The sequence below is a fragment of the Embleya sp. NPDC008237 genome (assembly GCF_042956465.1).
In the GTDB taxonomy this organism is placed as follows: domain Bacteria; phylum Actinomycetota; class Actinomycetes; order Streptomycetales; family Streptomycetaceae; genus Embleya.
In genome coordinates this window covers 227,708-285,378 of the sequence record NZ_JBIBGL010000014.1, presented here as the reverse complement: position 1 = coordinate 285,378, position 57,671 = coordinate 227,708, and the positions used below count along the sequence as shown (strand labels likewise).

The window sequence follows — 57,671 nt, the reverse complement described above, 5'->3', positions numbered from 1 at the left end:
TGGCGTACTCCTGCCCGCCCGCCTCGTCCCAGGTGCTCGGCAGGATCTGCAGCCCGCCGTAGTAGCCGTTACCCGAGTCCAGGTCCCAGCGACCGCTGCTCTCGCAGTCCGCGATCCGGTCCCAGATGCGCTCCTCGACCGCCCCGGCGGGTGCCGCGGGCAGCACGATCAGCCCGGCGCCCACGACGCCGGCGAGCAGTAACAGGACGGACGATCCGATCATCGGCTTGGCCATGCCAGCCGACAGTAGGCAGCGAACGCCCCGAATCGGGTGACCGGACCGCGGCCGGGCCGATGAATCACCCGGGTGCCCCAACGCGGGCGCCCTCGCATCCGGGCACGGCCCGCGCGGAGCGACGCCGATTTCCCGGAGTCGGCACGGGTCGGCCCGGGAGCCGAGCCCCGGGCCCTGTCCGGCGGACGGGGACCCGACGTCGGACGGGTCCTAACCGAGGTCCGGCAGCAGGTCGGAGGGGATGTCCAGCCCCGAGGGAATCAGTCCGGACGGCAACAGGCCCGAGGGCACGCCCGGTTGCCGGGGTGCCCGGGTCGCGGGGGACTTGCCCGGGCCGTCCTCGCCGTCGTCCCCGCGGGCGACCAGGATGATCGCGGTGACCACGGCCGCCACCACCACGAGCGCGATCACCAGCGTGATCAACGGGTTGCCGCGCCGGCCGCCGCGTTGTGGCGGCGGGGGCGGCTGCCCGGGTTGTTGCGGGTACGGCGGTGGCGGTTCGTGGTGCGACACGGCTTCGACTCCCCCAAGCGACCGGTGCCGGGGCCGAACTATCCCCGAACACCCATGCTGTCACGATCGGGACGCCCAGGCGCCGATCTACCGAAGTCCGGGCACGGCGATCACCGAATCGAGGGGAATCCCGAACCGGCCCGGCCCGGGCCGACCGGTGCCGGTCCCGCTGCCGGAGGCCCGACGCGGTGCAACGCCCGCCCGGAGCCCCGGTTCGGCTCGCATCCGCGGTCGTACGGGCCTCGTTCCGCGCAGGTCCCGGGTCAGCACAGGTCCTTGGACAGCAGCTCGAACTCCAGGTCGTCGCGCAGTGGCCTGCCGAACCGCTCGTTGCCGTACGGGAACGGGGACAACACACCGGTTCGGGCGAAGCCGCACCGCTCGTACCAGGCGATCAGCTCGTCGCGTTGGCGAATCACGGTCATCTGCATGCGCTTGGCGCCCCACCGCTCCACCGCGACCCGCTCGGCCTCGCCCAGCAACGACCGGCCCAGGCCACCGCCCTGCCGACCCGGTCGTATCGCGAACATGCCGAAGTAGACGACCGAGTCCGCACGGCACTCCAACTGGCAACAACCCAGCAGCACGCCGTCGCGCTCGGCGATCCACATCACACTGTCGGCCCCCTCGACCACCGCCGCGACGCCGTCGACGTCGGTGCGCTGCCCCTCCAACAGGTGTGCCTCCGTGGTCCAGCCCTGTCGGCTCTCGTCTCCGCGATAGGCGGACTCGATCAGCTCCACCAGGGCAGGGATGTCGGTTGGTCCGGCCTGGCGGAAGGAGACGGGGATGAGCCCCTCGGGGGACTTGTGCGTCCGCGTCGACGCGTCCTGCGGCACCATTGTTGTTTCTCGCCCCTCGTCGATTCGGCGATGTGTTCCATGCCGCCCACGAGCGTACGGCGCGGGTCCGGCGAGGGCCCCTCCGCTTTCGGTCACACTCGGGCGGTGACAAGGTGTCCGAAGCGTGGCAACCGGATGGCCTCGCCACGGATCGAGGGCCATCGGGCGACAAGACACGGAAAACGGGAGAAGTCGCACATGGTGAGGGCAGGCGTTCGCCGGCTGCTGGACATACGAAGGACCAGGATCTCTCTGGCCCTGGTGGGTCTGTGGCTGCTCGCCGCATGCGTCGCCATCCGACAGGCCAACGAGGTACTCGACCGACCCCATGACCGCAGGCTGCCGGAACTGGACGCCTGGCTCGGCCCGGAGGGTGTCCTGCACCTGCCCGGCTCGCTCTACGACACCGATTCGCGCGGCTCCACGTTCACCGGCACGCCGTTCGCGGGCTGGGTGCTGCGCCCGCTGACCAAGGCGGCGGAGAACGCGTTGGGCGTCGCGTGGACGATCGTCACGTTGCTGATCGTGGCCGCGATCGGGGTGCTGGTCGCGTATGCCCTTCCGGCGTTTCGCACACGTCGTGCGCGGCTGCTCGCGGCCCCGCTGATCATCAGCCTCCTGGTGTTGTCGCTGCCGGTCCGGGGCAACCTGTCGCTCGGCCAGATGAGCCTGCTCCCGGTGCTGCTCGTGCTGCCCGTGATGCTCCGACCCGCTCCGGGCAGGCTCGTCTCGATCGCCGCCGGCGTCGCCACCGCGCTGCACCCGGCGATGTTGTTGTTCGCCGTCTACCTGTGGATGACCGGCAAGCAGCGTGCCGCCGCGAACACCACCGCCACCTTCCTGGCCTGCACGGCCCTCGCCTGGATCACCATGCCGCGCGACTCGTTCACCTACTGGGTGCACCACGTCGCGGGCGCGGGTCTGGGCGGCGACGCCGACGCGTTGTCGAATCAGTCGCTGCACGGCCTGTTGTTGCGGATCGGGCTCTCCGGGCCGCTGGAGATAGTGCTCGTGGTGGTGCTGTCCGCGGCGGTGTTGTGGTTCGGCCTGCCGCGCGCGGTGGCCTACGCCAAGGACGGACAGGCTCTGCTCGGCGTCGCGCTGGCCGGCTGTGTGATGGTCGCGGTGGCTCCGGTGTCGTGGCAGCATCAGCAGTTGTGGATCCTGCTCGCCGCCGCCGGTCGCCTCGGCGCCCGGCAGACCGACCGCATGGTGTGGCCGGTCGCGGTCTTCATGATCATGACGTTCGACAGCAAGACGCTGATCTGGGGCAAGTTGTCCGCCGTCCGGGTGGTCGCCGACAACGGGCCGCTGCTGCTCGCGATCGCCTCGGCCTGCGCGGTGCCGTTCATCACCAAGACCTCGGACAAGTGGACCCCGCGGGCGATGCCGCAGGGAGCCGCCGCGCAGAGCCGGTTCTCCTGGATCCCGGCGCTGCCGTTCGGCTGGCGTCCGCTGTCCCGGCCGAACCTGCTGCTCGAACTGCTGATGATCCGGGTCGGCTACCAGGTGTACTCGTTCATCCGGGCGTCGGTGCCCGACCAGCGCCGGGTCGCCGAGACGCACGGGCAACAGATCATCGACATGGAGAAGTTCCTGCACGTCGACGTCGAGCGGAGTCTGAACCACTTCGTGGCGAGGATCGGCTGGCTGGAGAACGGCATGAACTTCTTCTACGAGACGTTCCACTTCATCGTGCCGCTGACCATCCTGGCGATCCTGTACGTGCGCAAGCCCGCCGCGTACCGCTCGGCCCGCACCGTGCTGAGCGTGGCCACGATCACCGGCCTGGTCGGTTTCTGGCTCTACCCGCTCGCGCCGCCGCGGCTGATGCCCGGCTACGACTACATCGACACCGTGCACGGCGTGCAGGACCTGAACAATCCGGACTTCGGCGCCCTCACCAAGATCTCCAACCAGTACGCGGCGATGCCCTCGCTGCACGTGGGCTGGTCGCTGTGGTGCGGCCTGATGATCCTGGCCATCGCGCCCAAGGGTTGGCGCTGGCTGGGCCTGCTCTATCCGTTGTCCACCACGCTGGTGGTGATGGGCACCGCCAACCACTGGATCATGGACGCGGTCGGCGGCGCCGCGGTGGTCACCCTCGGCTTCGCGGTCCAGTACCTGCTCACCGGTCGCTCGGCGTTCTCGGTCGAGCCGCCCGCCGTGCCGGCCCCGGTCCCGGTGTCGGCCGACGCCGGGACGGGGTCGGGTTCCGCGTCCGGTTCCGGCTCCGGTTCCGGCTCCGGCTCCGGTTCCGGCCCCGGCGAAGCGGTTGACACGGCGATACCGCTTCAGGCCGGCGAGTCGGTGGTGATCACCCGTTCATTGGAGTCAAAGCAGGATGATTCCGATCCACGCGACGATCCGGACAAACAGCCGGTCAGCCGCAAATAGTGACGACACTCCTTGCCATTACCAATACTTTGCCAACAATGCCCGCAACTCGATCGTGCTTCGAGCGGTAGTCACTGTGGTCGGTGCCGGAGGGGCCCGACCTTCAGTGACACCACGAGGAGCACCATGACGCACATCTCGCGCCGCGTAGCCCAGGCCGCGCTGCTCATCGCCGCGGGCGCCGCCCCGATCCTCGGCGCCTCGACCGCGCAGGCGGCGGACCTGCCCACGGGTGGCCTCGGCGCGCTGACCCAGCCCGACGTCGGCGGCCTCGCCGACAAGGTCCCCACGGCCACCGAGGGCGCGGGCGACGTGGCCGGTGGGACGGCCTCGAAGACCCTGCCGGCGGCCTCGAAGACCGCAGGTCAGGCGGCCGCCACCACCGCCACCAACGCGAACAGGACGGTCGGCGAGAGCGCCGCCGTGGCCGCTCCCGCCGCCGGCCAGGCGGTCGCACAGGCAGCTCCCGCCGCCGGTCAGCTCGCCGCCGGCGGCGTGCCCGCGGCTCCGTCCCTGCCCGCCGTGCCCTCCCTCGGCGGACTCCCGCTGGGCGGCTGATTCATTCGGTTGGAATCCCAGTGAAACCGGCGGGGCCGGTGCGGCGTGTCCATTGATGCCGCACCGGCCCCGCCGCGCGTCCGAACCGAGCTTCTCCACCATGGGGAGTAGCAAACGATCGGGTATCCCTCCGTGGGATGACGTACAAAGGGCCGTCGTGCGCATCCAAATCTCTTGGTGCATGTCTACGCTGTTGTGCGAGCGTTACGAAGAGTCGCAATCCTGGACATAAGACACAGGAGACCCTTCCACCACCCCACAATCGAGGAGCACGGTGTCTGCCACGACGCGGGCCGCCGCGAACGGCCACAACAAGAACGGCACCGGCACCCCGGCTGCCGAGCGCGTGCGCGGGATCTCGGCAGGGGTGTTGATCTGGTACCTGCGGATCGTGGCGGCGCTGGACTTCGTGTCGGCGGTCTCGGTTCCGCTGCGCGACCGGGTGCGTCACCACGACACCGGTGAGTACTACACCCCGTTCCTGGTCACGTCCGGTTTCACGTCGGCAGCGCTCGCCGCCTTCCTCGCGATCATGCTCGGCCGGCGCAAGCGGGCCGCCTGGGCGTTCACGGCGATCCTGCTGGTCCCGTCCACCGCCGTGTACATCTGGGCGCTGTGGTTCGACGACCTGCGCCAACACCCGTTCAACTGGTCCTCGACGATCATCACCCTCCTGGTGTGCGTCGCACTGCTGCTGAGCTTCGCGGAGTTCGGCGCCAAGGGTGACCGGGGCAACGTGCTCAAGGCCGGCCTGGTGCTGGCGGGCGGCGCGGTGGTCGGCGTGGTTCTGGGCTCGACCCTGGTCAACGCCACCGACCGGATCTCCACGTCGAGCATGGGCGACCGGATCCTGTACGCGGTGCTGCGCATCTTCACCCTCGCGCCGGACAGCGACCTGGGCTCGGTCTCGGTACCGCGCTGGGTCGACATCGTGATCAACGTGGCCGGTGTGGCGCTGTTCCTGCTGGTGCTGTTCGTGCTGTTCCGCGCGCCCAAGGGCCGTGAACTGCTCACCCCCGACGACGAGGTGCTGCTGCGCGAGCTGCTCGACAAGCAGGGCGAGCGCGACTCGCTGGGCTACTTCGCGCTGCGTCGGGACAAGGCGGTCATGTGGTCGCCGAGCGGCAAGGCGGCGGTCGCCTACCGGGTCGTGGGCGGCGTCTCGCTCGCGTCCGGCGACCCGATCGGCGACCCCGAGGCCTGGCCCGGCGCGATCGACCGCTGGCTGGCCGAGGCCGAGGACCGTGCCTGGGTGCCGGCCGTGATGGGCGCCAGCGAGGAAGCCGGCACGATCTTCGCCCGACACGGTCTGGACGCCCTGGAGTTGGGCGACGAGGCGATCGTCGAGGTGGCCGAGTTCAGCCTGGAGGGTCGCGCGATGCGCGGTGTCCGGCAGGCGTACAACCGGGTCAAGCGGGCCGGGTACACCACCCGGGTGCGCCGGCACGAGGACATTCCCGAGGGCGAGATGCGCGAGCTGCTCGACCTCGCCGACCACTGGCGGGACGGGCAGACCGAGCGCGGCTTCTCGATGGCGCTGGGCCGGCTGGGCGACCCCGACGACGGGCGCTGCCTGATGGTCGAGTGCATGGACGACGAGGGCCGGCTGCGCGCGGTGCTCAGCTTCGTGCCGTGGGGCTGCAAGGGCGTCTCGCTGGACCTGATGCGCCGTGACCGGGACTCGGACAACGGTCTGATCGAGTTCATGGTGCTCGACGTGATAGAGGGTGCGAAGGCGTACGCCGCGGCCAACGCCAAGCCCGCCAAGGGCAAGGGGAAGGGCCGCACGCCGGAGCCGGACGCCGAGGCCGCTCCCGAGCAGTCCTCGCCGATCGACATCGAGCGGATCTCGCTCAACTTCGCGATGTTCCGCTCGGTCTTCGAGCGCGGCAACAAGCTCGGCGCCGGTCCGGTACTGCGGCTGTGGCGCACCGTCCTGGTGTTCTTCTCACGCTGGTGGCAGATCGAGTCGCTGTACCGGGCCAACGAGAAGTACCGGCCGATCTGGGAGCCGCGCTACATCTGCTTCCGCAAGGCCAGCGAGTTGCCCCGGATCGGCATCGCGGCGGCCCGGGCCGAGGGCTTTTTGACCACACCCACGCTGCCCCAGCTGTTCGGCGCCCGGCACGAGCAGCGGGTCGCGGCGATGGCCAAGCGCAAGGCGGGGGATGCGACTCCGCCACTCACCGGGTGGGCCGCCGAGCAGCGCGAGCCGGCCGAGCACAAGCAGCCCTGATCGTCCGGTTCGCCGGCTCGACCACGCCGAAGGGCGGCGCTCCCCACGGGGGCGCCGCCCTTCGGCGTCACGGTCCGGGCCCGCCGTCGCGGCGGGCGCGCGATCGGCTCAGACGAGTCGGCGGATCTCACCGCGCACGCGGTAGAAGCCGCCGCGTTCGGCCGGACGCACCGCGTCCACCACGTAGCGCGCACCGGCGACCCGCACGTTCTTCGGGAACTGCACGTTCCAGCCGCTCTCGTAGCCCGCGGTGACCACGTGCACCCGCAGCCGGCCGCCGCCCTGGTCGACGCACTCGACCACGACGCCGGTGCCCGCGTCGGTGGTGGTGGCCACCTCGGTGGTCGGCACCACGGCCTCGATCGTGGCCGCCTTGACGTCGCGCACCTGCGGGACGGTGCCGCCCTGGGCCGCCTCGATGGCCGCCTCGCTCACGTCGATGCAGGCCAGCGAGCCGTCCGTGGTGACGATGTACAGCCGCTCGTCGCGGTACTGCATCGAGTAGGCCGAGCCGCACGTGGTGCCCAGCTTCCACAACCGCTTGCCGTCCTCGGCGAAGCAGTACACCGTCGAGGAGCTGTCGCCGGCGAACACGTACTTGCCGTTCTCGGCGGTCGCGCAGGAGAACACCGACGCGTCGCAGTCGTAGGTGGTGCGGATCGTGCCGTCCGACTTCGCGATCCGGTGCACCTTGTTGCCGGAGGTGCCGGCGTACACGTCGTCCTTCTCCTGCCAGCCGAAGAGCACGCTGCCCTTCGTCTTGGCCCGCCACATCTCCTTGCCGTCGGCGGCGGCGAACGCCTGCACCCCGGCGCTGTGTCCGTGGTAGATCGCGTTCTCGTCGCAGCGCACCATCCAGGCGCCGGTGCCGTTGGTCGCCGCGGCCCACAACGACTCGTCCTCGTGGTCGATGGTGGTGCAGCCGCCGTTGGAGTCGGACACACCCAGCACGCCGTCGTGGATGTCGAGCCAGTAGATGTCGATGTTGTCGGTGATCTCGTAGGCCACCCGCGGGGCCTTGCCGCCGACGTCGTACACGTTGCCGTTGTCGCACCCGGCGTAGATCCACGAGTCGTCCGCGACGATGCACTTGACGCCGTTGGGCAGCTGGTAGCGGCCGGTCACCTCGCCGCTGTGGTCGAGGAACCACACGTCGCCGCGCTGGTTGCCGACCAGCACCCGCTCGGCGTCCACGAAGATGCCGAACGCGGAGGAGCCGGTGCGGTAGCGCCACAACACCGGCGCCGAGTTGCGGGCCGTGGTCGGCCGGGACACGATCTCGCGGCGGGTGATCGAGCGCGGCTGGCGCACGCCCTGGACGGCCGGTTCGTAGCCCTTGCGCAGCTTCGCCGCGACCTTCTTCTTCGCGTCCGCCTGCGCCTTCTCCGGGCTGGCGTGGGTGGCCGTGCTCGTCTGGCCCTTGGCCCCGATCCGCCCGTACGTGACCGTGACGTCGACGCCGTCGACGACGACCTCGTAGTACTTGTGCGCGCCGTCGCCCTCTTCGGACAGCTCAAGGTAGGTACGGGTCTCGGACATGACGACTCCTCGGCTCCGCTGCTCTGTTGGGGATGTGGTGACTGTGGTGGTGGCTGTGCGGGGATGCCGCCGCCGCGGACGGCGTGGTTGCGGGCCCCGCTGTTGTGGACTGCCGTCGCGGACCTCGCGACGGGGCGCTGGAACCGTGCCGGACAAGGGGACTGATGCGCCGTCATCCCCCGTGGCGATGGCAAGACCCTACTCACGCGAGCCGACAGCCACCGGGCCGGTGTGGTGCGGCTTCGCTCACTCGGACGGCGCAACCCGGGACCGAGGGGGCCGTTGTCGGGCAAAGCGCTCCCGTGTGCGGTCTTCCCCTACTCCGAACGGAGGAGCGGTGCGGGTGGGGCCCCTCCCCCGGGACGACGTTTCAGCCTCGGACGCCGGGTTAATCTCCACTCATCCCGATCACCGGTCGCCGGTCCGGCCCCATCACGGTCGGCCGAAGGCCCCGCTTGCCCGAGGAGTCCATGTGGCCGGGCACTTCTTCACGTCTTCGACTCCCGCGGTCTTCGGCGCCAGACCCGCCGGCGAGCGGTTGGCGCGCATCCGCCGATCCCCGCACTTCCGGGACGGTGCCTTCCAAAATCCCGTGCCGACCCGCCGCGGCAGCCCCGGCGCGGTCGGCAAGATGTTGCGCGCGCAAAAGGCCGCAGCCGGGCTGCGTCGGCCGGCCGGCGCGATTCCGCTGGTCACCGCGTCCGCGTCGGACTTCGCCCGGGCGCCGCTGACCGGGCTGCGCGCCTGCTGGCTCGGGCATGCGACGGTGCTGGTCGAGATGGACGGCGTTCGAGTGTTGTTCGACCCGATCTGGAGCACGCGCTGCTCGCCGTCGGCGGCGTTCGGCCCGGCCCGGCTGCACGCGGTGCCGGTGCGTTTCGCCGACCTGCCCGACCCGGACGTCGTGGTGATCTCGCACGACCACTACGACCATCTCGACATGCCCACCATCCGGGCGCTGGCCAGGCGCGATACGGCGTTCGTGGTGCCGCTGGGCATCGGCGCACACCTGGAGCGCTGGGGCATCGCCGCGGACCGGATCACCGAGTTGGACTGGCACGAGGCGGGCGAGGTCGCCGGGCTGACCTTCACCGCGACGCCGGCTCGGCACTACTGCAACCGCGGCGCGCGGGTGCTCGGCACCGTGCTGTGGGCTTCGTGGGTGGTGGCCGGGCCCGGGCATCGGGTGTTCCACAGCGGGGACAGCGGCTACTTCCCGGGCTTCGCGCGGATCGGGCTCGAGCACGGACCGTTCGATCTGACGATGATTCAGGCCGGCGCGTACGCGGAGGCGTGGCCGGAGGTGCACCTGCACCCGGAGGGCGCGGTGCAGGCGCATGCGGATCTCGGTGGCGGGTTGATGTTGCCCATCCATTGGGGCACGTTCGATCTGGCGCCGCATGCGTGGGAGGAGCCGGCCGAGCGGTCGGTGGCGGCGGCCCGGGCGATGGGCACGGACCTGGTGATCCCGCGGCCCGGTGCGCTGTTCGAGCCGGCGCTGGTGGACGGCAGCGCGGTGGAGCCGTGGTGGCGTGAGGTGGCCGCGGAGCCGTCGCGGTGGGTGGGCGACGCGGCCGCGGAGAAGGCGGAACGGGTCACGGCGGTGCCGGCGGCCTGAGGGCGGGTCGGCGGGGCTGGTGGGTGTGGGTGGGCCTCGGTGAAGTCCGGCTGCGCGGGGCTCGGCGGGTCCTGGTCGGGCCTGGCGGATCGGTGCGGCGCCGGAGCCGGGCGGGTTCGTGGGTCGGCCCGGCCCGGCGGGCGGAGCGGCCCGGGAGTCGTGGTCGCCGATGGATCAGGAGACGTCCCAGAGGTCGGCGCGGACGCCGCGTGGCAGGACCATGACCGGGGTGCGGGCGTTGCGGACGATCTTGTGCGAGGCGTCGCCGACGAAGACCCGCTTGACCGGGCCGACCCTGCCGGATGCGCAGATCAGCAGATCGTCGGCCCAGGTGACCGCGTCCAGCGCGGTGCGGACGTCGTCGCCCTCGGCGGTCTCGCCGTCGGCCGGCACCTGGATCTCGTGCATCGCCGCCGCGAGGTCCTGCCGGGCCTGCTCGCGCGCCGTGCGCAGCACCTGGTGTTCGGCGGCCCGGTGTTGTTTGCCGGAGTACAGCCGCACCGGTCGCAGCACCAACGTGAGCAGCCGCACGTCCGCGTGCAGTCGGCGGGCGAACTCCACGCCGCAGGTGAGTACTCCGCTCGGTTGCGACTCGCGTTGGTAGGCGATCGTGCATCGGGCGATACCGGGCGGCGGGTGGTCGGCGAAGCCGCGCGGGGCGAGTGCCACCGGCACGGGTGAGCCGTGCAGGAGTTGGTCGGCGGTGCTGCCGACGGCCACGCGCGCGGTCCGCCCGCCCGGGGCCGGGCCGATCACCACGAGCGCGGCGCGGTGTCGCTCGGCGATCCGGGCCAGCCCCCGGCCGCTGCCGCGGTGGTCGTCGATCGCCCGCTCCACCGGCAACTCCGGTGCCCAATCCCGAAGTCGGGCCTGCGCGTCGTCCAGCAGCCGATCGCTCTCCTCGCGCAGGAACGCGCGCCACTCCGCGTCCACGGCGCCGACCCCGGCACCGGGCAGCGCGGGCGGGCGCACGTGCGCGAGCACGACTCCCGCGCCCAGTTGCCGGGCGAGCAGCATGCCCAGCACCAGCGCGTCCCGGGCACGCGGCTCCGGCCGGCACCCCACCACGACCCGCATCCGCGTGCCCTCGCCGCTCACCGGTCCACCTCGACACCCTCGACCTCGGCGCGCCAGCGCGAGTGCCGGTAGCCGTACAGGAAGTAGATCGCCACGCCGACCGCCATCCAGACCAGGAAGACCTTCCATGTGGTCCCGGAGAGCCGGGCCATCAGGTAGATGCAGAAGCCGACGCCCAGGAGCGGGGTGAGCGGGAAGAACGGGGCGGTGAAGCCGCGCGGCAGGTCGGGTCGGGTCCGGCGCAGCACGATCACCCCGATGTTGACCAGCGCGAACGCGAACAGGGTGCCGATGCTGGTCGCCTCGGTGAGTTGGCCGAGCGGGACCAGCGCGGCGAGCAGGGCCACCCATGCGCCGGTGATCAGCGTGTTCGCCACCGGGCTCTGGGTGCGCCGGTTCACCTTCGCGAAGATCGGCGGGATCAGGCCGTCGCGGGACATCGCGAACAGGATCCGGGTCTGCCCGTACAGCACGGTCAGCACGACGCTGGCGATCGAGATGATCGCGCCGGCGGACAGGATCGTGGACGCCCACGAGCCACCGGTCACGTCGGTGACGATCTTCGCCAGTGTCGCCTCGCTGCCCTCGAACTCCTGCCAGGGCAGTGCGCCGAGCGCGGCGAGGGCGACCGCGACGTAGACGACCGTGACGATCGCGAGCGAGATCAGGATGGCCAACGGCAGGTCCCGGCGCGGGTTCTTGGCCTCCTCGCCCGCCGTGGAGGCGGCGTCGAAGCCGATATAGGAGAAGAACACCTGGGACGCGCCCGCGCTGATCCCGGCCACGCCGAGCGGCGCGAACGGGGACAGGTTGCCGGCCTCGAACGCGGTGAACGCGATGGCGCAGAAGAACACGAGGGTGATCAGCTTGATGAAGACCATGATCGTGTTGGCCACGGCACTCTCCGAGACGCCGCGCACGAGCAGGATCACCGCGAGCAGTACGACGATCACGGCCGGGACGTTGAACCTGCCGCCGTCGCCCGGCGGTTGGCTGATCGCGGCCGGCAGGCTCACGCCCAGGGCGGAGTCGAGCAGTTCGTTGACGTACTGCCCCCAGCCGACCGCGACGGCGGAGATCGACACGCCGTACTCCAGCAGCAGGCACCAGCCGCACACCCAGGCGATGCCTTCGCCGAGCGTGGCGTAGGCGTAGGAGTAGGACGAGCCGGACACCGGGATGGTCCCGGCGAGTTCGGCGTAGGACAGCGCCGAGAACAGTGCGGTGACCGCCGCGAGCACGAACGAGATCACCACGGCCGGACCGGCCTTGGGCACCGCTTCGCCCAGGATCACGAAGATGCCGGTGCCCAGGGTCGCGCCGACGCTGAAGAAGGTCAGTTCGAGCAACCCCATGGTGCGCCGGAGCGCGGGTCCCTCCTCCTCCCCTCCGCCGGAGCTCTCCTCGAGGATCGCGTCCACGGGTTTCGTCCGCAGCACCCCCCGGCGCGACCGGGGTACGACGTGGCTGGCGGGCAATCCGGCCTCCCTGGAGAACATGTTCCGAGGAGGAACGGGTGCCCCGCCGGCCGGGTATCGAACGGTCCTTCAGCCATTCGGACCGGTTCGGCGGCGGGCCCGCCACTCGGCGGCTCGCGGCGTCGAGGCAGGACGACGGCCGATCAGGACGACGGGGCGCGACGCGGTCCGCACCGATTGCCACGACTACCCTGCCGGGCGGGTGCGTTGGCCGGAACGCCCGGCGGAGGGTTCGCAGTCGCCGGTGCCGCGGCATTCGAAGGACGTGCGCGGGTGGCGATACCCGTCTTCCCCACCGGCTTCCGACCGGCCACGTACGACGGCGCGCAAGCGCCGAGTTGCCGTCCGTCGGTTAGCCGATCGCCTGCACGGCGTCCACCCGTGACGTGGCCGGCCGGTGGCTGCATCCACTGCTACAGCGGGTACGTAAGAGGCCCTTTCCGGTGTCCCGGAAAGGGCCTCTCATCTGCTGTGCGCTCGGCAGGATTCGAACCTGCAACCTTCTGATCCGTAGTCAGATGCTCTATCCGTTGAGCTACGAGCGCTTGGTCGCTTTGACCGAGGTCAACAATACATGCTCCCCGGCCGGGGGTGAAATCCATTGTTCGAGGGTGCCCCAAACTCGGGCAATCAGTGATCAAGCGCCTTCATTTTGCCGGTGTTCGGCGGCTGAACGGGTGACCGCGGCGCGGGGGCGCGGGGCTCCGGCGGGCGGGTCGGTGGGCGGCCTCCGAGGGTTGGTCGTCGGGTCGAGGTGGGCCCGGCGAGCGGGTGGTGGAGGGCGGTCGGGGTGATCCCGGTCGGCGGGAGTGGCGACGCGCGCGGGGTAGGGCCGGCTCGTTCGCTGTGAGCTGAAACCACCTTTTCGGACATGTCGGCCGGTGGGCGAATCGGCGGGCATTCGGTCACGGCATGCGCGTCACCCGGATCGGGTCGGCGGCGCGCCGGCGGAGGTGATCGCGGCGGACGGGCGGAGCATCGGGTGGCGGCTACGAAAAAGAGCCGTATACCGGACATCGCGGCCCGCGTCGTGACCCGGGGTCGTCGGATGCTCACCGAAACATCATCGTCATGAGCACGAAACAGCCCGCCTGGTGGGACCAGACGGGCTGTTCGGGAAGCGGAGGCTCCGGGATTTGAACCCGGGATGGGGATGAACCCAAACCGCATTAGCAGTGCGGCGCCATAGACCGGACTAGGCGAAGCCTCCATCGGTGTTTGCCGACGAGGAACAGATTACTAGGCTCGTCAACGTGACTGCAAAAACAATGGGATAGTCGGTCGTGACATGCCCCGGCGGCGACGGGCAAGATGGCCGTCGCGCAGTCCGAGGACCGGAGGAGGTACGCGCTTCGTGAGCAGCAGGCCATCCCGAGGCGCTGCTCGCCTCGCAGCCATACTCGACGCCCTGCCGGATGCTCTCCTGCTGGTGAATCGCAACGGCACCGTCGTCAATGCGAACGCCATGGCACTGGAGGTTCTGGAGGCGCCGGGCACTCCCGTGGTCGGGCGCGGTCTCCTGGACCTGCTGCCCTCGTTCGACCATCGGCGCATCCCGGGCTCCGTGCGGGCCAACGACACGCGCGACACCCGGACCAAGCCGACCCGGATGTCCGCGCACCGTACCGACGGCGGCGTCTTCCCGGTCGAGGTGACCAGCGCGAACCTGCCCGCCGGTTACGACGACGAGTTGCTGATGATCGTCGTGCGCGACCTGACCGGCAAGGTCGACGTCGAGGCCGAACTGGCACGCCAGCAGCGGCAGACCGAGATGATCCTGCGCGCGGCCTGCGAGGGCATCATCGGCATCGACGCCGAGGGCCACATCGTGCTGGCCAACCCCGCCGCCGCCCGGATCCTGCGCCATCGCGCGAGCGACCTCGGCGGCAAGAGCGTGCACGAACTGCTCATGCACGCCCGGGCCGACGGCACGCCGCTGCCCGCCCAGGAGTGCCCGCCGCTGGTGACCCTGGGCAACGGCCGCCGGCAGCGGCTGCGCGACCAGGTGTTGTGGCGCGGCGACGAGGGCTACGTGACGGTGGACATGATCACCGCGCCGATCCTGCTCGGCGGCGCCGTGGTCGGCGCCGTGATGACCTTCAGCGACACCGGCCGGGAAAAGTTGCTCAACGAACGGCGGTCCCAGCTCGCCGAGTTGGTCGACGCCGAGATACTGGGCCGGCTCGCGGCGGTGCGCGGTCGGCTGAAGAAGGTGGCCGACGGCGCGGCCGGCGAGGTCGGCCACGGCGCCCGGCGGATGGTGCGTCAGGTCGCGGGCGAGCTGGAGAGCCTGGAGGAACTCGCGGGCGAGGTGCTCGCCCATCAGGCGGCCGGCACCGAAGCCGCCGAGCCGACGGACGCCGACGCCGCGACCGAGCCGGAGCGGGTGCCGACCACGGTGGACGATCTCGTCGATCGGGCCATGGAGACCGTGACCTACCTCGCGCGCGGCGCGGGCGTGGAGTTCGCGGTCAACGCGTCCCCGGTCGGGGTGCGGGTGGACGTGGACGCGATGACCCGGGCCCTGGGACACCTGCTCGCGGACGTCGTCGCGGCCGGCCCCGAGGGATCCACCGTCGTGGTCGCGGCGGCCCAGCGCGGCAACGTGGCCCGGATCGAGGTGCGTGGCCCGGAGAGCCGAGGCAGCGCCGTCCGGGTCCCGCTCGCGCGCGCGGTCGTCGAGGCGCACGGCGGCACCGTCGAGTCGCACACCATGCCCGGCCGAGGCAGCACGTACGTGGTCGAGTTGCCCGCCGACGCCGAGGCCGCCGAACAGGCCGAGAGTTCCGGCGAACACCGCGCGGCCAAGGGTCGCCGGGCCCGCCAGACGGGCCGACCGGACCCGGCCGCCGAGAAGAACGGCAAGGCCGGGAAGGACGCCGGGCCGGGCAAGGACGCCAAGGCCGAGGACGGCAAACCCGACGCCGACGCGGCCGACCCGAAGGCCGACGAGGACGAGGCCGCACCGGCCGAGGCGACCGACCCGAAGGCGGCCGACGAGACCGAGGCCGCCGAGCCCGGGAGCGGAACCGGCACCGACCCGAAGCCGCGTTCGGGCGCCGCGCCCACGAAGGACGCCGCCGAGGCGCCCCCCGCGCCCGGCAGCGGAGTCGAACTCGCCGTGCGCGGACGCGGCGCACAACCGCCGCGGGCCCGTCTGGAGCCGGCCGGGTCCTCCACGCCGCCGGTGCCCGCCCCGCCGCCGCCCGGTTCGGTGGCCGCCGCGCCGCAGGGTCCGTTCGCGTTGCCCGCCGGCACGGTCGCACCGGTGCCGCTGGTGCCCGCGAACCCGGGTTCCGCCGAGGGGCAGCACGAGCGACCGGACGCCGACGGATACGACGAGGCCGAGGAGGCCGCGCGCAACAACAGCGGCGCGTTCGAGGCGGTCTACCCGCCGCGCTCGCGTCGCGGTCGGCCCTCGCGCGACGCGCACGACGCCGGCGAGTCCGCCTCCGGGCCCTCCGGTTCGCACCGCGGAGTCGCCCACCACGGCGGCTCCGAGGTCGAGCGGGCCGAACCGACCGCGCTGCCGCAACGACCCGCCGCCGGCCCGCCCGCCCAGGCACCCGCGGCCGGTGGCCGGCTGAACGGCGCGCACACCCCGCAGGGCGCGCAGGCGCGTCGCCGGTTGTCCACGCCGCCGGCGCCGATCCCGGCGCAGGGTCGCGCGTCGGACGCTTCGGCGCGCAGCACCAGCGTGCAGGATCGGCCCGGCCGACCCGCCGCCGCCGACATGCCCACCGAGTTGTTGCCGCCGATCCCGGCCGCGCCGGATCAGCCGATTCCGGTCCAGGGCCGGCGGCCCGGTTTCCCGGGCGGGCCGCCCGGTGACGCCGAGACGATGTCCGGGGCCGACCTGCCGACCATGGTCACGCCCGCACCGGACGGGCAGCCGCGCCGGTTGTTGGTCTGGCCCGAGCCGGACACCGCGACGGCGGGCGCGCTGACCGCGCGTGGCTGGAGTCCGCTGCTGGTGCGTTCGCGCGAGGAGGTGGACGCGAGCGTCCCGGTGCAGCCGGCCGCGCTGTTCGTGGATCCGCTGACCGGCCCGATCACCCGTACCGCGCTCCAGTCGTTGCGCACCGCCGCGACCGCCGCGCAGATCCCGGTGCTGGTCACCGCGGGATTGATGCAGGCCACCCGGGACGCGGCGTTCGGCGCCGACCCGGCCGTGCTGCTGCGTTCGCTGGCGCCGGCGGACAGCGCCGGGCACGCCTCGCGCGTGCTCCTGGTGGAGGGCAACCCGGACATCGCGACGGCGTTCACCGCGTCCCTGGAGCGGCGTGGCATGGACGTGGTGCACGCGGCCTCGGAGAGCGAGGCGGTGTCCAAGGCGTCCAGCGTCGAGCCCAATCTCGTGGTGCTCGACCTGATGCTGGTGCGTCGGCGCCGGATGGGCGTGGTCGACTGGCTGCGCAACAACGCCCGCCTGCACTCGACGCCGATCGTCGTCTACACCACGCTCGACCTGGTCGAACACGACCTGCATCGGCTGCAGACCGGAGAGACCGTGCTGTTCCTGGCCGAGCGTTCGACCCGCGAGGACGTACAGCAGCGCATCGTCGACCTGCTCGGCAAGATCGCGTCGCCCTCCTAGACCGAGTCCGAGTGACCCGCGCGGGTCACTCGGACGAGCGGACCACCCCGCGGGCGACGCGGGCCGCCCGCGCCCCGGTCACCCGCACCGACGCCGCGGCCCGCTCCGGCAGCGGGGAATCGCACACGTACGCACCCGGACCGCGGGCACCCGAGGCCCGCACGGCACCCGCCGTATCCGCACCGAACCACAACGCCTCACCATGCCGCCGGCCCCTGGGCGTGCAGCCGACGGCTCATCTCGCCGACGGTCAGCGCCAGTTCGGTGGCGAGGTCCATCGCCTGAGGGTGGTCGTGGTGTTCGCGCATCCACCAACACATGACCTGCACGATAGGCCCGGCGGACTCCGGATGTCCGATGATCGCGGTGCGCGCGCACAACGGACGCGGCGGTCCGTCCCGATCGAGCCGGAACCAGTAGCCGTCCCGGAAGCCGAGCACGGGATGGCCGAGTGCGTCCGGCAACACGACGTCGTACGGCCGGTGCGGTTCGGATCGCACCTCCAACGGGTACATGGAGCGCCTTCCAAGGGGAAGTCGAGGACTCGCCGGTCCCCCTCCGGAAGAGCGGAAAAGCGGGAACTACCGGACGCTTGAGGCCTTGTGCCGAAAACGATGTGCCATCCGGAGCAACCGGGACACCGTCGCATTCTTCCGCCCGGCCGTCCCGATCAGCCGATCGCCACGCCTGGTTCACCCGTACGGGCGCACGGCGGGTCGTGCCGGGCGCGCGGGTCGGCGCTCGACACCGGAGCGAAAGCCGAGGCCGTGGGGGCTGACAACGACCCGATCGGCGAGAAAGAATCCCCTCACCTCGACCGGTCCCCGTCCGGCGAATGCAGGGAGGTCACACAGTGCTGAGCACGATGCAGGACGTGCCCTTGACGATCGCTCGCATCATGCGACACGGAACCACGGTGCACGGTGCTTCGGAGGTGGTGACCTGGACCGGTGGCGCGCCCCGGCGGGCCACCTACGCGGAGGTCGGTCGCCGGTCGGCACAACTCGCCCACGGTCTGCGCGAACTCGGGATCACCGGCGACGAGCGGGTCGCCACGTTCTTGTGGAACAACCAGGAGCACCTGGAGTCCTACCTGGCGATCCCGTCGATGGGTGCGGTGCTGCACACGCTCAACCTGCGGCTGCCCCCGGAGCAGTTGATCTACATCGCGAACCACGCGGACGACCGGGTGCTGATCCTGGACGGCTCGCTGGCCGCGCTCGCCGCCCCGCTGCTGACCCACCTGAAGACCGTCGAGCACGTCGTGGTCACCGGCGCCGACACCGATCTGGCTCCGCTCGCCGATTCCGGCAAGCACGTGCACCGCTACGACGACCTGCTCGCCGGCCGGCCGACCGAGTTCGACTGGGCCGAGGACATCGACGAGCGCCAGGGCGCCGCGATGTGTTACACCTCCGGCACCACGGGCAACCCCAAGGGGGTCGTGTACAGCCACCGGTCGACCTATCTGCACAGCATGCAGGTGTGCGCGGCGGAGGCCTTCGGCCTGGGCACCGCGGACATGGTGCTGGCGGTGGTGCCGATGTTCCACGTGAACGCGTGGGGTCTGCCGTACGCGGCGATGATGTGCGGCGCCTCGATCCTGATGCCCGACCGCTTCCTCCAGTCGGAGCCGCTGGCCGCGATGATCGCCGCGGAGAAGCCGACGTTCGGCGCCGCGGTGCCGACCATCTGGTCCGGGCTGCTGGACTATCTCGACGTGCACAAGACCGACGTGTCCTCGCTCAAGGAGGTCGTGGTGGGCGGCTCGGCCTGCCCGCCCGGCCTGATGCAGGCGTTCGAGGAGCGGCACGGGGTGCGGATCGTGCACGCGTGGGGGATGACCGAGACCTCGCCGCTGGGTTCGGTGGCCCGCCCGCCGGCCGGGCTGACCGACGACGAGGCGTTCGCGTACCGGATCTCGCAGGGGCGCCTGCCCGCCTCGGTGCAGGCCCGGCTGGTCGGCCCGGACGGTGCCGACGTCCCGCTCGACGGCGAGTCGGTCGGCGAACTGCTGGTGCGCGGGCCGTGGATCGCGGGCGCGTACATCGGCGACGAGGGCTCGGTGGACGCCAGTGGCGGCGGCCGGTTCCAGGACGGCTGGTTGTGTACCGGCGACGTCGGCACGATCACCGCCGACGGCTTCCTGCGGCTGACCGACCGGGCCAAGGACGTGATCAAGTCGGGCGGCGAGTGGATCTCGTCGGTCGAGTTGGAGAACACCCTGATGGGTCACGAGGACGTGGTCGAGGCGGCCGTGGTGGGCGTGCCCGACGACAAGTGGGGCGAACGCCCGCTGGCCACGATCGTGCTGCGCGAAGGGGCCACGACCACGGTCGAGCAACTGCGCGACTACCTCGCGGGTCGGGTGGCCCGCTGGCAGGTGCCCGAGCGGTGGAGCCTGATCACCGCCGTGCCCAAGACCAGCGTGGGCAAGTTCGACAAGAAGGTGATCCGGCGCCGGTACGCGGAGGGCGAACTGGAGGTCAGCGAGCTCGACCGGGGCTGAGCCGGCCGGACGTCGCCGGTCGGGCCGCTTCCGGTCCGACCGGCGGGTCGGACGGGCCCCGCGCGTGGCGCCGGCCGCGGTCAGAGCACCCCGACCGGCCCGTCGACCGCGTTGCGGTCGATGACGATCCGTTGTCCGCCGTGGGTCTCCGAGACGTTGCCGGCGTACTGGTGCACCCGTCGGCCGCGCCAGTACCCGTCGGGCAGCGCGCCGTCGCCGGTGGTGGCCGCGTGACCGTCCCAGCGGGCATACCAGACCGCGTCCGGGATCGAACGCTTGTCGACCGCCTCGATCAGGTCGGCGATGCCGGAGCTGAGACTGCTGTAATAACCCGCCACGTAGCCGCGTTCGCGAACCCGGTCGGACCACGCGGACACGAAATCCAGCACGGCGGCGCGGCAACCGGCGTCGGTGTTGTCGTACGCCTCCATGTCGTACCAGACCGCGCTGCCCGGCCGGAAGCCGAGCGTGGCACTGCGGTCCACCACGTCGTTCGCCTCGGCGATGCCCTGCTCCGCCGCCCGCGCCGGGTCGATCCGGCCGGGCTTGCCGGACTGCGAGCAGGGCGCCTGCAGGCCCACCTGGATGGGCAGGAAGTCCCAGCCCTGGCGGTGTACGGCCTTGACCCAGTCGAAGGTCAGCCGGGTGCTCTTGCAGGCACGGTTGTCGCCCGCGACGTAGATCCCGACCACCTTGTACGGCGACTCCCGCCAGGCCCGCATGGTCTCCACGGTGGGTGTCTCGCACGTGTCGAAGCCCGGCGCGTTCACGCTCCTGGATCGTTCCGGACGTGCCCCGGCACCTTCGGCGAGCCCGGCCGGCAGCAGGCCGAGCACGGCGGTGAGCAACACGGTCGAGGCGATCCGACGAGTGGTCAGCAAACGCACGAGATCTCCCGACGTGGTGGGAACGGGCCTCCCACCACGCTGCGCACCACGTCCGGCCCGGCCTGCGGACCGCCCGGGCGACGCGCCGACGCGTCACCCGAGCGGCCCAACGAGCGCACCGGGGCGGGGGTGTCCGCATCCCCGTCGGCGCGCGCGCCTCACCCCATCGACACCGGTATCCCGCCTACTCGACGCCCAGCACCAGCCCCGACGTCGGCACCCCGGTGCCGGCCGTCACCAGCACGTTGTGCACGTTCTCGACCTGGTTGACCGAGCTGCCGCGGATCTGCCGCACGCCCTCGGCGATGCCGTTCATCCCGTGCAGGTACGCCTCGCCCAGTTGGCCGCCGTGCGTGTTCGTGGGCAGCTTGCCGCCCAGCTCCAGGCCGCCGTTCGCGACGAACGCCGGCGCCTCGCCGCGCCCGCAGAAGCCGAACTCCTCCAGCTGCATCAGCACGAACGGGGTGAAGTGGTCGTAGAGCACCGCGGTCTGGATGTCGTCGGGAGTCAGTCCCGAGGTCTGCCACAGCTGCTTGGCGACCACGCCCATCTCGGCCAGACCGGTCATCTCGTCCCGGTAGAAGCTGGTCATCTGGTCCTGGAGGCGACCCGCGCCCTGCGCTGCCGCGTTGATGATCGCGGGCTTCTGCTTCAGGTCCTTGGCCCGTTCGGCGCTCACCACCACGATCGCCTGGGCGCCGTCGGTCTCCTGGCAGCAGTCGAGCAGCCGCATCGGCTCGACGATCCAGCGCGAGTTCCGGTGGTCCTCCAGCGTGATCGGCTTGCCGTGGAAGTACGCCTTCGGGTTGTTCGCCGCGTGCTTGCGGTCGGCGACCGCGACGTGGCCGAACGCCTCGGTGGTCGCGCCGTACACGTGCAGGTAGCGCTGCGCGAACATGGCCACCCACGAGGCCGGCGTGAGCAGCCCGTGCGGCATGTTCCAGCCCAGGCCCACGCCCTCGACGGTGGGATCGCGCTGGAGCACGCCGGAGCCGAACCGGCGGCCGGAGCGCTCGTTGAACGCGCGGTAGCAGACCACCACGTCGGCCACCCCACTGGCGACGGCCATCGCGGCCTGCGCGACGGTGGCGCAGGCCGCGCCGCCGCCGTAGTGGATCCGGCTGAAGAAGGTCAGGTCGCCGATCCCGGCCGCGGCGGCGACCGCGATCTCGGGGTTGGTGTCCATCGTGAAGCTGACCAGGCCGTCCACCTCGGACGGCGCGATCCCGGCGTCGTCCAGGGCCGCGCCCACCGCCTCGACGGCCAGCCGCAGTTCGCTGCGACCGGACTCCTTGGAGAACTCGGTCGCGCCGATCCCGGCGATGGCGGCCTTGCCGCGCAGGTTGTCGGCGTGCTTGAGGCTCACGCTTCGGCTCCTTCCGGCAGCTTCACCGTGACCGTGCCGGTGACGTGGTTGCCGAGCTTGTTGGCTCCGACGACGGCGATCTCCACGAGCGGGGTGCCGTCCTCGGCGGTGGTCTTGGCGGTCACCGTGCCGGTCAGGGTCATGGTGTCGCCGGGGTAGTTCGGGGCGCCGAGCCGGATCGCGACCTTGCGCAGCTCGGTCTCGGGGCCCGCCCAGTCGGTGATGTAGCGGCCGACGAGGCCGTTGCTGGTCAGGATGTTCATGAAGATGTCCGGCGAGCCTTTGTCCGCGGCGAGCTGCGGATCGTGGTGCACGTCCTGGAAGTCGCGGGTCGCCAGCGCGGTCGCCACGATCAGCGTGCGGGTCAGCGGGATGGCCAGCGGCGGCAGTTCGTCGCCGACGGACACCTCCGCGTGGGTCCGGCTCACGAGGTCCTCGGTGGTCATCGGTTGCCTCCCTGGGCGGGCGCGTGGGCGAGCAGCCTGCCGAGCGCGGCAAGCTGTTGGATGCCGCTGCCCAGGGTCACGTCGATCTGACGGCCCCACAGGAAGTGGCGGTGGATCGGGTGGTCGATGTCGGAACCGGTGCCGCCGTGCAGGTGCTGGCACGCGTGTACCACCCGCTTGCCCGCCTCGGAGGCGAACCAGCGGGCGACCAGAGCCTGTTCGGTGGCCTGCTCGCCCTGGTCCATGCGCCACGCGGCCTCCAGCGTGGTGACCCGGATGGCCTCGGTGTCCATGTACGCCTCGGCGGCGCGCAACATCACGCCCTGCTTGGTGGACAGCGGCTTGCCGAACTGCTCGCGGGCGTTCACGTGTTCGACCGTGCGGGCCAGGCCGCGCGCGCACACGCCCACCTGCTGCGCGGCCAGTGCGACGCGCGCGCGGTCGACGATCCAGGCGGCGACCTCGGGGCCGGCCCCGGTGTCACCGACCAGCCGGGCCGGTGCGTCGGTCAGCCGCAGGTTGCCCGAGGCCCACGGCGCGGTGGTCGGCGCGGCCTCGATCGCCACTCCGGCGGCGCCGGCGTCCACGGTGAACACCGCGAGCGCGCCGTCGAGCGAGGCGGTGACCAGGACGCGGTGCGCGACGGTGAGCCAGGCCACCGCGCGCTTGTCGCCGTCCAGGCGATAGCCGGCACCGTCTCGCCGGGCGGTCACCTTCGGGACGGCGGGCAGCCCCGCGCCGACCTCGGCGAGCGCACCGGCCACGATCCGCGAACCGTCCAGGAGCGCGGGCAGTTCGGCCTCGATCAGCTCGTCCGAACCGAAGCGCAGCAGCGGCAGCAGCCCGTACACGACCGTGTCGAGCAGCGGGATCTGCGCGGTGAACCGACCCTGCTGCTCCAGCAGCAGCGCCAGGCCCACCAGGCCCAGGTCGCCACCACCGTGCCGCTCCTCGATCAACGCGCCGACCAGACCGGCTTCGGCGACCTTGCCCCACAGCTCGGCGTCCAGGTCCGCGTCGGACTGGGCGAGCTTCTTCAGCCGCTCGTCGGTGGACTGGTCGGCGAAGATCCGCTCGGCCAGCGAGGACAGCTCCCGCTGGTCCTCGGTGAGGTTGAAGTCCATCAGTTCTCCCCAACCGCTCGGAACGCGGGCACGGTCAGCTCGGCGTCGTGGGTGACGAATTCCAGCTCGACCGGCATCCCGATGCGGACCTCGTCGTGCGGGACGCCCAGCACGTTGCCGAGCATCCGCACACCCTCCTCCAGCTCGATCAGGCCGACCGCGTACGGCATGTCGAACGCCGGGAACTTCGGGTAGTGCATGGTGACGTGCGAGTACACGACGCCCTTGCCGGTGGACTCGACGGTCTCCCATTCGAGCGACGCGCACTTGTTGCAGCCCGGGGCGAACGGGAAGCGCGGGGTGGCGCAGTCCAGACACTTCTGGAACAGCAGCTTCCCGGCGGCCACACCGTCCCAGAACGCCTGGTTGTCCTTGTTGACCACCTTGCGCGGGCGCAGCGGCCGCTCGGCGGGCGGCGCGGCCTCGGCCTTCTTCTTGTGCGGGGTGTAGCGCAGGATCCGGAAGCGGTGCGTGCCGACCAGCTCGCGGCCGCTCTCGCCCGTGACGTAGATGTTGGTCAGCGTGGTGATGAAGTGGCCGGTGCCCAGGCCGGTGGTCTTCTCCTCGGACACGGTCTCGATCAACTGGTCGTACTGCACCAACTCGCCCAGCCGCAGCGGGCGCATGTACTCCTGCTCGCAGTTGGTGGCGACCACCGAGCCGAAGCCGTTGTCGGTGAAGTGCTTGTACAACTCGCCGGTCGCCGAGTTCGCCGGGGCGCCGCCCTGCATGCCACGCATGATCCACACCTGGAGCATGGCCGCGGGCGCGACCACCTCGCCGAAGTGGGTCCGGGCCGCGGCCTCCGGGTCGGTGTACACCGGGTTGGTGTCGCCCATGGCCTCGGCCCAGTGCCGGATCATCGGCCCGTTGACCGGGTCGAGCGCGAGCACGCCGGAGACGTCGTGCCTGCCCTCGTACTTCTTGACGACCGCGAGGAAGGCGGCCTTGTCCTGGCTGATGGGGTCGGTCATGTCGTCCTTCACCGCTTCACTCGGGTCATGCCAAGGCGAACCATGGCGACGATCTCCCGCTGGACCTCGCTGACGCCGCCGCCGAAGGTGTTGATCTGCGCGCGGCGGTTCATCGCCTCCAGGAGGCCGTCGCTGAACGCGCCGGGCGACTTCGGTCGCAGCGTCGCGTCCGGGCCGACGATCTCCATCAGGTTGCGATACACCTCGATGGCACCCTCGGTGCCGAAGAACTTCACGCCGGACGCGTCACCCGCGTTGAGCGTGTTGTTGCCGACGTCGTGCACGAGCCGCCAGCTGAACATCCGCACGGCGGACAGGCGCGCGTAGGTCTCGGCGAACTTCAGCTGGACCCACGGCTGGTCGACCACCTTGACGCCCGGCTCGATCTCGGTCTCGCGGGCCCATTCCAGGACCTCGGCGAAGAAGTCCTCGGCCTGCATGCCCAGCGCCGCGAGCGCGACCCGCTCGTGGTTGAGCTGGTTGGTGAGCAGCTTCCAGCCCGAGTTCTCCTCGAACACCAGGTTGTCGTAGGGCACCCGGATGTTGTCGTAGTACGTGGCCGTCGTGGTCATCCCGCCGACGGTGACGATCGGGGTCCAGGAGAAGCCCGGGTCGCTGGTCGGCACCAAAATCATCGTGATGCCCTTGTGCTTGGGCGCGTCCACGTCGGTGCGGCAGGCGAGCCAGATCCAGTCGGCGCCCTGGGCGGTCGAGGTGAAGATCTTCTGCCCGTTGATCACCCACTCGTCGCCCTCGCGCACCGCGCGGGTGCGCAGCGACGCCAGGTCGGTGCCGGCCGAGGGCTCGCTGTAGCCGATCGCGAAGATGATCTCGCCCGTGAGGATCTTCGGCAGGTAGTAGCTCTTCTGCGCCTCGGTGCCGAACTTCATCAGGGTCGGGCCGACGGTGTTCAGGGTGACCATGGAGACGGGCGCGCCGGCGCGGTACGCCTCGTCGAAGAAGATGAACTGCATCTCCGGGCCCTTGCCCTGGCCGCCGTATTCGGTCGGCCACCCGATGCCGAGCCAGCCGTCGGAGCCCAGTTGCCGGCGTACCCGTCGGGTGGTGGGGCCGCCGGCCTCGCCCTCGCGGTCGAGTTCCGCCCGGACGTCGGGGGTGATCAGGCGGGTGAAATAGTCCCGCAGCTCTGCCCGTAGAGCGTCCTGCGCTGGGGTCGGGGCGAGATGCACGTCGCTGCTCCTTCACGTGCGTGGATCGCGTGGGTCGCGACGCGGGTCGACGCCCGCCGGGCACGGAAGGGTCGCGGTCGGGTCTGCCCCGCGCTGCACATCGATATGGACCGGGAACGCGTGTCGCCCGGCAACATCGAATCTCTCCGACTCGGGATCGCTTGTCAATATCAAGCATTTTTTGGAAACCGGGGTCACACCCTTTGACCCCTTCTCCGACGCCTCGTACGGATCGCCGAAAACGGGTGGTCCGGGCCGGCCGGCGCCGACACACTGCGGGGCATGGAGATCCCGAACCGCCAAATCCGCGCCGCGTACACCGACGACACCGTCACGGTGTACCAGGCGTACAAGCCGCAGATCGCCGACGCGGCCGTTCGCGACCAGCGATTTCCGGACACCTGGAGCCGGGAGCGGATGACCTGGGTCAAGCCGAGCTTCACCTGGATGATGTACCGCTGCGGCTGGGCCACCAAGCCGCGGCAGGAGCGGGTGCTGGCCCTGGAGATCAGCCGCGAGGGCTTCGAGGCGGCACTCGCCGGGGCATGTCTGAGCCACTACGAGCACCCCACGTATCCGGATCGCGACGCCTGGGGCCGGCGGCTGCACGCGACCACGGTGCGGATCCAATGGGACCCCGAACGCGACCTGAACCTGCGGCCGTTGGCGCACCGCTCGTTGCAACTCGGACTGGCCGGATGGGCGACGCGTGCCTACGCCGACGAGTGGACGCGGCGGATCACCGACGTGACCGCGCTCGCGCATCGGGTGCACGACCTGGTCCGCGCCGGCGACCCGGCCGCCGCGGCCGAGGCGGTCCCGGTCGAACGGGTCTACCCGCTCCCGGACTCGCTGGTCCCGGTGATCGGCGCCACCCCGCCGGCCCCGGCATAGGGCGTGTCCGGTTCGGGTGCTCGGCTCAGTGCACGGTCAGCCCGCCGTCGATGCTGACGATCTGTCCGGTCATGAAGCTGCCCGCGTCGGACGCGAGCAGCAGCGCCAGGCCGGTCATCTCCTCCGGCGCGGCGATCCGCTTCAGCGGCGCGGCACCCTTCATCCGGGCCATCGCCTCGGGGCCGGTCTTGCGGACCATGTCGGTCTCCACCGCACCCGGGGCCATCGCGTTGACCCGGATGCCGTGCTCGGCGAGTTCGCCCGCCATCGTGCGGGTGAAGGCGACCAGTCCGGCCTTGCCCGCGGCGTACAGGCCCTTGCCCTCGGCCCGGGTGAACACCGCCGCGCTGACCACGTTCAGCACCGACGCCCGCCCGGAGGCGATCAGGTGCGGCAGCGCGTACTGCACCAGGAACACCGGCCCGCGCAGGTTCACCGCGAACGACTTGTCCCACGCCTGTGCGGTGATCTCGCCCACGGGTTGGGCGAGTTCGTTCGCCGCGTTGTTGACCACGATGTCGATACCGCCGAAGTGGGCGACGGTCGCGTCGACCAGGGCGGCCAGTCGGTCGAGGTCGCCGCAGTGGGTGGGCACCGCGAGCGCCCGGCCGCCGGCCTCGGTGATCTCCTTCGCCACCGCCTCGCACGCGTCCGCCTTGCGACTCGCGATCACCACCGAGGCGCCCGCCGCCGCATAGGCGTGCGCGATCGCCCGGCCGATTCCCCGGCTGCCACCGGTCACGATCGCCACTCGACCGCTCAGGTCGAACATCGCGTTCGCGTCCCGTACTGCGCCTGCGTCGCTCATCCGTTGCCACCTCGTCGTCCGGAACACGGTGCGCCGCGCCGGGCGAACCCGCCGGCATGCCACTCGGGGGTGCGCCGGTGCGACACGTGTGGAGATTTGTATTGCACAGTCAACTACTTCGGTGCAAGGTGTCGAGCGATGCAACGACCGGCGGAGGGTGCACACATGACCGGGCTCATCGACGCGCGACGCACGTGGGAACTCGCCGAGAAGCGCCTGGCCGCGGAGACCGATCCGCGCCGGCACGCGATCCTGACCACGCTGGTCGCGCACATGCGCGCCGAGCACGAGGGCGACCTGGACGCGCTGATGGCCACCGTGTCGCCGCATGCGGTCTACCACCAGTGGGGGGCGTCCCCGGTGGATCGGGCCCCCAAGAGTCACGCCGAGGTCCGCGAGTTCTATCGTGCCGTGGTCGAGAACGACTGCGGCCGACTCGCACACCACATCGATCGGCTGACGGTGGATCAGGACACGGTGGTGACCGAGGGGTTGCTGCGGATCGCCTATCCGGGTCGGGTCCTGGCCGGGATGGGTCGGTCGGTACCGGACGTGGACGCGTTCTACCTGTACGAGACGCAGATGGCGATCGTGTGGGGCTTCGACGCGGACGCGCTCGTGCTGTGCGAGGACAGCTATTCCACGGGTGACGGCTTCGCCGACATGCGCCGCCTCGACCCGGATGAGGTGCCCGCCCGCAAGGGGGTCTGACGGCGTGTCACCAAGGCGGTGAGGCGGGCTCGGCCCACCATGGGACCCGCATTGTCCACAGGAATCCCCAGCAGCCCCCAAAGGTTTCCACAGCCTGTGGATAACTTATGCACATCCTCGGCACGGCATCGCGCGGGAGTGCCGGCGCGATGCCTGGCAGGAATCCATTCATGGTTGGCGTTTCTGCCACTCACGGCGACCCGATGTCGGCGAGCAGGATCGAAGGCGCACCGGAAGCCCCCGCGCACATCCCGAACCCCGAGGCTCGTCCCGGGATGGTGCGCGAGGTACGCCGATCCGGTCGCTCGATCCCATCGGTCACGGGGCCGATGGGCGCGGGCAGCAGCGGGTACGGCGCCGCCGGCAGGGACGGTCGGGAACGAGGACGACCCGCCCCCGGGCCTCGTGCCGCGCACGGCCCGGTCCGGAGGCCGGCGGATCGCGGACCGGGTCCCGGCCGGCGCCGACGCGGTCCGGGGATAGGTTGCCGCCATGCGTCGTGTGGGGATCCTCCTGTTCGACCCGGTACGGGTGTTCGAATACGCGGTGGCCTTCGAGATCTGGGGAGTCGATCGCACGGACCGGGGTGTACCCGCGTTCGAGGTGCGCGTGTGCGGACCCCGGCGCGTCGGTGTGGAACTGGGAGCCGGCGTCGTCTGCTTCCCCGACCACGACCTGGACGGCCTCGACGGGTGCGATCTCGTGATCGTCCCGGGCAACGAACACCGGACCGAGCCGCGCCGGGACGTGTTCCCCGACGACGTGCTCGAAGCCCTGCGGTCCGCCCACCGGCGGGGCGCCACGATCGCGTCGTTGTGCTCGGGTGCCTTCGTGCTCGCCGCCGCGGGACTGTTGGACGGGCGCCGGGCGACGGCCCACTGGCTGGACACCGAGGACCTGGCCGCCCGCCACCCGCAGGTCACCGTGGACGCCAACGTCCTGTTCGTCGGCGACGGTTCGATCTGGACCTCGGCCGGCTCGGCGGCCGGCATCGACCTGTGTCTGCATCTGGTCCGGCTCGACCACGGCGCCGCGGCCGCCACCGAGATCGCCCGCACGATGGTGACCGCGCCGTTCCGCTCCGGCGGACAGGCCCAGTTCATCAGCAACCCGGTGCCGGCCTCGCCCACGGACCAGGACGACGCCCTCGGCCGGCTGCGCGGCCACGTCCTCGACGACCTGCGCCACCCCTGGACCGTCGCCGAACTGGCCGCGTTCGCCGGCATGTCCGAGCGCAGCTTCGCCCGCCACTTCGTCCGCAGTACCGGCACCTCACCGCTCCGCTGGTTGTCCGCCCAACGCGTCCTGGCCGCGCAGCGCCTCCTGGAGATCGGCGACCTCTCGATCGCCGCCATCGCCCGTCAATGCGGCTTCGGCTCGCCGCTGACCCTGCGCCAACACTTCACCCGCCATGTCGGCGTCGCCCCCAGGGACTACCGCGCCGCCTTCCGCGGCGGCCGGGGTCGGCCCACGGCGGAAGGCGACATCGGGTAGGCGTATCGGACGGCCGGGAGCGGGCCGGATCGACCGCCGTCGCCGGCTCGGCCGCCCCTCGGCCTCGGGGGACCGCCGACCCCGACCGCGCGGGCGCCGGGTCAGCGCACGATGCCCGCCGCCCGCGCGGCGGTCAACCACTGCGGGAACTCGGCCAGGATCCGCTCGTACAGCTCGACGTCGGAGATCCGGTCGATGTCGTCGACCTGGAAGAACCCGGCGTTGTCCACCAGTCGGCCGGGCATCGTGTCGATGCGCTCCAAAATCCCGTAGTTCGACCGGCCCAGACCGACGAACTGCCAGAAGATCGGCAGTCCGGCCGCATCGGTCAACAGCCGCTGGATCTGCTTGCTGCGGTTGACCCCGCCGTCCGAGTAGAACAGCACCAGCACCGGCGCGCCCGGCTCGCGCCGGTAGCGCGCGATGATGTCCTCGATCACCGCCGGTTCGTTGTTTCCGCCGAACACGCCGGCCAGGTGGTCGGGCACGCGCTGCCCGCCGTTCGGCAGCGGCGGCGACTGCGGGCGGTTGTTGCGTCCGTCGATGTACACGTTGTCCGCGATCCAGCGCGGCAGTTCGGGGATCCGGACCGGGTCCAGCGGCGCGAACTCGTCGGCGAAGATCCACGCGTCCAACTCGCCGTCGTCGTCGAGCCGGGCCGCGATCGGCGCCATCCGCTCGACCAGGCGCCCCACCGCGCCGTTTCCGTACAACTCCCGCATCGAGCCGGAGCGGTCCAGCACGATCGCCACCCGGGCGCGCACCTCGCGCAGGCCCTTCTTCTCCAGCGTGATCCGCACCGCCTCCTTGCGCAGCGAGATCCGCGCGCCCACCTCCGGCGGCAGCCCGGCCAGTTGCGGGTCCTCCGAGGGCGCGGGCAGCCGCATGGTCGGCTCGTCGCTGTACGGCGGCGGCGCCCACCCGGGTGTCGCGCCCACCGGCGCCACCGGCAGCGTCCCGGCCGGCCGGGCGGCGTCGACCCCGGCCCCGGCGTCGGCGGGTGCCTCGTCCTCCTCGCCGACGTCCACGCCGTAGTCGCTCGCGAGTCCGGCCAGCCCGGTGTCGTAACCCTGTCCGATCGCCCGCAACTTCCAGCCGCCCTGGCGCCGATACAACTCGCCGAGCACCATCACCGTCTCGCTGCCCGCGGCCTCGACCGGGAACGTCGCGACGGCCGCGCCCGAGGCGTCCAGGACCGCCAGCGCGAGGCCGCCCACCCGGGCGAACGTACCCTCGTGCACCGACGCGGCCAGCACCACCCGATCCACGTCGGCGGGCAACCCGGCGGGGTCCACCACGACCGCCTCGCCGCCGGCCGTCGGGCCGATGTGGCGCACCGCGCCGTCGGCCGCGGCCGGCTGGTTGTAGAACACGAAGTCCTCGTCCGAGCGCACCTTGCCCTGCGATCCGAGCAGCAGCGCCGAGGCGTCCGCGATCGGTGCGTCCGCCGCGCGGCGGATCACCAGGGTCAGCGGGCCCGCGGGAACCGGGACATTGGCCCCGGCGATCAGAGTCGTCATGGTCGTCAGTGTGGCCCGAATCGACCACCCGCCGCAGAGATGTGGCCGGCGACCGGGAGACCGACGTGATCGGCATCACGAGTGATGGGCCGTCACATCGTGAATGATCGCCCCCATCCGGTGGGAACCAAGCGGTTATGGGCAACAACGGTCATCATTCGGGCGGATCTCGCGCGGACCCCGGCGAGTGGAGCGAGGTCGAGCACGAACGTGCCCGGTTGCTGATCGAGCGCGCGGCCTCGATCGCCCGCCGCCTGGAGTCGCTGTGCGCCGCGGAGGCGGCCGCGACGCAGCGCGGCCCGGGCCGCACCTGACGGTGCCACCCGGGCCGGTCGAGCGGCCCGTGGGACCCCTCGCGACGCCCCGTCCCCTCCACGGCGCGTCGTGGTACCGCCGTCGTCGCGGTGCTCGCAGCCGCACCACGCCGACCGAAACGGATGAAACGACCGAAGGCGACCGCATCTCCCGGTGTTCACACAGGAGATACGGCCGCCCCCGACCGAACGCGCGGGACCCGCCCCGCGCACTGCTTGTCGCACACATCACTCACTCGACGCCGTGCACCGCGTCGCGGGCACCACACGGCGCGCGCCGAACACTCGGGACCGGACCGGCCCCGGGGAGTTCTAGCGCAGGACCAGCTGCTGGCCCGGGAGGATCAGGTCGGGGTTGGTACCGACCACACCCTGGTTCTTCGCGTACAGCGCCTGCCAGCCACCGCTGACGTTGTTCGCCGCGGCGATGCCGCTGAGCGTGTCACCGGCCTTGACGACGTAGTTGCCCGTGGTCGAGGTGGTCGAGGTGGTCGACGTGGTCTCGGCGACCGGAGCCGCGGCCGGCTTGCTCGCCGGAGCGGCCTTCTTCGGCGTCTCGCTCTTGGGCGCGACGGCGACCTTCTTGGGGGTGCTGCTCTTGGGGGTCGACTCCTTCTTCGGAGTCGCCTTCTTCGGGGTGGTGCTGCCGGAGTCCGTGGACGGGCTGCCGCCACCGCGGGTCAGGCCGGCCTTGACCGAGCACACCGGCCAGGCGCCGGGGCCCTGGGTCTTGAGCACGTTCTCGGCGACCCGGATCTGCTCGGCCTTCGAGGCGTTCTGCGGGCTGCCGGTACCGCCGTTGGCGCGCCACGTGCTCTGCGTGAACTGCAGACCGCCGTAGAAGCCGTTGCCGGTGTTGATGGACCAGTTGCCGCCGCTCTCGCACTGGGCGACCTTGTCCCACGTCGAAGTCGTGGCAGCGCCGGCCGAGGTCGCGGTCGCGAGCCCGACGAGCGGGGTGGCGGCGACGACGCCGACAATGGTCGCGGTGCGCAGGCGGCGCTGGGTACGACCCATGCCGCGGTGCGTGTTGGTGCGACCGAAAGCGTTGCGGAGAGACATACATTCCTCTCGGAATTCCCCTGGGGCGGATGGACCGGCGCGATCCTTGCGGATCACCCCCGCCCGGAACCGAACGGCCACGTCCAAGACGTGATGTCCGATGCCGCAACCCCGCGGCCCTCCCAGACCGCGAGTTCCGCCATGCCGTGCCGGCGGGAACCCAGGAGGTGCGATTTGCACATCGCCAGGACCATAAACAGGTTATCCGGCCCTTATCAACCCGCTCGGGCATTTACGCAGGTCAGGATAGGTATTAGAAATGCCTACCGAGCCCCGAACGGTGGCCCTCCGGACCGGATTCGCGTTTACCGGAGTCCAAACCAGGGAACCTTTTGCCCCTTTTGACCTCCGCTCATACACAGAGCGCAGTGGAGCTGTGACACATTGTCGAATCATCACCGAAGGCGATCGAGTGATCACGCGTCCTCGCGGCGCAAAAGCCGCATTTCGCGCGAGCCTTAAATGCCTTTATGTCCGGCTTACGCGCTCCGCGTGAGCGGCATCACAATTCCGCCGATGGTGGTCCGTACGGGCACCGGGTATAACCGGCCGGCCATGGGCCGGCAGACCCTTCCCGGCCTGCGCGTATTCACGCTGCGAGAGCACGCCGCCACCGGCCGGAAAAGTATGCCGAATGCGATCCGGGCCACATCGGGAACTGTGACCCGCGCCACTTTCACCCGTGCGGGGACCTATTCCCGCCCCTTTCGAGGGATCCCGACGCGGAACGCGACCCTCCGGAAGCACGGGCGCCGGGAAAGCGCGCCCGATATCACGACGAGTGGCATCGGGAAAGCGGATTCCGCGCGCCGAAAGTCGCGCCGGGCGCATCCCCTATATATAGGAGCGCTCTTCCGGGGTCGAGCGGCCCCGGTACGGGCTAATGCGTGCCCGGCGCGGATCGAGGCCCGCCGGGGGCGCCGGGGGTCGCCGGATCCACCGCGGCGCGCCCGGGCGCCGTCGGGCTCGGCCACCCGGGCCCAAGGACCCGCGACCCGGCACCGCTTCGCCGGCCCGCCCGGCCTCAATCGCGGATGCCGTCCTTGGACCGCGGCAGCAACCCGCTCTCGATCGCCGTGACCACCGCGTGCGTGCGGTCGCTGACGTCGAGCTTGGCGAAGACCCGCAGCAGATGCGTCTTCACCGTCGCCTCGGCGATCACCAGGCGCTTGCCGATGTCCGCGTTGGAGAGCCCGTCGGCCACCGCGTCCAGCACCTGCACCTCGCGTGTGGTCAACACCACCGGAGTGGGCCGGCGCATTCGGGCGACCAGCCGTTCGGCCACCCTCGGGGCCAGCACGGTCTGGCCCCGGGCCGCCGAGCGAATGGCCTCGACGAGTTGCTCGCGGGTGGTGTCCTTGAGCAGGTAGCCGATGGCACCGGCCTCGACCGCGCGCTCGATCTCGACGTCGGTGTCGTAGGTGGTCACGATCAACACCCGGGTGCGGCCGCCGAGGCCGACGATCCGGGCGGTGGCGGCCACCCCGTCCAGGACCGGCATCCGCAGGTCGATCAGCGCCACATCGGGCTCCAACCGCTCGACCAGCTCGACGGCGGCGAGCCCGTCGCCCGCCTCGCCGACGATCTCGATGCCGGCCGCCGAGGCCAGCAGCGCAACCACCCCGGCCCGCATCACCGAGTGGTCGTCCACCACGACGACCCGCAGCGTGTCCTGTGTCATGTCGTGCACTCCTGACCGTCGGTGGGAATCATCGCCAGGATCCGGGTCCCGTCACCGACCGAGCTGGTGACGGTGAACTCGCCGCCGAGTTCGGCCAGTCGCCTGCGCATGCCGTCGAGACCGAAGCCGCGGGCCTCGTCGACCACGAACCCCCGACCGTCGTCGGTGATCTCCAATTCGACGCCGTGGGCGTACCGGGCGAGCACGACACCGACCGTGCCGGCGCTCGCGTGCTTGCGCACATTCGCCAGCGACTCCTGGGTACAGCGCAGCAGCGCGATTCGGGTCTGCTGGTCGCACTCGACGTCGGGCAGTTCCGCCTCCACGGTGAGCCCGGTGTCCTCGGCGAACCGGTCCAGCGTGCGACGCAGGGCCCGGGCGACCGAGCCGGGAACCACTCCGCTCTGCGGCGCCGAGCCGACCAGCACCCGGGCCTCGGCCAGGTTCTCCCGGGCGGTGTGCTCGATCGAGAGCAACTGCCGACCACTGGTCGCGGGGTCGGTCGCGATGCCCGAACGCGCCGCCTCGGCCAGCACGATGATGGACGCGAATCCCTGGGCGAGCGTGTCGTGGATCTCCCGGGCCAGCCGTTCCCGCTCCTCCGCCGCGCCCCGGCGCTGATTGGCCTCGGCCAACCGCTCCTGGGCACTGGCCAGTTCGCTGCCCAGGACACGCTCACGCTCACCGCTCTGCTCGACGAACCGATGTACCGACAGCCCGATCGGCACGCTCACCGCGTAGGCGATCACGGTCGCGAGGGTGTTGCCGGTGAGCAGGTCCGGGCTCCAGCCCTGCGGGGCGACGCCGCCGAGCACGGTGGCGACGGCGGCGAGCCCGCCGAACACGATCGCGGAGCCGGGGTCCCTGGCCGGGAACCAGAAGTGCGGCAGGCTCGCCGCGTACGCCGTGGCACCGCCGTCGCGGGTGTAGGCCATCGCACCCAGGCCGACGATCAGCACGCCCGGGAAGGCGTTCGGCCGCAGCACCGGATTGCCGGGAAACACCCGGGTGATCAGGTAGCACAGGCCGAGCACGACCGGCAGCCCCATCGACCAGTACCTGCTCGCCCCGGGGTCGTCCTTGCCGGCGACGACCATCGGGGCCAGGCCCAGCAGCATCCAGAACAGGATGTACCAGCGGTGTGGCGTCCACGTCCGGAACCGGTCGATGAACTGCGGCCGTTCGGACATGCGGATCAGCCTACTTTTGCGGCCGGGTGGACAACGGCGGCGGGGGTTTGCTCCCGGGTCCGACGCGTCCCGATCGACGGCCACCAGCTGCGCTCGCCCAGCAGCAGCATCGCGGCGGGCAGGATCATGATCCGGATCACGAACGCGTCCAGGAGTACGGCCACCGCGAGGCTGAAGCCGAACTGCTTCATCTCGATCAGATGCAGCCCGATGAAACTGGCGAACACCGTGACCATCACGAACGCGGCGCTGGTCACCACCCCGGCCGAACTGCCGATCCCGTCGAGTACCGCCTGCCTGGTCGGCACCCCGCGCAGCGCGGCCTCGCGGATCCGACTGATCACGAACACCTGGTAGTCCATCGACAACCCGAACAGGATCACGAACAGGAACAGCGGGACACGCGAGCCGATCGAGCCGGTCGAGTCGAAAGCGAGCAGCCCCTCTGCCCAGGTTCCCTGGAAGACCACGACCAGCAACCCGAGCGCGGCACCGGCCGAGAGCAGGTTCAACACCACGCCGACCAGGCCCAGCACCACGGAGCCGAACGCGAACACGGTGATCACGAAGGTCACCAGGAGCAGCGTCGCGATGATCAGCGGCAGCTTGCCCTTCTGGTGCTCGGGGTAGTCCGCGTACCGGGCGACGTCGCCGGTCACCGCGACGTCGACGCCGGGCAGCCTGCCCACGGTCGCCGGCACGTAGTGCGCACGGACCCGGTCGAGCGAGTCCTGCGCCGCGGCGGCGCTGACGAAGTGCGGTACCCGCAGCTCCAGCAGGGTGATCCGGTGGTCGGGGGACGTCCGCAGCTCGGCGATGCCGGCGAGATCCGGGTCGCCGTGCGCGCGTCCTTCCAGCTCGCGCAGCGCACCGGCCACCTCGTCGGCGCGACCCGCCTCGGCCCGGACCACGATCTGGTGCATCGACTTCAGCTCAGGGAACGCCTGGTTCTGCCGATGCCAGGTCTGCATCGCGGGCAGGTCGCGGGAGTAAGTCTCCCGGCCGATGTCGGTCAGCTTCAGGTTCGCCAGCGGGGCGGTCAGGGCCAGCATGGCGAGCACGGCGACGGCGAGCGTTGCGGCGGGACGCCGGCTGGTGATCCGCAACACGGCGGTGGTGAGCCGACCGGCGCCGGTGCGCTGCGGCTTCGCCGCCGGTGTCTCGCCGCGGCGGGCCGCCCGTTCGGCCCGACGGACCGCGCGGCGCTCCGCCCGGACGCCGAGCTTGACCAGCAGCGCGGGCAACACGGTCAACGAGCCGAGCACCGCGACCAGGCTGACCAGGATCGCGCCGGTGGCGATGGAGGAGAAGATGACGTCGTCCGCGAGGTAGAGGGTGGCGCTGGAGGCGGCGACGGCGAGCCCTGACACCACGACGGCGTGTCCGGAGGTGGCCGCGGCCAGTTCCACCAGGGCCCGGGTGTCGAGCCGGCCACCGGATCGGGCCCGTTCCTCGCGTTCGCGCTTGAGGTAGAAGAGCGCGTAGTCGACGCCGACCGCCAGGCCGATCAGCAGGATGACGTTGGTGCCGACCCCGGCATCCGGTATCACGTGCGAGGCGAGCATCGACAGCCCGATGGCCGCCGCGATCGCGGACATTGCCAGCATCAGCGGCACGGTGGCCATCGCCGCCGAGCGGAACACGATCAGCAGCGTGAGCAGGGTGATCGGCAGGGCGATCAGTTCGGTACGCGAGAGGTCCTCGCCACGCTGGCCCTGGACGTCCTTGCTGATCGACGGACCACCGCTCTCCGCGATCCGCAACCCGGGATGGCCGGCCTGCACCTTCGCGGTCTGCGCCAGCAGCGGGTCGACGTGGTTCTTCCCGTCCAGCTCCGCGCCCTTCAGGGTGACGTCCACCCGGACGGCCGTACCGTCCGCCGAGCGCACCGGCGCGGCCACGGACAGCACCTCGGGCAACTTCCGCATGCGGTCCGCGATCTCGCCGGCAGCGGCGCCCGCGGCGCCCGCGTCCAGCCGGCCCCCGGCCTGCGCGGTGATCAACACCCGCTCCACCGGGCGTTGTTGCAGTCCACCCTCGGTGGCCATCGCCTCGCCGCGGCCGGCCTCGCCGACCCGGAAGTCGTCGGCCGTGGCTGCGTTGGTCCCGACGGCGATGCCGCCGCCGAGGCACAACGCGACAAAGAGAACCCAGCCGGCGATGGCCCGCCAGGGGTGTCCGGCGCTCCACCGCGCCATCCGAACAGGAAGTTTCGTCATGCCCGAAATCCTGGTCTTCGGGCCCGGGGCCCGGACAGGCTCGACCGATGGAACCCGCCGTCCACCGATCGGTGGACAAGGACGGAGAAGCCGCGCTCGACCGGGGTTCGGAAGCCGGTCGCTCCGGCTTCCGCGCGCACCGCGGATGCGCCGGTCAGGACCCCGTGCCGGATCCCGCCTTCCACTGGGTGGCGACGACGGAGAACGTCCGCAATCCCCCGCTGCCCGGGGCCTCCCGGACGTCGGTCACCCACACCAGCACCACGGTCTTGCGACTCGTCTCGATGCATAGCCCCGTATCGCGCCCCACGAGGTTCGAATTGAGCGCGGTGAACGGCACCGAACTCGGCAGGGACGCGACCCGGGCGGCGCTGCGGCACTCCTCGAGGGTCGCATCCGGCTTGGCGACGAGACCCGCGACGGCTCCGGTGTCCAGGAACCGCAGCTCGGCCGTCACGGGGCCGTGCTCGTCGCCGCGCGAATCCTGGTGACACGCCATGTACTTGAGCGTGACCAGCGGCGGCACCGCGTCGTCCGCGACGTCCTTCTGCCCGAGCTTGACCGTCAGGTTCTCCAGGTCGACGTACGTGGCGAAGCCTCCGTTGCAGATCCCGTCGTCGAGGTACGAGAGCGGGGGCACCACCGGCGCACCGATCACCAGGGGGACCTTCGACCGGTTCGGCGTGGAACCGTCACCGCCGCCGTGGCCGGACCCGGTGTTGCCGGTCCCGCCGCCGTCGCCGTCCCCGTCGATCAGGGAGGGGATGACGAACACTCCCGCGACGATCACCACGACGGCGGCCACGGCGGCCACCGCGATGCGGGCCCACGGTCGTCGGCGGGTCGCACCGCCGGGGACGGGCTTCGCCGGCGCGAAGGCCGGGGCGGCGGCCGGGGGCGGGAGCAGGGGCGGGGGCGTCGCCATGCCCACGATCGGAGGTCGCGGGGGCGTCGGTGGGGCCGGCGGGGGCGGTGCGGGCGACACGGCCGCCGCGGCCGACACGGCGGGCGGGGCGGACGGCATCGGCGGCGGCGGGATCGGCGGGCCGGGCGCGGCCTCGTCCGCTTCCGGGTCACCGGTCGCCGTCGACGGGGCCGCCTCGCGCCCGGCGGCGTCCCGGGCGATCGCCGCCGGCAGCCAGCCCGTTCCGGATACGAGCGGGCTCGCCTCGGCGCCGCGCCGGCAACCCTCGATCACGTCCGCGAGCGAGGGGCGGTCGGCGGGCTCCTTGGCGAGACACGCGCCGAGCAGGCTCCGCAGCGGCTCCGGGCACGCGCCCAACTCCGGTGCCTCGCTGACGATCCGATACATCAGGGCCTGTGCGTGACCCTGCCCGAAAGGATGGTCGCCGGTCGCGGCGTAGTGGCCGACCAGCGCGAGCGAGAACACGTCGCTGGGGAAACCGACCGGCTTGCCCAGCACCTGTTCCGGAGACATGAACGCCGGTGTGCCGACCACGACATCGGTACCGGTGAGCGCGGTGGTGTCCGCCGCGCGGGCGATGCCGAAGTCGATGACGCGCGGCCCGTCCGCGGCCAGCAGCACGTTGGACGGCTTGAGATCACGATGGATGACACCCGCCGCATGCACCGACGCGAGCGCATCGGCCACACCGGCGACCAGCAGCAGCACCGTCTCGACGGGCAGCGGGCCGTGCACCCGGACGGCCTCCGACAGCGCCGGCCCGGCGACATACGCACCGGCCAGCCACGGCAGCGGGCCGTCGGTGTTGCTGTCCAGCACCGGCGCCGTGTACGGCCCGTACACCCTCCGCGCGGCCTGCACTTCGCGCTCGAACCGCCTGCGGAACTCGGGATCCTGGGCCAGTTCGGGCCGTACCACCTTGAGCGCGACGGGTTGTCCACCGCGCGTGTACGACAGGTAGACGCTGCCCATCCCGCCCTGGCCGAGCCTGCCCCGCAACCGATATCCGGCAACCTCCCGAGGATCGCCGGGCAGCAACGGATCGATCATGCACAGTCCCCCGTTCGACCGAGCCCGATCCCGGCCCCGTGAAACCGACGGCCGAATCGAGTGCGGACACCGATTATGGCGGCCCCCACCGAACACGCCACGACGCAGGGGAGCAGGCGCCTTGGAGCACCGGGTCGCTGGGTGTCCGGCAACCCGGGTTGCCGGACACCCGGAGCACCGGAGCACCCGAGCACCGGAGCACCGGAGCACCGGAGCACGGCAGCAGGGGAGCACGGGAGCCCACATGTCACATGTCGTCGGGCTGTCTCGTCTCGGGGCTCGAAGAAGCACGGAGACCGACCGCCGGGTTCTTCGGCGAGGACGGCCGGGTGCCGTGGTGACGGTGGCCTCGGCTTGCGGCGGGCGGCTTTCCGGCCGGGCGGGTTGACGAACGGGCGGCGGCGTAAACGGCGGGAGCGGGCGCGGATAGCGGTACGGCGGCAGGACGCCGGTAGCGGTACGGCGGCAGCGGTCGGCGGCAGCGGTACGCCGGCTTGCGCGGCGATTCGAAAAGGGCCTCGACGCGGATGGCCGGACAGGCCGTCTCATCTCGGGTGCCGAGGCAGGTTCCGATCAGGAAGGTGATGGTCATGCGGGTGTTCGTGGCAGGCGGGACCGGGGTGTTGGGACGGCGGTTGGTGCCGCAACTGGTGGCGCGGGGCCACCAGGTGACGGCGACGACGACGAGTGCGGCCAAATTGGGCTCACTCGAGAAGCTGGGCGCGGATGCCGTCGTGATGGACGGGCTGGATGCGGTGTCGGTCGGCGCGGCGGTGGCCGAGGCCCAGCCGGACACGATCGTGCACCAGATGACGGGCATCTCCATGACACACGCCGGCAAGCCCGATCTGAAGCACTTCGACCGGTGGGCGGTCCCCACCATCCGGCTGCGCACCGAGGGAACGGACCACCTGCTGGCCGCGGCCGAGGCGGCTGGCGTGTCCCACTTCGTCGCCCAGGGCTACGCCAACTGGAACGGCATCCGTACGGGCGGATGGGTGAAGACCGAGGAGGACCCGCTGGACCTGATGACGGGGACGGCGGCGCACACGTCGATGGCAGCGCTCCGCCACGTGGAGGACGCGGTCGGCAAGGCCGGCGGCGCCGTCATGCGGTACGGAGCGTTCTACGGGCCGGGCGCCACCGACGACCAGGTCGAGCTCGTACGCAAACGACAGTTCCCACTGGTGGGGCGCGCGACCGGCTACGGCTCCTGGGTGCACCTGGACGACGCGGCGAGCGCCACCGTCCTGGCCGTGGAGCAACAGGCGCAGGGCGTGTTCAACATCGTCGACGACGAACCGGCCCCGGCAAGCGAGTGGTTGCCCCACCTGGCCGCCTGCGCGGGAGCAAAGCCCCCGATGCGGATCCCCAAGTGGCCGGCCCGCCTGCTGGCCGGCGAGGTGGCGGTAATCATGATGACCGAGGGCCGCGCCTTCTCCAACGCCAAGGCCAAACGAGAACTCGGCTGGCAACTGCGCTACCCGTCCTGGCGCCAGGGCTTCGAGGCCGAACTGACCTGAGCCGGGCGAAGAAGCCCGAGAACCCACACCCCGCCGCCCGATCCCACGCCGGCTCCCAAGCCACGCAAGCAAGGCCACCCCCGGCCCCAACCTCCAAGCACACCCGAAACCCACCGGGCCTCAACCACGTATACACCGCAGCCGCCCGCCGACCCCGGCCTTCACCGGTCACACACAAAGGTCGGCGGCACTCGTTCGAGTCTCCTCGAAAGTGCCGCCGACCTGCGCGTTTCCGCCATCCCGCTGCTTCCTGCGGAGGACGTGGGATTCGAACCCACGAGCAGAGTCACCCCTGCTAGCAGTTTTCAAGACTGCCGCCATCGGCCACTAGGCGAGTCCTCCAGCGCCGCGACCTGGTGGGGGTGCGGGCGGGATCAGTCTCTCATGAGCGATGGCTCGGATCACTGGGGATTCCGGGTGGGCCCATGGGTGGCCGGGGGCGGGGGTCAGTTGTCGCCCACGCGCTGGCCCAGGGTGACCTCGGTGGTGGCTTCCTTGCCGTCGCGCTGGTAGGTGACCTTGACCTTGTCGCCCGGGCGGTGGCTCCAGATCTCGCTGAACAGGTCCTCGTAGGAACCGATCGCCCGGTTGTTGAGCCTGGTGATCACGTCGCCGGCCTTCAGGCCGGCCTTTGCCGCCGGGCCGTTCGCGGTGACCGGGTCCTGGCCGTTGGTGCTCTGCGCCACGATCTGCGCGCCGGTGCCGGTGTAGCGCGAGTCGGGCAGGATGCCCATCTGGGCGTAGACCGGCTTGTTGCCCTGGATCAGGGTGTCCGCGACCCACCGGGCCTGGTTGATCGGGATCGCGAAGCCCAGGCCGATGCTGCCGGACTCCTGCTGCTGGCCGAACGGGGACTGCCCGCCGCCGCCGGTCGAGCGGATCGCCGAGTTGATTCCGATCACCTCGCCGGCCGCGTTCAGGAGCGGACCGCCGGAGTTGCCGGGGTTGATCGCCGCGTCGGTCTGGATCGCGTTCATGTACGAGACCTTTTGCTGGTCGCCGGAGGCGACCGGGCGGTCCTTGGCGCTCACGATGCCCGTGGTCACCGTGTTGGAGAGGGTGAACGGTGCGCCGATCGCGATCACCGGGTCGCCGACCGCGACCTTGTCGTTGTCGCCCAGCGGCAGCGGCTGGATGTTGGTGGGCATGTCGTCGACCTTGATCACCGCGAGGTCGTAGCCCTCGGCGCGACCGACGATCTTCGCCGGCTTGGTGGTGCCGTCGGAGAAGGTCACGCTCAGCTCGCCACCGGCGGCGGCCAGCGACACCACGTGGTTGTTGGTCAGGATGTGGCCCTGCTTGTCGTACACGAAGCCCGCGCCGGTGCCGCTCTCGGTGCCCTGGCCGGACACCTTGCCCTTGGTCTTGATCGTCACCGTGCTCGGCACCGCCTGCTTGGCGATGCCCGCCACGCTCGTGGGCGAGCGGTTCAGCGAGGCCGGGTCCACCGGCGAGGAGGACGGGCCGACGCCCGCCGAGGCCGGCTTGTCGTCCCGCTCCGCGATCCACGCGCCCACCCCGCCGCCGACACCGCCGGCGAGCAGCGCGGCCACCACGGCGGCGACCAGGATCCCGGACGGCCGGCGCTTGGGCTTGGGCGGCGCGCCGAAACCGGGGTAGCCCGGGTAGCCGGGGTAGGCACCGGTCGTCCCGAACGGCGGAACCCCCGCGCCGCCCGCCGCACCCGCTGCGGGTGCGGCGGCGAACGCGGCGGGCACCTCGGCCGTCGGCTCACCCACCGGCGGCAGCGCCGCGGTGGACGGCCCGGCCTCCCCGTGCGGCTGCCCCACGGTGGGCGCCCCGACCGGCTTGGCCGGCACCTCGGAGCGGAACTCCGGCTCCGCCGCCGCGGACCCGATCCCCGGCTCCGCCGGCAATGGTGTGGCGGAGGACGATCCGTGGCCCTCCCCTGGCACCGGTGAACCGACTTCGCCGCCGGTCACGTCGCGGTCGTCGCTCACGGTCTTCCTCCCACACACATTCGGAATGTTTGATGCCCACAGACTTCCCGACGCCCTGTCTGAACACCGTAAGCGCCGGACGTCCCGGCCGCTCGTCCCTCTTATCCCGGGGTTATCCGCGCAGGTGGAGCCGGTCGCACAGGGGTGTAAATCTCGGAGGAATCACCGAAGATCGGCCCCGAAAACGCCCCGCGACCCGGCCCACGAGGCCCCGGGGACGCCATCACCCGCCCGCCGCGACCTCGGCGAGGCCGTATCCCCACCCCGCCGGCCCCGCCGCCCGGCCGTTCGCGACTCGCGCTCACCTCCGCCGACCCGCCAACCCCGGCCGTACACAACGCGCAATCACCCACACACGCCCACACATGTCGACGCACGCATGCGCATATCGGTACACATCAGCGCATAACTCCCGTACCGAACCGGGACACCGCCGCCCGACACCTGCCCGTCACCGAGCGCTCACCTCGGGATGGCACGATTGTTCCGTGTCAACCATCGGGGCGCGCCCGCTGCGCGCCAACGTGCAGGTCGTCGCCCACCGCGGTGCGTCCGACACCGTCCCCGAGCACACGCTCGCGGCCTATCTCCAGGCCATCGAGGACGGCGCCGATGCCCTGGAATGCGATGTCCGCCTGACCGCCGACGGCCATCTGGTGTGCGTGCACGACCGCAAGGTCGACCGCACCTCCAATGGCAGCGGCATCGTCTCGACGCTGGAGCTCGCGGACCTGTCCGCGCTCGACTTCGGCTCCTGGAAGGAATCCGGCGTCGAACGCGAACGCCCCGAGGAACCCGAGGCCCCCGACTGGGACCGCCGCTCGGTGCTCACCCTGGAACGCCTGCTCGAACTGGTCGTGGACGCGCCCCGCCCGGTGCGCCTGGCCATCGAGACCAAGCACCCCACCCGGTACGCGGGACTGGTCGAGCGTCGCCTCGTCGATCTGCTGGAGCGGTTCGGGCTTACCCGGCCGGCCGCCGAGGACCCGTCACCGATCCGGGTGATGAGCTTCTCCCAGTTGTCCCTGCGTCGGATGCGACTGATGGCACCCGAGTTGCCCACCGTGTTCCTGATGGAGCACGTGCCGCTGCTGTTCCGGGACGGCACGCTGCCCCGGGACGTGCGCATCGCCGGCCCCAGCATCGACATCGTGCGGGCCCACCCGCGCTACGTCGCCCGCCTGCATCGGGCCGGGCACCGGGTGCACGTGTGGACCGTGGACACTCCCGAGGACGTCGAGTTGTGCCTGCGGCTCGGCGTGGATGCCATCATCACGAATCGGCCACGACAGGTACTGGCCCAAGTGTCCGGTTAGCCCCAATTAGGGGGCGTACGCTGGTAGCCTTTCGGGGCGTTATATCCGTCTTGGCAGGATCGCATACCCCTATACGCCCCTGGGCGAGTCGGAGCGCGCGGCGCCCCGCCGTTTCCCGTCCGCCGGCATCGGGCATCTCAAGCCCGACGCGCGAGACATGCGTGCGAGGCAGTCGTGTGAGTGCACTGAGGAGGCCGGGGGTGGCAATGGTCGTGGCCCGTGGGGTGCCCGATTCCGCGGCGGTGTTGGTACCGCACGCTCCGGTCGGTGTGTCCGCGGCTCGGCACCGCCTGGCCACCGATCTCGACAAACGCGGCATCGCCGGGGACGTCGTGGACGACGCGGTGCTGATCCTGTCCGAACTGTTGAGCAACGCGCTACGCCACGCCCGGGCCCTGCCGTCCGGTAACGTCCGCGCCGCCTGGTGGGTGCGTCCCGACGGACTGCTGGCGATCGAGGTCACCGACGGCGGCAGTTCCACCCGTCCCCGACAGGCCAGCCCGTCACTGAGCGCACACGGCGGTCGTGGCCTGTCCATCATCGGCACGCTCGCGGCCGACTGGGGCGTGCGCGGCACGCCGGACGAGGTCACCGTGTGGGCGCTGGTCCCGGTCCGGGCCCGGACCGCCGACCGCCTGTGGGACGAATTCGATGTGGACGCAGTGGAGCCGCTCGACTGAAACCCGGGCTCCGACTCCGGGACCTGGCCCCGCCGTACCCCGCCGCACCCACGTTGCGCACGCGTTCGAGCGTCAACCCATGCCCGCGGAACTCAGTACCCTCGGACCTGGTGAGTCGTCGACCACCATCCCCCCGACACCGAGGCGGAGAGACCGCAGCATGGGCAAGAAGGCCGCGCTGAAGGGCCACACCGGCAACAAGACCCAGACCGCAGCCGCCACGGGATCCGTCCCGGTCGTCGGCGGTCGCGAACCGTGCCCGTGCAACTCGGGCCGCCGGTACAAGGCATGTCACGGGCGCGAGGCGGCCTCCGCCGCCGAGACGCTCGTCCTGCGTCCCTTCCAGGGGCTGCCGAACGAGTGCGACTGGATCGCGCTGCGCGAACTGGTCCCGGCCGCGACCGCGCGGTTGACCCTGACCGGCGAGCACGCCGACCAGGTGGTCACCCTCGCGACCGTGTTGCCGATGGCCTGGCCCGCACTGCGGCGCGCGGACGGCGCGATCCTGGTGGGTCTGCAGACCCACACCAGCTCGGGCGACGTCAGCCGGGACCTCGCGCACGCCCTGGAGCGCGCGCTCGCCCAGGAAGACGGCACGTCGGTCGCCCCCGGCCCGCTGCCCGAGTCCGGCGACCGGCTGCAGGACCTGCTCGACCTGTCCAAGCCGCTGGAGATCACCGTGCACCCGGGTTTCGACTTCTGGGTGGACGATCCGGCCGCGATGAACGCCGAGGTGAGCGCGTCGCTGGAGCGGGCGAACGCGGCGGCCATGCCGACCGTCCGGCTGTCCTCGGTGGACGCCGCGTACTGGTGCGGCACCACCGAGAAGAACCACCTGCGCTGGGTCATGCCGCACGCGGAGGAGGAACTGCTCGACGCCATCGCGCGGCTGCACGCGGCCGGCGAGTCGAGCCTGGGCGAGGGCACCCGCTTCGTCGGCTCGTTCCGCGCGCACGGGCTGCTCGTCCCGGTGTGGGATCTGCCGACCACCATGACCGCCGAGGACGTGGAGAAGCCGGCCCGCGAGTTCGGTGAGCGCCTCGCCGCCGCGATGGCGGACACCAGCCCGCTGACGCCGCGTCAGCGCAGCGCCCGCAACGGTCTGCTGAACCGTCAGATCACGCTGAACTGACCGTGCGATCACGCCGTACCGACCGTCGGATCACGCCGAGCTGAACCGACCGTCGGATCACGCCGATCCGACGGTCGCGATCACGCCGAACCAGGGCCCGACCCCGTCCGGTGGACCATGGCCGGTCCACCGGACGGGACCCGGTGGGACTCCGCGGTCGGCGACACGAGTGCCGGCGGCTGCGGGCCGGGAGCCCGGCTCTTCGTCCCGTCCGTCGCACCGTCCCGCCGAGGCGCGTCGGCTTCCGCGACACCGGCCGGCAACGCCGCGTCGTCGTGCCGGGGCGCGTCGGCATCCTCGGCCGCGGCCGGCAGTTCGACGATGACGGTCAGGCCCGCCCCCGGTTCGGTCTCGACCCGCACGGTGCCCCGGTTCGCGGCCACTCCAGCCCACACGATGGCCATGCCCAGCCCGCTCCCCGAGTCGGCGCCCGCCGCCCCGTTCCCGCCACGTTCGCGCGCGGCCCGGAAGAAGCGGTCGAAAATGCGCTCGGCATCCTGCGGTCGCATGCCCGGGCCCTCGTCGCGCACGCGCAACACGGCCCGCCGCTCCCCGTCGTCGCCCGCAGCCTCGGACACCGACACGTGCACATCCGCGGACACCGGCGTGTGCGCCCGCACATTGGTCAGCAGATTGCCGACGATCTGGCTCAGCGTCGCCCCGTCGGCCAGCACCACGCAGGTATCCGGCACGTCCGTATGCACCCGCCGAGCCGGCTGCTGGGCACCCAGGTCGGCGACCGCCCCGCGCACCACGCACACCAGGTCGATGGGGCGCGGCCGCAACTGCGGACGCTGGTCCAGCCGCGCCAGCGCCAACAACTCGTCGACCAGCCGGTCCATCCGCTCGGCCTCGACACCCATCCGGTCCAGCGCTCGGATGCGCTCGTCCTCCGACGCCAGCATTCCCTTCTCGTACAACTGCAGATAGCCGCGAATCGCCGCCAACGGCGTCCGCAGCTCGTGCGACGCGTCGGCCACGAACCGCTTGAGGTGGGTCGCCGCGTGTTCGCGGATCTCGAACGCCGACTCGACCTGCTGCAACATCGCGTTCAACGCGGTCCGCAACTGCTCGACCTCGCTGAACGACCGCTTGCGCGGCGCCACCCGCGCGGAGAGATCGGGTCGGTCCGGACCGCCCTCGGCGATGCCCGACGCCGTCTCGACCATGTCCTCCAAGGGCCGCAACCGCCACCATGCGACGAAGTAGATGGACCCGCCCAGCAGCACCAGCAGGGTTCCGCCGACCAACAGTTCGAAGTGCACGACCCGGTCGACCACACCGGCGATGTCCTGGGTCGAGCGGGCGAGCAGGATGTAATGGCCGTCGCCGAGGCGCACCGCCGCCGCCCGGTAGTCCTCTCCCGCGAGGGAGATGCCACGCGGCTCGGCGTGCGGCGCCATGCCGCGTGGGTCCCGGAACTGCGCCGCCAGTGCGCGTTGCAGGGCGTCGGGTGCCCGGTCGGCGATCGGCATGGCCGTGCCGAACTCGTCGACCAGCACGAAGACCTTGCCGTGCAGCCCGGCCGACATCAGTACGTCGCGCAGGCCCGCGGTCGGGCCCGGTTCGGACAACTGCGCCCGGGTGATGCCGGTCCGCTCGATGCCCGCCCGGCCCGTGGCCAAGTCCTCGTCGACACCCGACTCCAGATAGTGCCGAACCCCCATCATGCTGAACCCGATCAGCAGTGCCAGCCCGATCGCGAGCACCGCAATGCTGCTCAGCGCCAGCGTCGCCCGCATGGCGACGATGTGCGGACGCTTCCGCACCCGCCGCAGCACGATCCCCGGGCGGACCCGCCCCGTCCGCGCGCCCTCGCCGCCGCCCCCGGACCCGCCCGGCTTCCCGCCCCGGCGCAGACGCAGTGGCCCGCCCGGTCGTTTGCCCGGTCGCCCGTCCACCCCGTCGCCCGTGTCACCGCGCTCCTCGAACTCGCCGGTCATGCGCCGAAGTCCGCCGGTCGCAGTCCGTACCCCACGCCTCGCCGGGTGGTGATCAGCGGCGGCCCGTCCGGCGCCAGCGGATCGAGCTTGCGGCGCAGGTAGCTGATGTACGTCTCGACCACCGTCGACTCCACGACGTGCTCGTACTTCCACACCTCGCGCAGCAGTTGCTCCTTCGGCACGATCCGGTCGCCGTGCCGGATCAGGTGGCGCAGGAGCGCGAACTCGGTCGGGGTCAGTTCCACGCCGCGTCCGCCCCGGCGCGCCGTGTACGTCGCCTCGTCCAACTCCAGGTCGCCGTGCCGCAGTACGGGCGGACGCGGGACCGGCTGCGCGCTCTCGTCCGGCGTCGGGCGGGTGCGCCGCAGCACCGCGCGGGTACGCGCGACCAATTCGTCCACATTGAACGGCTTGGTGATGTAGTCGTCGCCGCCGAGGGTGAGTCCCTTGACGACGTCCGCGGGGGCATCGCGGGCGGTGAGGAACACGACCGCGATGTCCGGGCGTTCGGCCCGCAGCACCCGGCACACCTGGCGTCCGTCGCCGTCCGGGAGGGTGATGTCGAGGAGCACCACGTCCGGCCGCTCCCTGCGCGCGACGGCGAGCGCCGCATGCACCCCGTCCGCCGTGACCACCTCGAAACCGTGGAAACGCAGGGTGATGGCGAGGACGTCGGTGATGCTCGGCTCGTCCTCGACAACCAGGACCTTGGCGCCCGCACGCGGCTGACTGCTGCTCATGCCCCCAGTATCCGGCCGAAGTTTGCGGAACTTCGGGGGACTGATTGTGAGCTTCCTGTGAGTCCGCCGCCGGCCGGCCGTGCCGCTCCCGGATCGACCGAATCTGGCCCGAGCAGGCACAACCGGGCCGCGAGGCCCGCACGAGGAAGGAAACGGCTATGGCGGCCTGGGCGCGCTGGTGTCTCGATCATCGGTTGGCGGTGCTCCTGCTCTGGGTGGCCGCGCTGTTCGGAACCGTCGCGGCGAGCGTGACGCTGGGCAGTGCGTACTCCAATGTGTTCAAGATCCCCGGAACCGAGTCGTCGACCGCGTACGAACGCCTGGAGAAGGCCTTCCCCGACGCGGCCGGCGATGTGGACAACGTGGTGTGGCGGACCGAGCACGGCACCGTGCACGACCCCGCGGTACGCGACCGGATGGCCGCGCTGCTCGCCGACATCGCGCGCATGCCCGACGTCGGCCGCGTGGTCGGCCCGTACGACCCGGACGGTGCCGCGCAGGTCAGCGCGGACGGCCGCATCGCGTTTGCCCAGGTGACCTTCGTCAAGCAGCAGTTCGAGCTGGACACCGAGGATCTCAAGCACCTGATCGAGCGCGCCGAGGAGGCACGTGCGCCCGGGCTGCACGTCGAACTCGGCGGACCCGCGATCGAGGCCGCCCAGGAGCCCCCGGCGGGGCTGGCCGAGGGCGTGGGCATCGTCGCGGCGGGCATCATCCTCTTCCTGGCCTTCGGATCGTTGTTCGCGATGCTGCTCCCGCTGGTCAGCGGGGTGTTCGCGGTCGGCACCGGCATCTCGACGGTCATCCTGCTCAGCCACGTCACCGACATCCCCGAGACCGCGACGCTGCTGGGCAGCCTGATCGGGCTCGGCGTGGGCATCGACTACGCCCTGTTCATCGTGACGCGGCACCGCAACGGCCTCAGGGCCGGGCTCACTCCCGAAGAGGCGGCGGTACGGGCCCTGAACACCTCCGGCCGGGCCGTCGTGTTCGCCGGCGGCACGGTGTGCGTCGCGCTGCTGGCGCTGTTCACCGTCGACATCGCCCTGTTCGACGGGATCGCGATCAGCACCACACTCGTCGTGGTGCTGAGCGTGTTTGCCTCCGCCACCCTGCTGCCCGCACTGCTCGGCATGCTCGGCATGCGCGCGCTCAGCCGTCGCGAACGCCGGGCACTGGCCGTACAGTCCGCTGCGGGCGCCGCCCCGCAGAGCGCGGAGGCCGGGAGCGCAGCCATGCGCTGGGCGCGCCTGGTGCAACGCCGGCCCCGAACCCTCGGCCTGGTCGCACTGGTCGTCATGGCGGCCCTGTCCGTGCCGGCCCTCTCGCTTCGCCTGGGCGCCAACGACCAGGGCAATCAGCCGACTTCGCAGACCGTCCGGCAGGCGTACGACCTGCTCGCCGAGGGCTTCGGCCCAGGCTTCAACGGCCCGTTGCTCATGGTCGCCGAGCTCGACGGTCCGCAGGACCGGCAGGCGCTGGACTCCCTGATCACCGAATTGCGCCGCACTCCCGGCGTCGTGCGCGTGGTCGAGGCTCCGGTGCCCGCCGACGCCCGGGGACTCGCCGCCGCCACCCGGGTCGTCCAGGTCGTACCCACGACGTCCCCGCAGGCCGCGGCCACCGACCGGCTGATCGACACGCTGCGTGACGAGATCGTGCCCGCCGCCGCCGAGGGCAGCACACTGAAGGTCCACATCGGCGGCGAGACCGCGCTGCAGAAGGACTTCGCGGCCGTGGTCGGCGATCGTATGCCGGGCTTCATCGCCCTCATCGTGGGGCTGGGCGCGCTGCTCATGCTGGTCGCGTTCCGCAGCCTGCTGGTACCGCTGACCGCCGCGCTGATGAACCTGATCGCCGCGTGCGCGTCGTTCGGCATGCTGGTCGCGATCTTCCAGTGGGGCTGGGGCATGGACCTGCTGGGGCTGGGCAAGGAGGGGCCGATCATCTCCTTCCTGCCGGTCATCATGCTGCCGCTGCTGTTCGGGCTCTCGATGGACTACCAGGTCTTCCTGGTCAGCCGCATGCACGAGGAATGGCTGCGCACCGGCGACAACGCCCGTGCGGTACGCGTGGGTCAGGCCGGGACCGGGCGCGTGATCAACTCGGCCGCGCTCATCATGATCTTCGTGTTCGCCTCGTTCGTCCTCAGCGGCGACCGCGGCGCGATGATGGCCGGCCTCGGCCTGGCGGGCGCGGTCGCGCTGGACGCGTTCATCCTGCGCATGCTGCTCGTTCCCGCCATGATGCACCTCCTCGGGCGTGCCAACTGGTGGTTGCCCGCATGGCTCGACAGGGTGCTGCCGCACCTGGCGGTGGACCCGCCCGACCGGCCCGCCGACGACCCGGCCGGCCCCGCCGAGGGCACCCCGGAGAAGGTGTTGACGCCCAGCCGGTAGGCATACGGGACGCGAGGTCGCACGGACGACGATCGCCCGCGCGCCCGGCAACGGGCGTGCGGGAGCGGTCGTGAACGGTCGACAACCGGCCCCGGATTGGAGATCCGCCGGCTTGTTGTTACCTTTGACCCAGCTCGGTCGCTGATGCATCCCCCGTCTTCAGCGGCCGGGCCCTTCACTTTTTCGGGGTCTTTTCCCGAATTTGTCCCGTGCTCTTTCCGGGTCTTCCGACACCGCGATTCCTCGACGGGTTCGACGAGAATTCGCCGCATTCGCCGGCCGGTGTGTCGCCCGGATTCGCGCGCGCCTCGGGGTGGTGCGGGCTCAGCGCTGAGCGGTCGCCGACCCGGACCGGAGCAGCTTGGTCAGACCGTCCTTGGAGGCCAGCTCGGCCACCGCGGACCAGCCGTCGAGACCCTTGGGCGCCCGCACCCGCGGGGTGTCGCAGCGCCCCTCGGTCTCCTTGGGCTCGACCGAGCAGCTCACCCGCAGCGTGCCGCCGCCGGGCTGCAGCACGCTCATCACCAGCAACAGCGGCTCGGGCGTGGGGTTTCGGTAGTAGACGCGGCCCCAGACCTCCGAACCGTCGCGCTCGACACAGGTCTGCGCCCGGACCCCCTTGGGGCCGTCGATCGCCTTGCCGCACACGCTCTCCGTGCCTGCGGCCGGCGAAGTGGCGCTCCCCGCCGAGGACTTCGCGGCAGGCTTGCCGCCGATCAGTTCGAGCAGCTTGGCCGAATCCGCCCGATCGCCGTCGCCGACACCGTTTCCGAACTCGGCCGCCTTGGCGGCGCTCGGGCGGGTGGTCGGCCCCGAGTCGGCGGTGTGGCGGCCCTTGTCCGAACCCGCCGAGTCCGCGGAGGCGGCGGCGAGCGGAACGATCAGGCACAGACCCACGACCGCGCCCAGAGCCACCGTGCGGACGTGACCCGTGCGTGGGCGCTGCATGGTGTCTCCTAGCGCGCGAAGCCCCCTTCCACACGCGTCCCGACGAGCGGGATTCGGGTGCGGAACGGGGCCGGAATGATCGGCTCGCCGAGCCTATCGCGCCGCCACTACGTGCAGCGATCACCACATGTTGCGGTTACGCCACAACGATCACTCCATCGCGTGACGGCGCGCCTCGATCAGGCTCTGGGCTCGGCGTGTTGGCAGGTGTCCACGAGCGTGCGGACCAGGTCGGCCACGCCCGGCAACCACGGCCCGCCGGCCGTCGGATCCCCGGAGGGCGCCGGTGGCCTGGCCCAGCGCAGCAGACCGCCCTGCACCCGGGACGGCGGCAGCGCGAGATAGCCGCCGTCGCCGTGGAAGCGCAGGGTCGAGGGCACCGTGCCGTACCGATCGAGGCCGTATCGGTCCAGCAACTCACCCAGTTCGCCCAACTCGTATGGCTCGACCAGGAACGCGTAGCGGCCCGGCGCGGCGACGACCGGACCGGTACGCACACCGAGCCGGGCGAGTTGGTCGAGCGAGCGGGCACCGGCTTCCGACGGCACGCTCAATGCCGCCACCCGCCCACCCGTCGCCAGGATCACCGACGCGTCGGGGGTCTGTTGCCACCACCAGCGCGCCATGCGTTCGTCACATGTGGCCGCGAGCAGGGGAGGTTCACCCGGATGGGCGCCCGGCACGCGACATTCGGTAGCACCACAACGACACACGCCCGACCAGCGGTCGTATCCGACGCCGGGAACCACCGGCCAGCGCCATCTCGCACACGTCAGCACAGCCGACATCAATGCGGTGCGTTCCCTCCGTCGTCTTCCGAGGATCTCGCGCAGCATGCGCTCGTTCCTTTCCGTGAACGTGGAAGCACTATGCGTGATACTCAGGTACTCCGCAGCCGACCATGACGAGGCCGCTTGGCGGCACATGGCGCGAGGTGGCGCAGGGGTGGCGAATTACGGCGCCCGGTACGGGTGTTGCCCTCGCGAATCGGGCCTCGGGCGGGAGATGGGGGCTCCCGAGCGGACCGTTGTGCCATCCATTGCTGCGGTTTGCGCTGCGGTTGGGTCTGTTGGTCTCTGCCTGGGGCGACACCGCGTCCGATGCGACGCCGCGCCTATTCCAGCACTCCTCACCGAGGACGACGAACGGCCGGCCCTCGGAGGTTCCGCAGATCTCACGAGACCGCGATCACAGGATCCTGGAGCATACCCGCGATGTGGCTCCCTTCCGTTGTACCCCCAACGCCGGTGACCTTCACGCCGCCGCGCCGCGCCGTTGGGCAGGACGGGTGGAACCCGGCGGCATTCGAGGCACCTCGATCGGCTCGTAGGATCACGCCATGGCGGAGCACACGACCGGCACACCGACCGGCGACACGGCCGTGGTGATCCCGGCATACGACGAAGCACAACGAATTTCGGCCACGGTCGAGGCGGCGCGATCGATCGCCGGCGTGGACCTCGTGGTGGTGGTGGACGACGGTTCGCGGGACGACACCGCCGCCGCGGCACGGGCGGCGGGTGCGGTGCCGGTGCGCCACGGGCGCAATCGCGGCAAGGCCGGCGCGATGGAGACCGGCGCCGCCGTGGTCGCCGCGATCGACCTGCGCGAGGGCCGGGAACAACCGCGCCACCTGCTGTTCCTGGACGCCGACCTGGAGCACACCGCCACCGCCGCGGCGCCGCTGATCGACCCGGTACGGTCCGGGACGGCGGCGATGACCATCGCGGTGTTGCCGCCCCAGCTGCGTGCCGGTGGCGGACACGGGTTCGTGGTCCGGGCCGCCCGGGACGGCATCGCCCGGGCCTCCGGCTTCACCGCGACGCAGCCGCTTTCCGGCCAGCGCTGTCTGACCCGCGCCGCGTTCGAGGCGGCACTGCCGCTCGCGGCCGGCTTCGGCGTGGAGACCGGGCTGACCATCGACCTGGTCCGCCAGGGTTTCCCGGTCGAGGAGGTCGAGGTCGCATTGCACCACCGGGTGACCGGCACGGACTTCGCCGCGCAGCGCCATCGGGCCCGGCAGTACGCGCATGTGGCCCGGGCCCTGGCCGAGCGAGGCGCGGCCGGGGCGCTGCCCGGGGCGATCCGTGGGCGTGGCTGAACCGGTGGCGGTCCGGCCCGCCGCGGCGCGTCGCCCGTCGATGTTTCACGTGGAACATCCGTTTGGGACGCTCGCGCTCGGCCTGTGCGCGCTGGCGATCGCCCTGGTCGTGCTGACCGGCCTGCTCGGGCCCTCGGCCGCCCAGCCGCCGTTGCCGGGCGGGCCGTCCTGGTTGCCGCCGTATCACTTCACGGCCCACCCCGCCGCGGGGTTGGTGACCGGCCTGCTGCTCGCGGCGGCCCTGGTGGGCGCGATCGGCCTCGCGCTGGCGCTGCGCGAACTGGGTCGAGGCTGGGCCCCGGATCCGGGTCGGCTCACCCTCGGCGGCGCACTCGCCGCGCTCGCGGTGGTGTGCGTGCCGCCGATGGGCTCGGCCGACCACCTCGTCTACGCCGCCTACGGGCGCCTGGCGGCCACCGGCGGCGACCCCTACCGGGACACCGCCGCGGCCCTGGTGCGGGACGGGGATCCGGTCGGCATCGCGGTCGAGGCGCCGTGGACCGACGTGCCGTCGGTGTACGGGCCGGTGGCCACCGCGGAGCAGTGGCTCGCGGCCCGGCTCGGCGGCACCTCGGTGCACCAGATCGTGCTGGTGCTGACCCTGCTCGGAGCAGCCGCGTTCGTGCTCACCGGGCTGCTGCTCCAGCGTGCGGCCGGCCCGGATCGGGTCGCCCGGGCCCGGGTGGCGATCCTGTGGTCGCTCAATCCGCTGCTGCTGTTCGTGGCGGTGGGCGCCGGCCATCTGGACGCGTTCGCGCTGGTGTTCGCGGTGGGCGCGCTGGTCGCGGTGCGCCGCTCCCCCGTGCTCGCGGGTGTCCTGGTCGGTCTGGCCTGCGCGGCGAAGGTCTCCCTCGGGCTGTACGTCCTGGCCCTGGCGTGGGGCCTGCGCGGGCGGCCGCGCGCGCTCGGCGCGATGCTCGGGGCGGGGCTCGTGGTCGGCGTCGCGGCCTATCTGCCGGTCGGCTTCGGCGCGTTCGATCAGCTCCGGGAGAACGCCAGGCTGGTCTCGCTCGCGGTGCCGCTGCGGCTGGTGCTGGGTCCGCTGGACTCGGCCGTCGGGCACGACGGGGCACGCTCGCTGATCGGCCTGCTCGGCTGGCTGCTCGCCGCGCTGGTGGTGTGGCTGCTGGCCCGGACCGCCGCCCGGGCCCGGCCCCCGGCGATGGCACACGTACTGCGCGACAGCGCCGCGGCGGCCGCGCTGTTGTCCCTGGCCTGGCTGCTGACCACGCCGTACAGCCTGCCCTGGTACGACGTCGCGGCCTGGGCGCCGCTCGTGCTGCTCGCGCCGTCCGCGCTCGACGGGCTGCTGCTGGCCCGCAGCACGCTCCTGGTGTGCGCGTACGTCCCCGGCCGGGTGATCCCGCTGCCGGACGCGGTGGACACCCTCCAGCGCACCCTGCGCGGCACCGTCGGCCCGTGGGCGGGCGCGGCGATCCTGGTCGCGGTGGTGCTGGTCAGTCGGCGCGCGGGCGGGCCGCCCGCGGCGAACTCTCGAACCCCCGCCGGATAGGCCGCGGCGCCGCCACGGCTGCGATCACCGCGATCGCCAGCGGCGCCGCGATCGTGAGCGCGACCGCCGGGATCTGGATGCCGGAGTCGTTCACCGCGTAGCCGACCACCGCGGTCAGCCAGCACGCGATCAGCGTCGAGCGCAGCCACGGCACCGCCTCGAAGGACCGGGCCAGGGCCGGCGCCCGCCACTTCGACGGATCGCGCACGGCGAGGATGAGCAGCACGAACACGACCGGGATGATCAGCGTGAACGGCGTGGTGAACGAGTGCAGGTTGCCCATGATCTTGCGGTGCAGCGTGTCGCCCGCGTCGCCGTCGAGGATCTCCTGGACGAACCGGCCCAGGTGCGAGCGGCTCGCCGCCGGGCGGCGCCAGTCCAGCACGGCGATGGTGCCGATCACCACGACCGCGCCCAGGCCGACCAAGCCGACCTTGGCCCACGAGATCCGGGTGCCGGTCAGGAGCAGGCCGAGCACCGCCAGGCCCGGGATCAGCGCCAGTACGCCACCGAAGTCGCTGCCGAAGGCCGGCCATCCGTCGGCCACCACCGCGACCGCGCCCACCGCCGAGAGCACCACGATCGCCGCCCGCCGGCGATCGGCGGCGAGCAGCCGGCCCACCGGCCACCCGACGGCGAGCAGCACGGCCATCGCGAAGATCGTCCAGGCGACGTTGCCGAAGCCGTAGAACCGGCCCGCGACCAGCGGGGACAAGCCGAACAGGGTGTTCATCTGGAGCGGCGAGCCGACCATCACGTCGCCGGCCAGGATCACCGCGGTGGCCGCGGCGACCACGCCCGCCGGGCCGTACGGGTGCCTGCGCCAGGGGCCGAGCAGGGCGAGGGCCGCGAGCACGGCGGCGAACGCGACGGTGAGTCCGAGCAGCGTCCAGGCCGGGTCGCCGGCCTGTTCCCACGGCACCAGGCCGACCAGGAAGGACCCGCCGGGGACCGCCCCGAAGAACACCCCGATCACGGTCGCGGTGCGTATCACCGTGCGCCGGGCCCGGGTCCGGCCGCCGCGCGCGAACCGCACGGCGAGCCACAGCGCGATCGCCGCGCAGACGATCGGCAACAGGGTCAGCCAAGTGAAGAAGTACCAGGCCTCGCGCACCGTGCGCGACGCCTGGGCACCCGCGTCGAACAGGCGCAGCTCGTCGATCGCGGCTCCGCCGGACGGGCCCGCCGCCCGGGTGTACACCGCGCCGACCAGCGCGCTCGGCGCGTCGATGCCCAGCGGCGCAAGCAGGCTCGGGGCCAGGTCGGTGAGCTGGACCAGGCCGTCGTTGCGAGTCGAGGTGGCGGTCAGGTAGCCGGAGCCGAAGGTCGTTCCGGACGCGGTGCCGGGGCCGCTCACCAGGAGCGCGCGCAGGTGCGGGGTGCCGGTGTCGTCGGCGAGGCCGGCCACCACGAGTTGCGTGCGCGGCGGCAGCGCGGCGGCGATCCGGGCCACCTGCGCGTCCACCACCCGCAGCCGGTCGGCGCGGTCGACGCCGGGGCCGGTCAGCCCGCCGAGGTCGACCAGGGTCAGGGCGGAACGCTCGATCAGCGCGGTGTCCACGGCGGCCGGATCCGACAGGTAGGCACCGCGCACCCGACCGCTCGGGTCGGCGCTCGCATAGGCCGCGCCGGGGCCGACCGAGGTGACCGCCCCCCCGTGCTCGGCGACCGAGCCGGCCAGTTGCCCGTATCTGGGGTTGTAGCCGAAGTCCTCGTTGCGCTCGACGATCGCGCGCATGTTCGGCACCGTCGCCGAGCCGTCCGGGGCCAGGGTCGGCGGCACCGGCTCGGCGCACGGCTCGGCGCTCCGCGCACCGGTCCGGGCATCCGTCGAGCGGGCACCCGCGCCCGTGGTGAGCCACCCGTCGACGGGACACGCACGCGCATGCACGGTGCGCACCGACATCGCGGCCGAGGTCGCGTGCCCGGCCAGCGCGGCCAGGCCCGGAGTGCCTTCGGCA

The 57,671-nt window shown here is 71.7% G+C and carries 43 protein-coding genes, 3 tRNA genes and 1 pseudogene (2 of these 47 running past the window's edge); 17 read left to right on the top strand and 30 right to left on the bottom strand.

The features are described from left to right. The 3 genes and pseudogenes from ACFZBU_RS33090 to ACFZBU_RS33080 form a co-directional block, all read right to left on the bottom strand. Nucleotides 1–223 (bottom strand): annotated as a pseudogene (locus ACFZBU_RS33090) (transglycosylase family protein) (its annotated part extends 254 nt beyond the left edge of the window); the annotation flags it as partial. Nucleotides 224–445: 222 nt separating this feature from the next. Next, a complete protein-coding gene (locus ACFZBU_RS33085; protein WP_391587377.1) occupies nucleotides 446–748 on the bottom strand; it encodes a hypothetical protein in 303 nt (100 codons plus the stop codon). 263 nt (nucleotides 749–1,011) lie between these two features. After that, nucleotides 1,012–1,590 carry a GNAT family N-acetyltransferase gene (locus tag ACFZBU_RS33080; protein WP_391587376.1) on the bottom strand — a complete coding sequence of 193 codons (579 nt, stop codon included), beginning with the start codon at nucleotides 1,588–1,590 and terminating at the stop codon, nucleotides 1,012–1,014. Between the two features lie 198 nt (nucleotides 1,591–1,788). On the opposite strand from ACFZBU_RS33080, the gene ACFZBU_RS33075 reads away from it, so the two are divergent. The 3 genes from ACFZBU_RS33075 to ACFZBU_RS33065 all read left to right on the top strand — a co-directional run bounded on the left by ACFZBU_RS33075 (nucleotide 1,789) and on the right by ACFZBU_RS33065 (nucleotide 6,781). Then, nucleotides 1,789–3,987 (top strand): bifunctional glycosyltransferase 87/phosphatase PAP2 family protein, encoded by a 2,199-nt coding sequence (locus tag ACFZBU_RS33075; protein ID WP_391587375.1) that lies wholly within the window; start codon nucleotides 1,789–1,791, stop codon nucleotides 3,985–3,987. A gap of 126 nt (nucleotides 3,988–4,113) precedes the next feature. Next, nucleotides 4,114–4,545 (top strand): ATP-binding protein, encoded by a 432-nt coding sequence (locus tag ACFZBU_RS33070; RefSeq protein ID WP_391587374.1) that lies wholly within the window; start codon nucleotides 4,114–4,116, stop codon nucleotides 4,543–4,545. 274 nt (nucleotides 4,546–4,819) lie between these two features. After that, a complete protein-coding gene (locus ACFZBU_RS33065) occupies nucleotides 4,820–6,781 on the top strand; it encodes a phosphatidylglycerol lysyltransferase domain-containing protein (RefSeq protein ID WP_391587373.1) in 1,962 nt (653 codons plus the stop codon). Between the two features lie 108 nt (nucleotides 6,782–6,889). On the opposite strand, the gene ACFZBU_RS33060 is transcribed toward ACFZBU_RS33065, so the two are convergent. Further along, a complete protein-coding gene (locus ACFZBU_RS33060) occupies nucleotides 6,890–8,320 on the bottom strand; it encodes a WGR domain-containing protein (protein WP_391587372.1) in 1,431 nt (476 codons plus the stop codon). A 472-nt stretch (nucleotides 8,321–8,792) separates the two neighbouring features. Between ACFZBU_RS33060 and ACFZBU_RS33055 the strand changes: the two genes are divergently transcribed. Beyond that, nucleotides 8,793–9,938, top strand: a complete 1,146-nt coding sequence (locus ACFZBU_RS33055) for an MBL fold metallo-hydrolase (RefSeq protein ID WP_391587371.1) — start codon at nucleotides 8,793–8,795, stop codon at nucleotides 9,936–9,938. Between the two features lie 174 nt (nucleotides 9,939–10,112). Here the strand turns inward: ACFZBU_RS33055 and ACFZBU_RS33050 are convergent, their stop codons facing one another. The 4 genes from ACFZBU_RS33050 to ACFZBU_RS33035 form a co-directional block, all read right to left on the bottom strand. Then, complete coding sequence (locus ACFZBU_RS33050; protein ID WP_391587370.1) at nucleotides 10,113–11,036, bottom strand: universal stress protein; 924 nt, start codon at nucleotides 11,034–11,036, stop codon at nucleotides 10,113–10,115. Beyond that, nucleotides 11,033–12,514: an amino acid permease gene (locus ACFZBU_RS33045; protein WP_391587369.1), complete on the bottom strand. Its 1,482-nt coding sequence runs from the start codon at nucleotides 12,512–12,514 to the stop codon at nucleotides 11,033–11,035. The genes ACFZBU_RS33050 and ACFZBU_RS33045 overlap by 4 nt, the downstream gene beginning before the upstream one ends. A 451-nt stretch (nucleotides 12,515–12,965) precedes the next feature. Continuing rightward, nucleotides 12,966–13,038: transfer RNA gene (locus ACFZBU_RS33040), tRNA-Arg, on the bottom strand. Between the two features lie 576 nt (nucleotides 13,039–13,614). Further along, a tRNA-Ser gene (locus ACFZBU_RS33035) sits at nucleotides 13,615–13,703 on the bottom strand. A 144-nt stretch (nucleotides 13,704–13,847) separates the two neighbouring features. Here ACFZBU_RS33035 and ACFZBU_RS33030 point away from each other — a divergent pair. Further along, nucleotides 13,848–17,090 (top strand): PAS domain-containing protein, encoded by a 3,243-nt coding sequence (locus ACFZBU_RS33030; RefSeq protein ID WP_391587368.1) that lies wholly within the window; start codon nucleotides 13,848–13,850, stop codon nucleotides 17,088–17,090. Nucleotides 17,091–17,287: 197 nt separating this feature from the next. Here ACFZBU_RS33030 and ACFZBU_RS33025 read toward each other — a convergent pair whose 3' ends face one another. Then, complete coding sequence (locus tag ACFZBU_RS33025) at nucleotides 17,288–17,605, bottom strand: hypothetical protein (RefSeq protein ID WP_391587367.1); 318 nt, start codon at nucleotides 17,603–17,605, stop codon at nucleotides 17,288–17,290. A gap of 338 nt (nucleotides 17,606–17,943) precedes the next feature. Here ACFZBU_RS33025 and ACFZBU_RS33020 point away from each other — a divergent pair, with 338 nt between their 5' ends. Then, a complete protein-coding gene (locus ACFZBU_RS33020; RefSeq protein ID WP_391587366.1) occupies nucleotides 17,944–19,599 on the top strand; it encodes a long-chain fatty acid--CoA ligase in 1,656 nt (551 codons plus the stop codon). 80 nt (nucleotides 19,600–19,679) lie between these two features. On the opposite strand, the gene ACFZBU_RS33015 is transcribed toward ACFZBU_RS33020, so the two are convergent. From ACFZBU_RS33015 to ACFZBU_RS32990, 6 genes are all read right to left on the bottom strand, one after another. Next, nucleotides 19,680–20,486, bottom strand: a complete 807-nt coding sequence (locus ACFZBU_RS33015) for a glycoside hydrolase domain-containing protein (RefSeq protein WP_391587365.1) — start codon at nucleotides 20,484–20,486, stop codon at nucleotides 19,680–19,682. Between the two features lie 184 nt (nucleotides 20,487–20,670). Beyond that, nucleotides 20,671–21,852, bottom strand: a complete 1,182-nt coding sequence (locus ACFZBU_RS33010; RefSeq protein ID WP_391587364.1) for a lipid-transfer protein — start codon at nucleotides 21,850–21,852, stop codon at nucleotides 20,671–20,673. After that, on the bottom strand, nucleotides 21,849–22,298 hold the full coding sequence (locus ACFZBU_RS33005; RefSeq protein ID WP_391587363.1) for a MaoC family dehydratase: 450 nt from the start codon (nucleotides 22,296–22,298) through the stop codon (nucleotides 21,849–21,851). Before ACFZBU_RS33005 ends, ACFZBU_RS33010 begins: the two co-directional genes overlap by 4 nt. Beyond that, nucleotides 22,295–23,422: an acyl-CoA dehydrogenase family protein gene (locus tag ACFZBU_RS33000; protein ID WP_391587362.1), complete on the bottom strand. Its 1,128-nt coding sequence runs from the start codon at nucleotides 23,420–23,422 to the stop codon at nucleotides 22,295–22,297. The genes ACFZBU_RS33005 and ACFZBU_RS33000 overlap by 4 nt, the downstream gene beginning before the upstream one ends. Beyond that, nucleotides 23,422–24,396 (bottom strand): bifunctional MaoC family dehydratase N-terminal/OB-fold nucleic acid binding domain-containing protein, encoded by a 975-nt coding sequence (locus ACFZBU_RS32995; protein ID WP_391587361.1) that lies wholly within the window; start codon nucleotides 24,394–24,396, stop codon nucleotides 23,422–23,424. Before ACFZBU_RS32995 ends, ACFZBU_RS33000 begins: the two co-directional genes overlap by 1 nt. A gap of 8 nt (nucleotides 24,397–24,404) precedes the next feature. Further along, entirely contained in the window at nucleotides 24,405–25,586 is a 1,182-nt protein-coding gene (locus tag ACFZBU_RS32990) for an acyl-CoA dehydrogenase family protein (RefSeq protein WP_391587360.1), read from the bottom strand. A gap of 282 nt (nucleotides 25,587–25,868) precedes the next feature. Between ACFZBU_RS32990 and ACFZBU_RS32985 the strand changes: the two genes are divergently transcribed. Next, nucleotides 25,869–26,480 carry a DUF4291 domain-containing protein gene (locus ACFZBU_RS32985; protein WP_391587359.1) on the top strand — a complete coding sequence of 204 codons (612 nt, stop codon included), beginning with the start codon at nucleotides 25,869–25,871 and terminating at the stop codon, nucleotides 26,478–26,480. Between the two features lie 25 nt (nucleotides 26,481–26,505). Here the strand turns inward: ACFZBU_RS32985 and ACFZBU_RS32980 are convergent, their stop codons facing one another. Beyond that, complete coding sequence (locus ACFZBU_RS32980; RefSeq protein ID WP_391587358.1) at nucleotides 26,506–27,288, bottom strand: SDR family NAD(P)-dependent oxidoreductase; 783 nt, start codon at nucleotides 27,286–27,288, stop codon at nucleotides 26,506–26,508. Between the two features lie 165 nt (nucleotides 27,289–27,453). On the opposite strand from ACFZBU_RS32980, the gene ACFZBU_RS32975 reads away from it, so the two are divergent. Together ACFZBU_RS32975 and ACFZBU_RS32970 are read left to right on the top strand one after the other, a co-directional pair. Continuing rightward, a complete protein-coding gene (locus ACFZBU_RS32975) occupies nucleotides 27,454–27,999 on the top strand; it encodes a nuclear transport factor 2 family protein (RefSeq protein WP_391587357.1) in 546 nt (181 codons plus the stop codon). 492 nt (nucleotides 28,000–28,491) lie between these two features. Beyond that, entirely contained in the window at nucleotides 28,492–29,493 is a 1,002-nt protein-coding gene (locus ACFZBU_RS32970) for a GlxA family transcriptional regulator (protein ID WP_391587356.1), read from the top strand. A gap of 101 nt (nucleotides 29,494–29,594) precedes the next feature. On the opposite strand, the gene ACFZBU_RS32965 is transcribed toward ACFZBU_RS32970, so the two are convergent. After that, entirely contained in the window at nucleotides 29,595–31,013 is a 1,419-nt protein-coding gene (locus ACFZBU_RS32965) for a VWA domain-containing protein (protein WP_391587355.1), read from the bottom strand. 137 nt (nucleotides 31,014–31,150) lie between these two features. Here ACFZBU_RS32965 and ACFZBU_RS32960 point away from each other — a divergent pair, with 137 nt between their 5' ends. Further along, the gene (locus ACFZBU_RS32960; protein ID WP_391587354.1) at nucleotides 31,151–31,327 is read left to right on the top strand and encodes a hypothetical protein; all 177 of its coding nucleotides are present in this window, start codon (nucleotides 31,151–31,153) and stop codon (nucleotides 31,325–31,327) included. A gap of 312 nt (nucleotides 31,328–31,639) precedes the next feature. Here ACFZBU_RS32960 and ACFZBU_RS32955 read toward each other — a convergent pair whose 3' ends face one another. The 6 genes from ACFZBU_RS32955 to ACFZBU_RS32930 form a co-directional block, all read right to left on the bottom strand. Then, the gene (locus ACFZBU_RS32955) at nucleotides 31,640–32,389 is read right to left on the bottom strand and encodes a transglycosylase family protein (RefSeq protein ID WP_391587353.1); all 750 of its coding nucleotides are present in this window, start codon (nucleotides 32,387–32,389) and stop codon (nucleotides 31,640–31,642) included. A 1,024-nt stretch (nucleotides 32,390–33,413) separates the two neighbouring features. Continuing rightward, nucleotides 33,414–34,070, bottom strand: a complete 657-nt coding sequence (locus ACFZBU_RS32950; protein WP_391587352.1) for a response regulator — start codon at nucleotides 34,068–34,070, stop codon at nucleotides 33,414–33,416. Beyond that, nucleotides 34,067–35,260, bottom strand: coding sequence for a sensor histidine kinase (locus tag ACFZBU_RS32945; protein WP_391587351.1), 1,194 nt, complete (start codon nucleotides 35,258–35,260; stop codon nucleotides 34,067–34,069). The genes ACFZBU_RS32950 and ACFZBU_RS32945 overlap by 4 nt, the downstream gene beginning before the upstream one ends. A 5-nt stretch (nucleotides 35,261–35,265) precedes the next feature. Beyond that, nucleotides 35,266–37,479, bottom strand: a complete 2,214-nt coding sequence (locus ACFZBU_RS32940; RefSeq protein WP_391587350.1) for an MMPL family transporter — start codon at nucleotides 37,477–37,479, stop codon at nucleotides 35,266–35,268. Nucleotides 37,480–37,633: 154 nt separating this feature from the next. Next, the gene (locus tag ACFZBU_RS32935) at nucleotides 37,634–39,454 is read right to left on the bottom strand and encodes a protein kinase (RefSeq protein WP_391587349.1); all 1,821 of its coding nucleotides are present in this window, start codon (nucleotides 39,452–39,454) and stop codon (nucleotides 37,634–37,636) included. Nucleotides 39,455–39,701: 247 nt separating this feature from the next. Continuing rightward, nucleotides 39,702–40,046: a hypothetical protein gene (locus ACFZBU_RS32930; RefSeq protein ID WP_391587348.1), complete on the bottom strand. Its 345-nt coding sequence runs from the start codon at nucleotides 40,044–40,046 to the stop codon at nucleotides 39,702–39,704. On the opposite strand from ACFZBU_RS32930, the gene ACFZBU_RS32925 reads away from it, so the two are divergent. Further along, on the top strand, nucleotides 40,039–40,977 hold the full coding sequence (locus ACFZBU_RS32925; protein WP_391587347.1) for an NAD-dependent epimerase/dehydratase family protein: 939 nt from the start codon (nucleotides 40,039–40,041) through the stop codon (nucleotides 40,975–40,977). The two genes, ACFZBU_RS32930 and ACFZBU_RS32925, sit on opposite strands and share 8 nt — an antisense overlap. 253 nt (nucleotides 40,978–41,230) lie before the next feature. On the opposite strand, the gene ACFZBU_RS32920 is transcribed toward ACFZBU_RS32925, so the two are convergent. Next, nucleotides 41,231–41,319, bottom strand: a tRNA-Ser gene (locus ACFZBU_RS32920). Between the two features lie 104 nt (nucleotides 41,320–41,423). Beyond that, entirely contained in the window at nucleotides 41,424–42,938 is a 1,515-nt protein-coding gene (locus ACFZBU_RS32915; RefSeq protein ID WP_391587346.1) for a trypsin-like peptidase domain-containing protein, read from the bottom strand. A 488-nt stretch (nucleotides 42,939–43,426) separates the two neighbouring features. Between ACFZBU_RS32915 and ACFZBU_RS32910 the strand changes: the two genes are divergently transcribed. The 3 genes from ACFZBU_RS32910 to ACFZBU_RS32900 all read left to right on the top strand — a co-directional run bounded on the left by ACFZBU_RS32910 (nucleotide 43,427) and on the right by ACFZBU_RS32900 (nucleotide 46,066). Next, complete coding sequence (locus ACFZBU_RS32910) at nucleotides 43,427–44,254, top strand: glycerophosphodiester phosphodiesterase (protein ID WP_391587345.1); 828 nt, start codon at nucleotides 43,427–43,429, stop codon at nucleotides 44,252–44,254. 206 nt (nucleotides 44,255–44,460) lie between these two features. Beyond that, entirely contained in the window at nucleotides 44,461–44,934 is a 474-nt protein-coding gene (locus ACFZBU_RS32905; RefSeq protein ID WP_391587413.1) for an ATP-binding protein, read from the top strand. A gap of 160 nt (nucleotides 44,935–45,094) precedes the next feature. Next, complete coding sequence (locus tag ACFZBU_RS32900) at nucleotides 45,095–46,066, top strand: DUF5926 family protein (protein ID WP_391587344.1); 972 nt, start codon at nucleotides 45,095–45,097, stop codon at nucleotides 46,064–46,066. 80 nt (nucleotides 46,067–46,146) lie between these two features. Here ACFZBU_RS32900 and ACFZBU_RS32895 read toward each other — a convergent pair whose 3' ends face one another. Then, the gene (locus ACFZBU_RS32895; protein WP_391587343.1) at nucleotides 46,147–48,009 is read right to left on the bottom strand and encodes a sensor histidine kinase; all 1,863 of its coding nucleotides are present in this window, start codon (nucleotides 48,007–48,009) and stop codon (nucleotides 46,147–46,149) included. After that, nucleotides 48,006–48,749 carry a response regulator transcription factor gene (locus ACFZBU_RS32890; protein ID WP_391587342.1) on the bottom strand — a complete coding sequence of 248 codons (744 nt, stop codon included), beginning with the start codon at nucleotides 48,747–48,749 and terminating at the stop codon, nucleotides 48,006–48,008. The genes ACFZBU_RS32895 and ACFZBU_RS32890 overlap by 4 nt, the downstream gene beginning before the upstream one ends. Nucleotides 48,750–48,907: 158 nt before the next feature. Between ACFZBU_RS32890 and ACFZBU_RS32885 the strand changes: the two genes are divergently transcribed. Further along, on the top strand, nucleotides 48,908–51,148 hold the full coding sequence (locus tag ACFZBU_RS32885) for an MMPL family transporter (protein WP_391587341.1): 2,241 nt from the start codon (nucleotides 48,908–48,910) through the stop codon (nucleotides 51,146–51,148). Nucleotides 51,149–51,472: 324 nt separating this feature from the next. On the opposite strand, the gene ACFZBU_RS32880 is transcribed toward ACFZBU_RS32885, so the two are convergent. Then, nucleotides 51,473–52,096, bottom strand: a complete 624-nt coding sequence (locus ACFZBU_RS32880; RefSeq protein WP_391587340.1) for a hypothetical protein — start codon at nucleotides 52,094–52,096, stop codon at nucleotides 51,473–51,475. Nucleotides 52,097–52,275: 179 nt separating this feature from the next. Further along, nucleotides 52,276–52,884 (bottom strand): bifunctional DNA primase/polymerase, encoded by a 609-nt coding sequence (locus ACFZBU_RS32875; RefSeq protein WP_391587412.1) that lies wholly within the window; start codon nucleotides 52,882–52,884, stop codon nucleotides 52,276–52,278. A 551-nt stretch (nucleotides 52,885–53,435) separates the two neighbouring features. Between ACFZBU_RS32875 and ACFZBU_RS32870 the strand changes: the two genes are divergently transcribed. Together ACFZBU_RS32870 and ACFZBU_RS32865 are read left to right on the top strand one after the other, a co-directional pair. Further along, on the top strand, nucleotides 53,436–54,197 hold the full coding sequence (locus ACFZBU_RS32870) for a glycosyltransferase family 2 protein (RefSeq protein WP_391587339.1): 762 nt from the start codon (nucleotides 53,436–53,438) through the stop codon (nucleotides 54,195–54,197). 49 nt (nucleotides 54,198–54,246) lie between these two features. Beyond that, complete coding sequence (locus tag ACFZBU_RS32865) at nucleotides 54,247–55,710, top strand: glycosyltransferase 87 family protein (RefSeq protein ID WP_391587338.1); 1,464 nt, start codon at nucleotides 54,247–54,249, stop codon at nucleotides 55,708–55,710. Here the strand turns inward: ACFZBU_RS32865 and ACFZBU_RS32860 are convergent. Further along, on the bottom strand, nucleotides 55,655–57,671 hold the 3' portion of the coding sequence (locus ACFZBU_RS32860) for a hypothetical protein (protein ID WP_391587337.1). 158 nt of this gene lie beyond the right edge of the window; 2,017 of the gene's 2,175 nt are visible here — the last part of the coding sequence; the start codon falls outside the window, past its right edge — the gene reads right to left on this strand; it ends in the stop codon at nucleotides 55,655–55,657. The two genes, ACFZBU_RS32865 and ACFZBU_RS32860, sit on opposite strands and share 56 nt — an antisense overlap.

Bases quoted from the DNA above. Each gene is read 5' to 3' on its own strand.
- ACFZBU_RS33080 (WP_391587376.1), bottom strand. From the start codon at position 1,590: ATGGTGCCGCAGGACGCGTCGACGCGGACGCACAAGTCCCCCGAGGGG.
- ACFZBU_RS33075 (WP_391587375.1), top strand. From the start codon at position 1,789: ATGGTGAGGGCAGGCGTTCGCCGGCTGCTGGACATACGAAGGACCAGG.
- ACFZBU_RS33070 (WP_391587374.1), top strand. From the start codon at position 4,114: ATGACGCACATCTCGCGCCGCGTAGCCCAGGCCGCGCTGCTCATCGCC.
- ACFZBU_RS33060 (WP_391587372.1), bottom strand. From the start codon at position 8,320: ATGTCCGAGACCCGTACCTACCTTGAGCTGTCCGAAGAGGGCGACGGC.
- ACFZBU_RS33045 (WP_391587369.1), bottom strand. From the start codon at position 12,514: ATGTTCTCCAGGGAGGCCGGATTGCCCGCCAGCCACGTCGTACCCCGG.
- ACFZBU_RS33025 (WP_391587367.1), bottom strand. From the start codon at position 17,605: ATGTACCCGTTGGAGGTGCGATCCGAACCGCACCGGCCGTACGACGTC.
- ACFZBU_RS33005 (WP_391587363.1), bottom strand. From the start codon at position 22,298: ATGACCACCGAGGACCTCGTGAGCCGGACCCACGCGGAGGTGTCCGTC.
- ACFZBU_RS33000 (WP_391587362.1), bottom strand. From the start codon at position 23,422: ATGGACTTCAACCTCACCGAGGACCAGCGGGAGCTGTCCTCGCTGGCC.
- ACFZBU_RS32995 (WP_391587361.1), bottom strand. From the start codon at position 24,396: ATGACCGACCCCATCAGCCAGGACAAGGCCGCCTTCCTCGCGGTCGTC.
- ACFZBU_RS32985 (WP_391587359.1), top strand. From the start codon at position 25,869: ATGGAGATCCCGAACCGCCAAATCCGCGCCGCGTACACCGACGACACC.
- ACFZBU_RS32980 (WP_391587358.1), bottom strand. From the start codon at position 27,288: ATGAGCGACGCAGGCGCAGTACGGGACGCGAACGCGATGTTCGACCTG.
- ACFZBU_RS32975 (WP_391587357.1), top strand. From the start codon at position 27,454: ATGACCGGGCTCATCGACGCGCGACGCACGTGGGAACTCGCCGAGAAG.
- ACFZBU_RS32970 (WP_391587356.1), top strand. From the start codon at position 28,492: ATGCGTCGTGTGGGGATCCTCCTGTTCGACCCGGTACGGGTGTTCGAA.
- ACFZBU_RS32965 (WP_391587355.1), bottom strand. From the start codon at position 31,013: ATGACGACTCTGATCGCCGGGGCCAATGTCCCGGTTCCCGCGGGCCCG.
- ACFZBU_RS32960 (WP_391587354.1), top strand. From the start codon at position 31,151: ATGGGCAACAACGGTCATCATTCGGGCGGATCTCGCGCGGACCCCGGC.
- ACFZBU_RS32955 (WP_391587353.1), bottom strand. From the start codon at position 32,389: ATGTCTCTCCGCAACGCTTTCGGTCGCACCAACACGCACCGCGGCATG.
- ACFZBU_RS32950 (WP_391587352.1), bottom strand. From the start codon at position 34,070: ATGACACAGGACACGCTGCGGGTCGTCGTGGTGGACGACCACTCGGTG.
- ACFZBU_RS32945 (WP_391587351.1), bottom strand. From the start codon at position 35,260: ATGTCCGAACGGCCGCAGTTCATCGACCGGTTCCGGACGTGGACGCCA.
- ACFZBU_RS32940 (WP_391587350.1), bottom strand. From the start codon at position 37,479: ATGACGAAACTTCCTGTTCGGATGGCGCGGTGGAGCGCCGGACACCCC.
- ACFZBU_RS32935 (WP_391587349.1), bottom strand. From the start codon at position 39,454: ATGATCGATCCGTTGCTGCCCGGCGATCCTCGGGAGGTTGCCGGATAT.
- ACFZBU_RS32925 (WP_391587347.1), top strand. From the start codon at position 40,039: ATGGTCATGCGGGTGTTCGTGGCAGGCGGGACCGGGGTGTTGGGACGG.
- ACFZBU_RS32930 (WP_391587348.1), bottom strand. From the start codon at position 40,046: ATGACCATCACCTTCCTGATCGGAACCTGCCTCGGCACCCGAGATGAG.
- ACFZBU_RS32905 (WP_391587413.1), top strand. From the start codon at position 44,461: ATGGTCGTGGCCCGTGGGGTGCCCGATTCCGCGGCGGTGTTGGTACCG.
- ACFZBU_RS32900 (WP_391587344.1), top strand. From the start codon at position 45,095: ATGGGCAAGAAGGCCGCGCTGAAGGGCCACACCGGCAACAAGACCCAG.
- ACFZBU_RS32895 (WP_391587343.1), bottom strand. From the start codon at position 48,009: ATGACCGGCGAGTTCGAGGAGCGCGGTGACACGGGCGACGGGGTGGAC.
- ACFZBU_RS32890 (WP_391587342.1), bottom strand. From the start codon at position 48,749: ATGAGCAGCAGTCAGCCGCGTGCGGGCGCCAAGGTCCTGGTTGTCGAG.
- ACFZBU_RS32885 (WP_391587341.1), top strand. From the start codon at position 48,908: ATGGCGGCCTGGGCGCGCTGGTGTCTCGATCATCGGTTGGCGGTGCTC.
- ACFZBU_RS32880 (WP_391587340.1), bottom strand. From the start codon at position 52,096: ATGCAGCGCCCACGCACGGGTCACGTCCGCACGGTGGCTCTGGGCGCG.
- ACFZBU_RS32875 (WP_391587412.1), bottom strand. From the start codon at position 52,884: ATGTCGGCTGTGCTGACGTGTGCGAGATGGCGCTGGCCGGTGGTTCCC.
- ACFZBU_RS32870 (WP_391587339.1), top strand. From the start codon at position 53,436: ATGGCGGAGCACACGACCGGCACACCGACCGGCGACACGGCCGTGGTG.